The 57,671-nt window shown below is 42.8% G+C and carries 45 protein-coding genes and 1 tRNA gene (2 of these 46 only partly in view); 13 read left to right on the top strand and 33 right to left on the bottom strand.

Features of this window, described 5'->3' with window-relative positions; genetic code table 11:
* A protein-coding gene (locus ABFW99_RS08765; protein ID WP_349353646.1) for a zinc-dependent metalloprotease crosses the window boundary here: on the bottom strand, positions 1-1,043 show its 5' end (the start). 1,558 nt of this gene lie to the left of the window's left edge; 1,043 of the gene's 2,601 nt are visible here — the first part of the coding sequence; the start codon lies at positions 1,041-1,043; its stop codon lies off the left edge, out of view.
* 410 nt (positions 1,044-1,453) lie between these two features.
* On the opposite strand from ABFW99_RS08765, the gene ABFW99_RS08760 reads away from it, so the two are divergent.
* Positions 1,454-2,632, top strand: coding sequence for a murein transglycosylase domain-containing protein (locus tag ABFW99_RS08760; protein WP_349353645.1), 1,179 nt, complete (start codon positions 1,454-1,456; stop codon positions 2,630-2,632).
* 57 nt (positions 2,633-2,689) lie between these two features.
* Here ABFW99_RS08760 and ABFW99_RS08755 read toward each other — a convergent pair whose 3' ends face one another.
* Positions 2,690-2,845: a hypothetical protein gene (locus ABFW99_RS08755; RefSeq protein WP_349353644.1), complete on the bottom strand. Its 156-nt coding sequence runs from the start codon at positions 2,843-2,845 to the stop codon at positions 2,690-2,692.
* Positions 2,846-3,037: 192 nt separating this feature from the next.
* Between ABFW99_RS08755 and ABFW99_RS08750 the strand changes: the two genes are divergently transcribed.
* The 6 genes from ABFW99_RS08750 (at position 3,038) to ABFW99_RS08725 (ending at position 12,341) form a co-directional block, all read left to right on the top strand.
* A tRNA-Arg gene (locus ABFW99_RS08750) sits at positions 3,038-3,111 on the top strand.
* Between the two features lie 428 nt (positions 3,112-3,539).
* Positions 3,540-6,281: a PAS domain-containing sensor histidine kinase gene (locus ABFW99_RS08745; RefSeq protein WP_349353643.1), complete on the top strand. Its 2,742-nt coding sequence runs from the start codon at positions 3,540-3,542 to the stop codon at positions 6,279-6,281.
* 15 nt (positions 6,282-6,296) lie between these two features.
* Entirely contained in the window at positions 6,297-6,962 is a 666-nt protein-coding gene (locus tag ABFW99_RS08740; protein ID WP_440707478.1) for a response regulator, read from the top strand.
* Positions 6,963-7,136: 174 nt separating this feature from the next.
* Complete coding sequence (locus tag ABFW99_RS08735) at positions 7,137-7,535, top strand: hypothetical protein (protein WP_349353640.1); 399 nt, start codon at positions 7,137-7,139, stop codon at positions 7,533-7,535.
* A gap of 184 nt (positions 7,536-7,719) precedes the next feature.
* The gene (locus ABFW99_RS08730) at positions 7,720-11,100 is read left to right on the top strand and encodes a PAS domain S-box protein (RefSeq protein WP_349353639.1); all 3,381 of its coding nucleotides are present in this window, start codon (positions 7,720-7,722) and stop codon (positions 11,098-11,100) included.
* Positions 11,101-11,111: 11 nt separating this feature from the next.
* Positions 11,112-12,341, top strand: coding sequence for a GAF domain-containing sensor histidine kinase (locus tag ABFW99_RS08725; protein ID WP_349353638.1), 1,230 nt, complete (start codon positions 11,112-11,114; stop codon positions 12,339-12,341).
* A gap of 399 nt (positions 12,342-12,740) precedes the next feature.
* Here the strand turns inward: ABFW99_RS08725 and ABFW99_RS08720 are convergent, their stop codons facing one another.
* From ABFW99_RS08720 to ABFW99_RS08700, 5 genes are all read right to left on the bottom strand, one after another.
* On the bottom strand, positions 12,741-14,024 hold the full coding sequence (locus ABFW99_RS08720) for an RNA polymerase sigma factor (protein WP_349353637.1): 1,284 nt from the start codon (positions 14,022-14,024) through the stop codon (positions 12,741-12,743).
* Between the two features lies 1 nt (position 14,025).
* Positions 14,026-14,361, bottom strand: coding sequence for a YciI family protein (locus ABFW99_RS08715; protein WP_349353636.1), 336 nt, complete (start codon positions 14,359-14,361; stop codon positions 14,026-14,028).
* A gap of 148 nt (positions 14,362-14,509) precedes the next feature.
* Positions 14,510-16,342, bottom strand: a complete 1,833-nt coding sequence (locus ABFW99_RS08710; RefSeq protein ID WP_349353635.1) for an ATP-binding protein — start codon at positions 16,340-16,342, stop codon at positions 14,510-14,512.
* A 63-nt stretch (positions 16,343-16,405) separates the two neighbouring features.
* Positions 16,406-16,834, bottom strand: coding sequence for a SufE family protein (locus ABFW99_RS08705; RefSeq protein WP_349353747.1), 429 nt, complete (start codon positions 16,832-16,834; stop codon positions 16,406-16,408).
* An 87-nt stretch (positions 16,835-16,921) separates the two neighbouring features.
* Positions 16,922-18,187, bottom strand: coding sequence for a PAS domain-containing protein (locus tag ABFW99_RS08700; protein ID WP_349353634.1), 1,266 nt, complete (start codon positions 18,185-18,187; stop codon positions 16,922-16,924).
* 225 nt (positions 18,188-18,412) lie between these two features.
* Between ABFW99_RS08700 and ABFW99_RS08695 the strand changes: the two genes are divergently transcribed.
* On the top strand, positions 18,413-19,120 hold the full coding sequence (locus ABFW99_RS08695) for a formylglycine-generating enzyme family protein (RefSeq protein WP_440707477.1): 708 nt from the start codon (positions 18,413-18,415) through the stop codon (positions 19,118-19,120).
* 38 nt (positions 19,121-19,158) lie between these two features.
* Here ABFW99_RS08695 and ABFW99_RS08690 read toward each other — a convergent pair whose 3' ends face one another.
* Positions 19,159-20,322 (bottom strand): acyl-CoA dehydrogenase, encoded by a 1,164-nt coding sequence (locus ABFW99_RS08690; protein WP_349353632.1) that lies wholly within the window; start codon positions 20,320-20,322, stop codon positions 19,159-19,161.
* Between the two features lie 167 nt (positions 20,323-20,489).
* Between ABFW99_RS08690 and ABFW99_RS08685 the strand changes: the two genes are divergently transcribed.
* From ABFW99_RS08685 to meaB, 3 genes are all read left to right on the top strand, one after another.
* Positions 20,490-21,896, top strand: a complete 1,407-nt coding sequence (locus ABFW99_RS08685; protein ID WP_349353631.1) for a methylmalonyl-CoA mutase subunit beta — start codon at positions 20,490-20,492, stop codon at positions 21,894-21,896.
* Positions 21,896-24,034 carry a methylmalonyl-CoA mutase gene (gene scpA / locus ABFW99_RS08680; protein WP_349353630.1) on the top strand — a complete coding sequence of 713 codons (2,139 nt, stop codon included), beginning with the start codon at positions 21,896-21,898 and terminating at the stop codon, positions 24,032-24,034. The genes ABFW99_RS08685 and scpA overlap by 1 nt, the downstream gene beginning before the upstream one ends.
* An 87-nt stretch (positions 24,035-24,121) precedes the next feature.
* Entirely contained in the window at positions 24,122-25,147 is a 1,026-nt protein-coding gene (meaB, locus tag ABFW99_RS08675) for a methylmalonyl Co-A mutase-associated GTPase MeaB (RefSeq protein WP_349353746.1), read from the top strand.
* 110 nt (positions 25,148-25,257) lie between these two features.
* Here meaB and cdaA read toward each other — a convergent pair whose 3' ends face one another.
* The 15 genes from cdaA to ABFW99_RS08600 form a co-directional block, all read right to left on the bottom strand.
* Positions 25,258-26,073 carry a diadenylate cyclase CdaA gene (cdaA, locus tag ABFW99_RS08670; RefSeq protein WP_349353629.1) on the bottom strand — a complete coding sequence of 272 codons (816 nt, stop codon included), beginning with the start codon at positions 26,071-26,073 and terminating at the stop codon, positions 25,258-25,260.
* 15 nt (positions 26,074-26,088) lie between these two features.
* Positions 26,089-26,871, bottom strand: coding sequence for a dihydropteroate synthase (gene folP / locus ABFW99_RS08665; RefSeq protein WP_440707476.1), 783 nt, complete (start codon positions 26,869-26,871; stop codon positions 26,089-26,091).
* Positions 26,872-26,979: 108 nt separating this feature from the next.
* On the bottom strand, positions 26,980-27,315 hold the full coding sequence (gene fdxA / locus ABFW99_RS08660; protein ID WP_349353627.1) for a ferredoxin FdxA: 336 nt from the start codon (positions 27,313-27,315) through the stop codon (positions 26,980-26,982).
* A gap of 126 nt (positions 27,316-27,441) precedes the next feature.
* A complete protein-coding gene (locus ABFW99_RS08655) occupies positions 27,442-28,659 on the bottom strand; it encodes an alkaline phosphatase family protein (protein WP_349353626.1) in 1,218 nt (405 codons plus the stop codon).
* 83 nt (positions 28,660-28,742) lie between these two features.
* Positions 28,743-31,436: a TonB-dependent receptor gene (locus ABFW99_RS08650; RefSeq protein ID WP_349353625.1), complete on the bottom strand. Its 2,694-nt coding sequence runs from the start codon at positions 31,434-31,436 to the stop codon at positions 28,743-28,745.
* Between the two features lie 117 nt (positions 31,437-31,553).
* Positions 31,554-32,849: a hypothetical protein gene (locus ABFW99_RS08645; protein ID WP_349353624.1), complete on the bottom strand. Its 1,296-nt coding sequence runs from the start codon at positions 32,847-32,849 to the stop codon at positions 31,554-31,556.
* Complete coding sequence (locus ABFW99_RS08640) at positions 32,846-33,850, bottom strand: PorV/PorQ family protein (protein ID WP_349353623.1); 1,005 nt, start codon at positions 33,848-33,850, stop codon at positions 32,846-32,848. The genes ABFW99_RS08645 and ABFW99_RS08640 overlap by 4 nt, the downstream gene beginning before the upstream one ends.
* A 2-nt stretch (positions 33,851-33,852) precedes the next feature.
* Positions 33,853-36,807, bottom strand: a complete 2,955-nt coding sequence (locus tag ABFW99_RS08635; RefSeq protein WP_349353622.1) for a TonB-dependent receptor — start codon at positions 36,805-36,807, stop codon at positions 33,853-33,855.
* 7 nt (positions 36,808-36,814) lie between these two features.
* On the bottom strand, positions 36,815-38,335 hold the full coding sequence (locus ABFW99_RS08630) for a hypothetical protein (RefSeq protein ID WP_349353621.1): 1,521 nt from the start codon (positions 38,333-38,335) through the stop codon (positions 36,815-36,817).
* A gap of 69 nt (positions 38,336-38,404) precedes the next feature.
* Positions 38,405-41,635 carry a lamin tail domain-containing protein gene (locus tag ABFW99_RS08625; protein WP_349353620.1) on the bottom strand — a complete coding sequence of 1,077 codons (3,231 nt, stop codon included), beginning with the start codon at positions 41,633-41,635 and terminating at the stop codon, positions 38,405-38,407.
* 21 nt (positions 41,636-41,656) lie between these two features.
* Entirely contained in the window at positions 41,657-43,792 is a 2,136-nt protein-coding gene (locus ABFW99_RS08620; protein WP_349353619.1) for a hypothetical protein, read from the bottom strand.
* 90 nt (positions 43,793-43,882) lie between these two features.
* Positions 43,883-44,578, bottom strand: a complete 696-nt coding sequence (locus ABFW99_RS08615) for a TIGR04283 family arsenosugar biosynthesis glycosyltransferase (RefSeq protein WP_349353618.1) — start codon at positions 44,576-44,578, stop codon at positions 43,883-43,885.
* A 28-nt stretch (positions 44,579-44,606) separates the two neighbouring features.
* The gene (locus ABFW99_RS08610; protein ID WP_349353617.1) at positions 44,607-45,221 is read right to left on the bottom strand and encodes a TIGR04282 family arsenosugar biosynthesis glycosyltransferase; all 615 of its coding nucleotides are present in this window, start codon (positions 45,219-45,221) and stop codon (positions 44,607-44,609) included.
* Between the two features lie 17 nt (positions 45,222-45,238).
* Entirely contained in the window at positions 45,239-46,285 is a 1,047-nt protein-coding gene (gene arsS, locus ABFW99_RS08605; protein ID WP_349353616.1) for an arsenosugar biosynthesis radical SAM (seleno)protein ArsS, read from the bottom strand.
* 80 nt (positions 46,286-46,365) lie between these two features.
* Positions 46,366-46,701 carry an arsenosugar biosynthesis-associated peroxidase-like protein gene (locus tag ABFW99_RS08600; protein WP_255133638.1) on the bottom strand — a complete coding sequence of 112 codons (336 nt, stop codon included), beginning with the start codon at positions 46,699-46,701 and terminating at the stop codon, positions 46,366-46,368.
* 194 nt (positions 46,702-46,895) lie between these two features.
* Here ABFW99_RS08600 and ABFW99_RS08595 point away from each other — a divergent pair, with 194 nt between their 5' ends.
* Positions 46,896-47,372 carry a hypothetical protein gene (locus tag ABFW99_RS08595; protein WP_349353615.1) on the top strand — a complete coding sequence of 159 codons (477 nt, stop codon included), beginning with the start codon at positions 46,896-46,898 and terminating at the stop codon, positions 47,370-47,372.
* A 33-nt stretch (positions 47,373-47,405) separates the two neighbouring features.
* Here the strand turns inward: ABFW99_RS08595 and ABFW99_RS08590 are convergent, their stop codons facing one another.
* The 7 genes from ABFW99_RS08590 to ABFW99_RS08560 form a co-directional block, all read right to left on the bottom strand.
* The gene (locus ABFW99_RS08590; RefSeq protein ID WP_349353614.1) at positions 47,406-48,203 is read right to left on the bottom strand and encodes an MBL fold metallo-hydrolase; all 798 of its coding nucleotides are present in this window, start codon (positions 48,201-48,203) and stop codon (positions 47,406-47,408) included.
* 254 nt (positions 48,204-48,457) lie between these two features.
* Positions 48,458-50,476: a DUF349 domain-containing protein gene (locus tag ABFW99_RS08585; protein ID WP_349353613.1), complete on the bottom strand. Its 2,019-nt coding sequence runs from the start codon at positions 50,474-50,476 to the stop codon at positions 48,458-48,460.
* 261 nt (positions 50,477-50,737) lie between these two features.
* The gene (locus ABFW99_RS08580; protein WP_349353612.1) at positions 50,738-51,097 is read right to left on the bottom strand and encodes a four helix bundle protein; all 360 of its coding nucleotides are present in this window, start codon (positions 51,095-51,097) and stop codon (positions 50,738-50,740) included.
* A gap of 99 nt (positions 51,098-51,196) precedes the next feature.
* Positions 51,197-52,018 (bottom strand): mechanosensitive ion channel family protein, encoded by an 822-nt coding sequence (locus tag ABFW99_RS08575; RefSeq protein ID WP_349353611.1) that lies wholly within the window; start codon positions 52,016-52,018, stop codon positions 51,197-51,199.
* 128 nt (positions 52,019-52,146) lie between these two features.
* Positions 52,147-52,332, bottom strand: coding sequence for a CsbD family protein (locus ABFW99_RS08570; RefSeq protein WP_349353610.1), 186 nt, complete (start codon positions 52,330-52,332; stop codon positions 52,147-52,149).
* A gap of 58 nt (positions 52,333-52,390) precedes the next feature.
* The gene (locus ABFW99_RS08565; RefSeq protein WP_440707475.1) at positions 52,391-52,894 is read right to left on the bottom strand and encodes a Dps family protein; all 504 of its coding nucleotides are present in this window, start codon (positions 52,892-52,894) and stop codon (positions 52,391-52,393) included.
* 180 nt (positions 52,895-53,074) lie between these two features.
* Entirely contained in the window at positions 53,075-54,151 is a 1,077-nt protein-coding gene (locus ABFW99_RS08560; protein ID WP_349353608.1) for a WD40/YVTN/BNR-like repeat-containing protein, read from the bottom strand.
* A 116-nt stretch (positions 54,152-54,267) separates the two neighbouring features.
* Here ABFW99_RS08560 and ABFW99_RS08555 point away from each other — a divergent pair, with 116 nt between their 5' ends.
* The gene (locus ABFW99_RS08555; protein ID WP_349353607.1) at positions 54,268-55,848 is read left to right on the top strand and encodes a S8 family serine peptidase; all 1,581 of its coding nucleotides are present in this window, start codon (positions 54,268-54,270) and stop codon (positions 55,846-55,848) included.
* 187 nt (positions 55,849-56,035) lie between these two features.
* On the opposite strand, the gene ABFW99_RS08550 is transcribed toward ABFW99_RS08555, so the two are convergent.
* The 3 genes from ABFW99_RS08550 to ABFW99_RS08540 all read right to left on the bottom strand — a co-directional run.
* Positions 56,036-56,386 (bottom strand): hypothetical protein, encoded by a 351-nt coding sequence (locus ABFW99_RS08550; protein WP_349353606.1) that lies wholly within the window; start codon positions 56,384-56,386, stop codon positions 56,036-56,038.
* 232 nt (positions 56,387-56,618) lie between these two features.
* Entirely contained in the window at positions 56,619-57,128 is a 510-nt protein-coding gene (locus ABFW99_RS08545; protein ID WP_349353605.1) for a SixA phosphatase family protein, read from the bottom strand.
* Positions 57,125-57,671 carry the 3' portion of a YihY/virulence factor BrkB family protein gene (locus ABFW99_RS08540; RefSeq protein WP_349353604.1) on the bottom strand. Its footprint extends 377 nt past the window's final position, so the window shows 547 of its 924 coding nt (coding positions 378-924); its start codon lies beyond the right edge, outside the window — the gene reads right to left on this strand; its stop codon occupies positions 57,125-57,127. Before ABFW99_RS08540 ends, ABFW99_RS08545 begins: the two co-directional genes overlap by 4 nt.

Genomic DNA, 57,671 nt, shown 5'->3' with positions numbered 1-57,671 from the left:
TCTTCAGGCTCAACACCTTCAGGCAGTATCTCGGCCTGAACCGCATCGCGGAAACCGGCTGCTTCAAATGCTTTTGACCATTCTTCCACTCCTTCCATCATTGCTGGCCGGTAGGCTTCAGGAACTGTGTGGTCGATATAATAGGTGATGGGTTCTACCGGGTCGCAAAGCCCGTCTGCTCCGGGAGCTCCGTCACATTCCAGTCTCCATTTATTTACATATCGCTTGAAAAATGTATCGTCGTCATCATCTGTAAAGTCTTTGTGAACCGTCATAAAATAACCGGTACGATCATCAGCCATACGCGGGCTCATGGGTTCTTCAGGGAGTTCTGCCATCGTATAATGGATGGAAACCGGGATATAACGGCTGTCAGGAACGGTTCTTGGTCCACCAAGTTCACTGTTTCTGAATGTGAGCTGAGCTGTTACATTCGTATTCATTGGGTAAGACTTAACCGCTTTCAGGTAACTTCTCGACTTGTCGAATGAAGCCCGCCCCGGTTGTCCCGGACGTGAAGAAACAACAAAGCTAACACGTTGACCGATATTTGAAAGGTCTCCAACAAACCAGTCATACACATTAACAAGCATCACGCCATCGTCATTGGTGGTTTCAACTTTTGCTGTTTCCAGAATGGAGTCTCCATAGCCCAGTTCAACGGATACCGCTTCCGGTGTGCCTTCTTCTGCAACATATCGGTGCGGTTTTTGAACAAGCATCAGTTTCCCTTCCTGCTTTTCGAGGCGTACAAGTAGTCCTTCAAAAACGCTGAGCATGGTTCCGCCATACAGCCCGGAAGACCCGATACCTTGCTCTATTTCAAAGTTCATAAGAAAGTCATTGTTAAGCTGCTCTTCAGTAACAGCCAGGTACAATGCATCATCTGTTTTATACAGATCAAAGAAACCTTCAATATGTTCAGCATCTTTGGTCAGTTCCGTAAATTTGTCTTCTTCCTTTTCGTCCTTATCTCCTTTTTGAGCATTTGCCCAAGCCGGAACCAGGATAATCAAGCTTAAGAATAGTAGTATTTTCTTCATAGTGTAGCTTCCTGTTGGTTAATAATAGTAGTTAGAGTTAGACAATCCTTTACCTTTAAGCAACCCCTCTAACAAAGTTTCATAAAAAAGACGAAGAGTTAATCTAAATTGTTTTACCGATTAAAGAATGTTTGGGCAGAATGTTATTAACTAAATGCGATACCGAGAACGACTCGCTTGCATACCGGAAAGCATGTTGCTTCCATACTCCATCTACCCCACAACAACCATCTATTCCGGAACACAAATAAAGGGGTTCAGTCTTACGATTCCTAAATCATAAACCTAATACTCAGGAATTATGCACCAAAAAAACGATATTTGGCTTTTGCTCTGCAGATTGTACTTTTCGGGTATAGCAAACGGGGACAGTTTTATTAATTAATCAGGCTAAAGCATTTGGGGTAATCATGAAGACATCACTACTATTTGGACTGTTCATACTTTTCTTTTCTACCACACATATTGCAGCACAGGACGCATCGTTAACCTGGGAAGAGTACAGGGAGCAACGGCAGCAGCAGCTTGATCAAATTCAGGCTGCACAGGACTCCGCCCTCCACCAAAGCATTGCTGATTATGAATCCTTTGTATTTCAGCATGAAATGGAATTCAACAATTTCAGGGGTGAAATGACCAGGGAATGGGGAGATTTTAAAGAGCGAACCAGGACCAACTGGATTGAATATCAAAACGGAGGTAAAGTCCGATGGGATGTTGATTTCGAAGATGGAGAAGGCACCATCGAAGTGCTGGCTGATGAAAACGACACCGAAGACAGCCTTCTTATTGCCATTGAAAATGCAGTTCTGGATTTGATCAGCAGTAAGGGTACCGAGTCGGAATTACCCGATGAAACCGAAAAAGAAATACAGCAAGAACCAGTTTTAGCCGGGCAGGTTGATATCCCGGAAGACATGGACTCTTTGCAATATGCTAAAGAGGTAACTGAACAAACGGTGATAAAAGAAATAGAGGGCGAAGATGGAACCATCCGAAAGATAGCCGTATTAAATCTTCAGCTTGTGCCTGATCACCTTCGCACCCGGGCTGAGAAATTCAGGAAGGAAGTAGAGACCTACTCTGATAAGTATGAAATAGACCCTACTCTGGTGCTGGCTATCATTCATACTGAGTCTTTTTTCAACCCCATGGCGAAATCTCATGCAAATGCACTGGGGTTGATGCAAATTGTTCCCCGTACCGCCGGCCGTGATGTATATCGGGTGTTGAACGGCAAAGACGCCATTCCTTCAGCTGAATACTTATTCAATCCCGACCAAAACGTACATTTTGGTTCTACGTATATCGACATTTTAATGAACCGGTATATGCGCGGAATTGAAGATAAGACCGTTCATGAATACCTGGTGATTTGCGCCTATAACACCGGGGCAGGAAATGTGGCAAGGGCATATATCAACTCCACTAATTTTAATAATGCCCGGGACACCATTAACGGGATGAGCGCAAAAGAGAACTACGATTACCTGCTGGCAAACCTTCCCTGGGACGAAACCAAGAATTACCTGAAAAAAGTAACCGAGCGACGTGCCCAATATCAGGAGTGGATATCGACCGATGAATGATTAAAGCCTTTGATAAAGGAATTTCTTTCTGTATCAGAGCCTTTTTTTCTTCGATTATTATTTCTGTGGCTGTAATTCTTCAAAACAGATCTCGGAATTAAGCAGATCTGAAATCAAAGAGCGCATACGCTCCTGAATGTAAAATTCGGCTTCCGGATACTCTTTGAGTATCATTTCAAGCTGCATCAAAATATGTCGGGATGCATTGTTCATATTATTCTCTCCGGGTTAAGGGTTAGCATCAAACCTTCTCTGCTGTTAATAATTCAATAATCGTACCAAATGCTTACTTCTTAAATTGCCGATTATATGACCACAACTTTAAAATTATATTATTCATTCTGTGGCATAAAATAATTGCCCTGCAGTTATGATCTTCTTATCTTTGATGCTCTCGAATTTTTTGCGCACGTAGCTCAGCTGGATAGAGCGTCTGGCTACGGACCAGAAGGTCAGGGGTTCGAATCCTCTCGTGCGTACTTAAATTTTTAAAGCTACCTTTTTTCAAAGGTGGCTTTTTTTATTTCTCCCCTCGCGCACAAAAATCCGCTTCCTTTCTTTGGCGGCGCTTTTCCTGTATTCAATAAATAACAACTAATCGCTTTTGGTTACCTCGCAGAGGCTGATTTTACCTATAAAATTTATTTAAAAAAAATGTGTAAGGAATGGCTTTGGGATCGCTCTTACTTAGTGGTCAAGAGGGCCACTTTGTGGGTTAAGTCGTGGGTACAAATGCAACCATCCTCAACTGAATCAGATGAGGATGGTTTTTTTATGCCTTTTATTCCCTCCTGATTCACTTCCCTTATCTACAATCGTTTAGTGTTAAACAGTAATTCTTCTTGTGCTTTAAGTAAGAAAACAGTTAGTTCAGTTTTGAGGTTGATCATTAGGGAGAACGCTCATCATGAAAAAGTTTCGCAGACTTTTCCAGCTTAATGCCGTCAATATTGCTTTCATCTATTTGGTGACGGGTATTTTATGGATTCTTTTCTCTGATCAGCTGCTTACACTCTTTATCTCCGACGTTGAAACACTATCCCGTTATGGCACCTTCAAAGGACTTTTTTATGTATTAGTTACGGCATCATTTCTTTACCTCCTTGTTGATTATAGCAATAAGCGTATTAAGTCGGCAACTAAAAGCGTGGATGAGGCTTTAGACTCGGTTAAAATTGCCACCTGGAGCATCAACCTTAGAACAAACAGGAATATCACATCAGAATACCACTATAAATTATTCGGACTGGAAGAAAGACCTAAAAAGTGGAACGTTCAAGACTTTTATAATCGCATTCATCCTGATGACCGAAATAATGTAGAACAAGCTTTTATCGAAGCAATTGAAACACGGACTCCCTACCGCGCAGAGTATCGCATTATCTGGCCGGACGATACTGTTAGGTGGATGCGAAGTTTAGGCAGGGTTCAGGAAAATGAGCAAGGTGAAGCTGTGATGATTTCCGGTATCATTCAGGACATCACTGAACAGGTTGAACTCGAGTCACAGTCTGAACGGAAGCAGGAATTGTTTGAACGTATTTTTGAGCAAATTCCTGTAATGGTTGATATCTATGATCCCGGCATAAATGAGATCAGGGTAAATAAAGCCTTTGAAAACACCATGGGGTGGAGCAATCAAGAGATTAAGGAAATAGATTTATTGAGTGCCTGCTACCCTGACCCGGAGGCGAGAGAAAAGGCTTCTCAGGTTATGACTGAAGCCAACGGAAAATGGTATAAATTTGAGGTTAAAGACAAAAAAGGAAAAACTCATATACAGGAATGGTCCAACATTCGACTTTCCGATAAAAGCGTTATCGGCATTGGGCTTGATATAACCGAACTGACAGCTTCTCAAAATATAATTATTGAGTCCAGGCAACTGCTAAAGAAAACATTTGAAAGCCTTAGGGAGTGTGTTTTTATACTTGAGCCGGGCACAAGAGTAATTACAGACTGCAATAAAAGCTGCACTGACTTATTTGGTTTTACAAAAGAAGAACTGATTGGCAGCACAACCAGGAAACTGCATATAAATGAAGAAAAATATACCAAGTTTGATGTATTAAGCAGTGACACTCTTGCAAAAGAAGGGGTATTTCAAACAGAATTCGAAATGCAGAAAAAGGACGGCACGATCTTTTATTCTGATCATACCGTTACACTGGTAAAAAATGAAGAGGGAGAAATAGAGAAAGTAGTAAGTGTAGTACAAGATATCACCGACAAAAAAGAATATGAGAAAGAACTGAAAAATCAGATCGATTTCATTGAGACTACCATAGAGAATGTGCCTATTGGAGTTGCTGTAAATTTAATCGACTCCGGGAAAGTGACATTAATGAATAAGAAGTTCTCTGAAATTTATGGATGGCCCAAAGATGTTATAAACAATTCCAAAACCTTTTTTGAAAAGGTATACCCTGATGCTCAGCATAGAAAGAATATGATGGAAATGGTTTCTGCAGATCTGGAGTCTAAAAATCCTGACCGGATGCAATGGAAGGGGATAAAAATCACAACCGAAACAGGTGCCAGACGAATTATTAACGCCAAAAATATCCCGGTTTACGATCAAAACCTTATGATTTCGACCGTAGTGGATGTTACGGCACAGGTTGAAGCTGAGAAGAAGCTGGCTGAGTCGGAGCATAATTACCGCCTTTTATTTCAAAAAAGCCCCCAGCCAATGTTAATTTTTAATCCTGATGATTTATCCATTGTTGAGGTAAATGAATCTGCTGTCCGGCATTATGGTTATTCCAGGCAGGAATTCTATTCCAAAACTATTTTAGACATCCGGCCTGAAGGAGATAAGCACGAGGCGAAGCAAATTATCAAGAGCGATCGAAAGACCAATATGTCTGAACCTGCGGAATCCAGACATCTCAAGAAGAACGGCGAAATTATACATGTAAGAATTACCGGTTCCTCTATTAACTATTTTGGTAAAAACTATCGTCTGGTGTTGGTGAATGATATTACCGAACAGAAAAAAGCAGAGGAAATGGTACTCTCCTCTCTGGTAGAGGGTGAAAACAAGGAGCGAGCCCGAATCGCTCAGGAACTTCATGACGGACTTGGCCAATATCTTGCAGCAGCAAACATGAACCTGGGCGCGGTGCAAGACCACATTTCCAAGCTGGATGAACGCAAGCAAGAGCAATTTAATAAAGGGGTAAATTTACTTAAACATGCGGTAAATGAGACAGCTCAAATTTCCCGAAATCTGATGCCCCGTGTGGTTGATGATTATGGGTTGGCTTTGGCCATCAAAGCACTCGTTGATAATTACGGTACCGACAATGAAACAGATATAAGTTATTACCATAATATTCATGACGTGGAGCTTTCCCGCAAAGTACAGTTTAACCTCTACCGTATTGCACAGGAAGCACTTTCAAATGCTATAAAATATGCTGAAGCTTCACAGATTAATGTTCAGTTAATAAAAGACGAACTTGACTTGATCCTTACGATTGATGATAATGGAATGGGTTTTGACAAATCAGATCCGGATTTTAAGCCGGGCTTGGGGTTACAAACTATCAAAACAAGAACAGGGGCGCTTGGGGGGCACTTTGAATTTGATTCAAAACCCGGAAAAGGAACCTTTATCAGTGCCATTGTTCCCATCAACAAATAATCAAATGCCCGATAAATGGCTAATATTAAGATCGCAATAGTTGATGATCATCAGATCGTAAGGGAAGGTATTAAAATACTGATTGAGGATGAGCCCGGCTTTGAAATCTCATTTGAAACAGAGAACGGGGAACAAGCGACCAAACTTTCAAAAGAACACAAGCCGGACCTGATTGTCATGGATATCACCATGCCAAGAATGAATGGCATTGAAGCTACTGAGATCATCAAAAAAGAACAGCCGGGTGTTAAAATTCTGGCCTTAACTATGCTCAGTGAAGATCAGCACATAAAGAAAATGATAAAAGCCGGTGCTTCCGGCTATATCCTGAAAAGCTCCGGCAAAGAGGAACTCATTAAAGCCATCAACACCATTATGGATGGCAAGCATTACTTCAGCGATGATGCCACTCAGGCTATCCTTCAGGAACTGGTTCAGCCTACGGTTTCTAAAAACCGCGAATCTGATGAGGTTAATATCACAGAACGGGAGCTGGAGGTTTTAAAGCTGATTGTCAACGAATTCACAAACCAAGAGATTGCTGATCAGTTATTTGTGAGCGTTCGTACCGTGGACGCCCATCGCCGAAACCTGCTGCAGAAAACCGGAGCAAAAAATACGGCCGGACTTGTAAAGTATGCTATAAAAAACAAGGTTTTTGAGAACAACAGTGACGGGTAATACCCTGCTTTTTCACTACTTCTATTCCCTATTCTTTGAAAAGCCTTTATAAATTGCATTTATTGCTTAGGTAAAAACACCTATGTAAAATATAGGTGTTAATACCGATTTTTAAGACGACTTTAAAGATTACTTTAGCATCAGGTTAAGTAGAATATATCATCCACTTATGTAATGCTGCAGGTAACCTTCATAGGCAAAATCAATCAAACCAACGACATCGTGTCAGAGGTTTTAATATCCTCGCTGGAGGCTTCCATTGATTTTGTTTCTCCCGAAATTAACTTTACTGATCAGCTTTCCTTACATAATGAAGGCCCCGACCTGATTATTTATGACCTGAACACCTCGCACGGCCACGGTAATGCCCCCGATAAAATAAATGAAATAAAGTCCTGGTCGACCGTTATTCCCATTTTAGTATTAGACCATCACGCCGATAAAAACTTTGTTCAGCCTTTAATTGACGCTGGAGCATCCGGGATTATCTCTCATACCCCTGCTGAATCAATACTTGTTGAGGCTGTACATGAGCTTCTCAATGGAAATACATTTTGTGAATATTCTGACTAAAAGGCGAAAACTTTATTCTCGAATCAGTTAGCAGGCTATAGGTCTTTTAGCCTAATTTCAAAATTAGGTCTTTCACGTCATACATCCCTCATAATAGTTGGATAATTTAATGCTCAACAAACCGAATCAATAGAAAAAGACTACCGGCTTAGTCATCAAGAGACTCCATACTTTTTAGCAATCTATGAGCAACAAAAATATACATAGCACGATAGAATTGGATGATTTAAGTTCAGTCATTCTCAACTCACTGAATGCTCATGTAGCCATTTTAGATGGTGAAGGCGTCGTTAAGGCCTTTAATACTAAATGGAAAGCGCACCGGGAAGAGTGCCTGGAAAACTGGACTCATCCCGGCCTTAATAAGAATATATTATCGGCACTTCAGCAACCCCTTGCTTCCGGTAATGAGTGTGCCCTCCGGCTTTTACTGGGTATCAAGGCTATACTGGGGGGAGAGCAAGAAAGTTTTGAAACTGACTGCAAGGTTTTTGAGGCCCGACAGGTCAGAGTCTTTAACGTTACCGTAAAGTCTCTTGGAACTGATGAAGGTGCCATCCTGATTTACGAGGACATAAGCGTACAGGTTCAAAGCCAAACCTACCTGAAAGAAACCCTTGAGAAGTTTGAAAAGCACTTCCAGAACAGCTTGTATGGAATTTTAGTAGCCGATGAATCCAAAACAGTAATTGAAGCCAATAACATTGCCTGTGAACTTCTTCAGATAAGTGAAGACAAACTGGTTTTTTCAGACATCAAGAATTATCTGAATGTAAATTTGAGTTTTTCCGACATTCAGAAAAGAATTAACCGAAAAGGAAATTATATAGGGGAACACGAAATAAAGACGGCAAAAGGCACAATTGTGCCCATTGAGTTGTCGGTTACCTTATTTCGAAATGAAAACGGGAAGGCAGTCACAAGCTGGGCCTTCAAGGATATTTCTCAAAAACGTAATGCGGAACAGTCTCTCAAGGCTTCTGAGCAACAGTACAAGCTACAGTTTAATAATACCCTGGAAGGAACAATCATAGGCAAGCCGGATGGCCTCATTCTTGAGGTTAACCCGGCTGCTTGTGATATCCTGGGCTATGCAGCCGAAGAGCTGGAGGGCAACTACCGCAACATAATTGTTGACATGGAAGATCCGGTGAACAAAGAGATTGTCTCTGACCGTCTGGAGAATGGCTCCTACGTTGGTGACGCCGAGTTCATTCATAAAAACGGAGATAAAATTTCTGTGGAAGTAAGCTCCGTTATATACGAAACTGAGGACGGTGAAAAGAAAACCCTCATCAATTTCAGAGATATTTCTTCCCGAAAAGCTATACAAAAGCAATTGCTGGATGAAAAAGAATTCACTGAATCTGCTATTTCCAGCCTGCCTACTGCTTTTTTTGTGTTCAACCTAAAGGGCGAGTTGGTTCGCTGGAATGCCATGCTTGAGCAAGACCTGGGATATACAAATGAGGAGGTTGCAAATACGAATGTGATGAACCTCGTGCATCCAGGCGATCGGTCAATGCTCATTAATATTCTCGAGGACAAACTTATTGGCAAAAAAATTAGTGTTGACGCCCGTTGTTTAACCAAAGACGGCCGTACCGTTCATTATTTACTGAGAGGTACCAGCTTTGAGCAGAATGGCGAACGTTATATTGTAGGCGGAGGACTGAATCGTAATAACCTCATCGAAATAGAAAACGAACGACAAGAGGTCAAAAAAGAACTTCAGCGAACTAAGCATTTCAATGAACTTGCTGTTGATGGTGCTAACCTTGGGTTATGGGAAGTGGACCTGAAAACAGATGAGATATTCTATAACGACCAATGGTTTTCCCTTCTTGGTTATGACAAGAATGATATTGATTTCAAAAAACAATTCTTTGACTCTATTCTTCACCCGGAAGACAAGAATATTCCCTACAAAGAGCTGTTAAGATATACAGAAGTCGGTGACGGTTATCAGGCTGAGTTTCGTCTCAAAGCTGGTAATGGCACTTATCGATGGATCCTTGCAAATGCAAAGTTTGTGGAATGGGATGAGAGCGGAAAGCCTACAAAGCTTGCCGGTTCAAATATGGATATCACCGACCGAAAAAATGCTGAATTGCAAAGTAAACGAAACCAAGAGCTGCTGAACCAACTGTTCTTCAACTCTCCTATTGGAATTGTTTTAGTGGATGCAGATGGCAAGGTTCAAAATATCAACCACAGCTTCAGCAAGATTTTTGGATACGCCGATTCGGAAATAATCGGAAAGAAACTTGACCAAACCATCGTCCCCCCCGCTATGGACCTGCAGGGAGAAAACCTTTCCCGGTTAAGTTTCACCGGCGACAGTTTCCAAACCGAAACCATTCGTTTGCATAAAAACGGTAAAGAAGTACCGGTACTTGTAGGTGGAGTACCTGTTGAGCTGGACGGTGATGTAATCGCCATATATGGAATGTATGTGGATATCCACGAACGTAAATCGCTTGAAAACCGGATTGTAGACCTGCTTGAAACGGAGCAAAAAGCCCGTGCCCAAATGCAGGATATGTTTGAAGAATCGCCGTCTGCCATTGCTATGCTGGAAGGAAAAGAACATATCTATAGCTTTGTAAATGGCAAGTACAAAGAATTGACAGGGAAGCAAAACTTGGTTGGCTTAACTGTTGAGGAAGCCATACCTGAACTCAAAAAACAAGGGCTTACAAAACTTTTAGATTCCTGCTTCGAAGAGGGCAAAACGCACTATCTTAACGAAAAGGAAGTATACTTTAATAAGGGTAATAATAAAGCTTCCAAAAGCCATTTTCTAAACGTTGTTTGCAAACCTATCCATGATGAAAATGGAGAAGTGTACGGCATTTTCGTAGAAGCCATTGACGTGACTGAACAGATTCAGGCACGTAACATTATTGAAAAATCACTGGCCGAAAAAGAAACACTACTCGGCGAAGTTCACCATCGGGTTAAAAATAACCTGGCTATTATTTCAGGACTGCTGGAATTGGAAATTCTTGACAATCATGATCAGGAAATTTCCAAGCACCTGCATTCTACCCAATCACGAATTACAACGATTGCAAAAATCCACGAGCTTCTGTACAAAAATGAAAGCCTGACACACGTCAGTTTCAGAAAATATATTGAAACCGTTATTAAGGAAGGAGCCGAAGTTACCGACAACAATGCCTATAAGCTTATTTCCAGCTTTGACCTCGAGGAAGTTGAGCTTAATGTAAATCAGGCCATTCCGGCCGGGATGCTTATCAATGAGATACTCAATTATCTGGATCTGATTAAAACCAATTGCGGGGTGGAAAACAGCAACCTTGCTTTAAAAATGCAAAATACGGGTGATTGCATAAGAATTGACCTGATTGACCCATCCGGAGCATTGCTTAGTACGTATGACTCTGAACATCCGAATACCACTCTTCGGAAAGAACTTATTGATGTATTATCAAGCCAGCTCGATGGCTCCATCACATTGGATAATGAAACGGAAAGCACTTTATCGATCCGTTTTGCTAAGAAAGAACTTAAAGGGCCACACAGCGCTCTAAGAAATTAGACAAGATTATTATGCCCGTTTTAACAAACCATAAAAATACCAGTGAAATCCCTCTTCCGGATAATGAATCTGAGAGACAGGAAATCGTCGAAGAGTATAATATACTTGATACGCTTCCGGAGAAGGAATTTGATTCACTGGTAGAACTTGCAGCCATCGTTACCGAGAGCTCAATGTCTCAGATGAATATTCTGGACCATAACCGGCAGTGGACTAAGGCTGCATTCGGGCTGGAATCCGGCACCGATTGCGACCGGTCTGAAGCGGTATGTGCACATACCATCCTTGCCGATGAAAATCTTGAAATCTCTGACCTCTCAAAAGATGAACGTTTCAAAGATGCTTCTTTTGTATCCGGGGCACCTCACCATAAGTTCTACAGCGGGTATCCTTTGAAAACAAAAGATGGATTTAATATCGGTGCCCTTTGTGTTCTTGATTCCACGCCCAAAGAACTTACCGCAACACAAAAAAAGGCCTTAAAAACCATAGCCGGAGAAATTGTATCCCGTCTGGAGATTAGGAGGACCCAGAAGGAACTGGAAGAATTGAACCGGGAGAAAGATCATTTTCTACGGGTTGTTAATCACGATATCAAAAGTCCGCTAAGCGGAATTATAAGTTCCGCCAATTACCTTCAGAATGTTTGGGATGGGGATCGTGATGAACTAAACAACATTCTGTCAATGATCGAAATCAGTGGAAGAAAACTGGTTACCTACACTGCTGAGTTGGTATCAAACTCCATTGAAGATGGAGATTCCCGTTTACTTATTGATGAAGTTCAGGTTGACGAACTGATCCATGACCTGATTCTCATTTATACTCCTCTTGCTAAAACCAAACAAGTGGACATTACCACACAATTCAAAGTAAACGGCTCTTTCAGACTTGATGATGAAAAATTTAAACTCATTATCAGTAACCTCATTTCAAATGCTCTTAAGTTCAGCTCATCCGGGGACACCATCACGGTTGAAGCTGAAATTATTGGTACGGAAAACCGTGTGCTTTACTGCTCGGTATCCGACACCGGCATCGGCATTCCCGAAGAACATATCACCGGATTGTTCACTAAGAACAAGAAACACCAACGTATGGGTACTCAGGGAGAAATCAGCACGGGGCTTGGGCTTCCACTTGTTAAACAATTTGTAGAACTACATAATGGTGAGGTCAAAGTTGAAACCGATGTAGGAGTTGGATCTACCTTCTACGTCACCATACCTGAAGAACAGTAACTTTTTTCACTTTCATTTGTACCCCGAAAACCCAAGAGTTGTCTTCCGGAAGGGAGGCAACTCTTATTTTTTAAAATATATTTTCAGTAGCGCCTCTTCCCCTATTGCTAAATGTCCAAAAAGGTGCGAATATTGATTCAATGTCTCAGGGTCCTCATCTGCCTGAACATGGGTTAGGGATTTGCCAAAACAGGCAAAAGAACATAACCACAATCTTTTGTTTGGAGGCCGAAACCATGGCTAACAAAGAACAAAAACCTGCTCCTAAATCTGCACCAAAAGCAGCTGATAAAAAGCAGGTTCCTCAAGCTAACAAGACAACCAAGAAGTAATTGCGGTTAAGCTTAACAAACAAACTGTAGGAACAAAGAAAGCCGTTTCCGGTTTCGGGAACGGCTTTTAATTTTGTGAAAGGTTGTTTAAGTCACACTCTTCCATTTTTCGGCGTAAGTAGTTTTTATCAAAAGAGGACTGTGCATGATCGCAGGCAACCTGATAATAGGATTTAGCTAACCCAAATCTCCCAAGTCTTACATTCATTTCCGCTTTGGCTGCCCATAAGAAATACTGCTTGGCTTTTATTTCTGAATCTTCAATGCTTTCTATCTTCTTCAGCCCAAACTCAGCACCATATAAATAGCTCAACGCTACAACATAGTTCAGTTCAATCAGTGCCGAAGGTTCCACCATCATCAATTTTTTGTAACAAGAGCAAATGAGCTTCCAATCTGTTTCTGCAAAACTTCGCGCCTGTACATGAGCAGATGCTATTGTTGATTCCAGGTGATACCGGCTCAATTCTTTACTGTTTCTGGATTTCATCAGATGATTGAACCCCTTGTTTATCAGATCCCGGTTCCACTTACTCCTATCCTGGTCTTTAAGGTCTAACACTTCAGCCTGCTCTCCTGAGCGGGCCGGAAACCGTGCCGACTGGAAATACATCAGCGCCAGCAAAGCATGAGTTCGTCCTGAATCTTCAAGAGTAATTGATGTCATGAGGTGAGCAAGCCGAAGCGCTGTGTAACATAAGTCTGCATTGATCAGATCATCTGCAAAGCTGGTTTTATACCCTTCATTAAACAACAGGTAAATGGCCTTCAAAACCGTATCTGCCCTTCGCTGAGTTTCTTCCCGGTTTAGTTCGGGAAGCTCGGTATAATGGTTTTTGATCTTCACCCTGGCCCGATAAAATGCTTTTTTTACAGCCTCCGGTTCTATGAGCAAAGCACTACCTATTTCGGCGTTACTGAATCCACCCAGAATTTTCAATATCAGTATTAGTTGTTCCCGTTCTTTTATTTCAGGATAACAACAGGTAAATAGCATACTCAACTGGGTATCTTTTACCTCCTGTTGGTCAAACATGTTGTCGATGGCTGCCTCATCCTTATTAATACCCGGTATGGAAGAAGACTTTTCCCGGATCATTCGCTCTCTTTTAACAACGTTGAGGGCTTTATTTTTTGCCACCTTCATTAGCCAGGCAGAGGGGTTTTCCGGTACGCCTTTCAGCGGCCATTTCTTCATGGCAGTGATAAAAGTTTCCTGAACAATGTCATCCGCTAATTCCGCATTACCGAGGCCAAATAAACGAATTAAAATAGCCGTCATCTTTCCCGCCTCTTCACGGAAAAGATGATCGACCAATGTACGAGCGGTATGAGGTTGTGAATCTTTCAAATCACATAGCCATTACTTCCCGGATTTCTATGTTGCCGCCCAACCGTAAAGTAGGGCACCCTTTGGCAAGTTCTGCGGCATGCTCCAGACTTTCGGCATTAATTATATAGAAACCTCCCACAAGTTCTTTAGTCTCTAAAAACGGGCCATCGGTAACAATTTTTTCTTCACCCCGAACCGTTTTTGAGGGAAACTCCAATGCTTCTCCGGTATCGAAGTGCCCCCCTAATTCTTCAATCCACTTTCCGTGGGCCTCAATCTCTTCCTGGTAATCTTCAGGTGACATTTGTTTGTAGGCATCTTCATTATCAAATAGCAAAAGCATATATTTTTTCATGATTCTATCATAAATGAGTTAATGTTCACCCTTATGACAAACAGCTTTCCCAATTGGGGACATTTTATTTTGAAGAGCGGTGTTGTATTGGTATTCCCGGAGAACTGAGTAGTTTATTGCAAAAAAACGAATCTAAACCGTTTTATACTTACTTCTCAATAAACTGAAACAGCTTTTGTTCAAGGTCAGCCGGGTTAAACGGTTTGGTCACAAAGTCATTCATGCCCGAAGCATACACCTTCTCCCGAACTTCTTTAAGTGCAGCAGCTGTGAGAGCAATAATAGGCGTATTTCTCTTGTACGGGTCATCCAGTTTTCGAATATGTTCGGAGGCTTCGTAGCCATCCATGGTTGGCATCTGGAGGTCCATCAATACTACATCGTAGTTATCTTCTTTAATGGCATCCACAGCTTCTTTTCCGTTATCTACAACCGTCATATCCACATTCCATCTTTCCAGAAATCGCAGCATCACCTTTTGATTCACCAGATTATCTTCAGCCAATAGCACTTTAAGACCACTCAAGCTTGTAGTGCTATCTTCGCTTTTATTGATAGCCGTGGCCTCAATAGCAGAAGATCCTTTTTCAAAGGTTAACTCTACATAGAATGTACTGCCGTCCCCTTCCTCACTTTCCACAGAAATAGAACCTCCCTGCAGCTCAGTAAGCTGCTTACTGATGGTAAGGCCGAGACCGGTTCCGCCAAATAGACGCTTGGTATTTTGACTGGCCTGAGTGAAACTTTCAAATATTGTATTAACACGACCCTTTTCGATACCAATACCTGTATCCGAAATTGCAAATTGTAAACGAATTGATTCATCATCGTCCTGAACAGCATTTACTGATAATCGGACCTCTCCTTCTTCAGTAAACTTTAATGCATTGCTCACAAGATTATTCAGAATCTGCGTGAGCCGCGCCGGATCGCCAACTAAAATATTGGGTATCCCTTCCCCTATTTCTGTTTTAAGCTCAATACCTTTGTTTTTGGCCGTTATCTTAAAGCTCTCTATGATTACATTGACAAGCTTATTTAACTCAAATTCAATGCTTTCAAACTCAATTTTACCGGCTTCAATTTTCGAAAAGTCGAGCACATCATCAATAAGTGAAAGTAGTGTTTTACCGGAAAAATCCAGGATATTTATGGGCTCGATTTGATCTTCACGCGGACTATCTTGCTTCAACAAATGAGTCATCCCTAAGATAGCGTTCATAGGGGTTCTGATCTCATGACTCATGGTAGCCAGGAATTCCGATTTAGCTTTCGTGCTTTTTGCAAGCTCTTCGGAAGCCACTTCAAGCTGCTCGATATACGTTTCCAGCTTTTCCTGCTTTAGGCTTAACTCCTGGTTTAATTCCTGCTCTTTTTGTAGTAGCTCCAGCGTTTGATACTCAGCATCTTCTTTAAACTGAGAAAACGTATTGAAAATTAACCAGGTGGTTACGAATGAGCCTGTTAAAACACTCCATCGAACCAGGGAGAAACTGCTTTCAGATATGCTGATCCTTTCAAAAATGATGTAATCGAGGATAAAGTATGAAAGTATTGACAACAGGATACCCATATTCCGCAGATGAACCTGTGTATTATCAAACAGAAGAATAGAAAGCCCCATTGCGGGGATAAAGAAGGCCTGTATCATAGCATCGCCCCCAAATACGGAACTGAGGATGATAATTCCTATATCAGCGTAAGCAATGAGTAGAATTTTGGCTGCCTTTTCAAACCCCTGACGAGCTAACAACGGAATTAACAAAAAAGCGATGGCTTCCGACAGAAAAAACCATGTCAGAGATACCGATTCATTGATTTGAAAGGCAATAAGAAAAAGAATGGAAACGCCGGCTAAAAAGAAAGAAACCGAATTCAAGACAGTCATACCTGCCTTTTTTCCAGCTACCTCGTTTTCCGACCTCAGGTCTTTACCCAGAGCGATATCAGAAATGCCGGTGAGAGAAAATTTTGTGCTCATATTCATTGCTTATCCCCGTTAGATGGGGAAATTAAACGATTTATTATGAGCCTTACAATTAGATTACGATAACGTTTTCTGTGCCTTAAAAGCCATGGCATAAATCTTCATTTGCTTGACCATAGATGCGAGACCGTTTGCCCGGGTTGGCGACAGGTGTTGAGCCATCCCTATTTTATCGATGAACTCAGGTTTTTTATTGATAATAACGTCCGGTTCCTGACCCGAATAAAAACGCACCATCAGCGAAACTAACCCTTTGGTAATGGCGGCATCACTATCGGCTGTAAAGACTACTTTTCCATCCTGCATTTCTGCTGTAAGCCAAACCTGACTCTGGCAGCCTTTTACAAGGTTTTCTTCTACCCTATCTTCTTCGGATAGCGGTGCAAGTTTGTCTCCCAGCTTAATAATGTACTTATACCGCTCGGGCCAATCCTGCAGTAATTCAAACTCTTTGATAATTCGTTCTTCTATCGCCTGAATATCCATTTTTAATTTCAATATACGGGTTAACCTGCTCTACATAAAGAAAAAGCCCACACTTTGGCGGGCTTTGAGCATCGATTTTTTGAATGCTTATTTTTCAACTTCCAGTTCAATCATGGCTACGCTTTTAACGCTTTCGACGATATCCTGATCGCTGCCATAATTTGGCTTAAACGACTGTATAACTGATACATAGTTGTCATCATTAGTTTTGTATTTACAACTGATGCTGGAAGGAGTACCATTGAAAGCCTTTTCAATGGCTTTCTCTGCTTCCTCCAAATTATCAGCGTGTATTACATTTTCAAGGCCATGGTTAAGAATAAGCTCAGGATTCAAACCGGTTATATTGCCAAAATTTTCAGACACAAATTTACACCTGTTTTTACCATCGCTTCCTGCTGCAAACCGCAGGGTAAATTCATCTTTTTTACCCACAATATTTTCTAAATTGCTTTTCTTCTTTTTAAGCGTTTCAATAATGCGGTTTCTGAGAGAGATATTATCGAAGTGAACCCTGATGATGGTTTCGTCATTGCTTACAAAGTAATTGATGGTACCTTCCAGTTTTACTGTCTCCCCACCTTTTTGGATAAAGTCCCAGGAATATTCCTTGTCTTCTACTTTTTTGGAATCAAAGTCGCTGAACAGCGATTTCATTTCTTCCTGATAATCTTCTATTACAAGATCCCAAATTTTAACAGATTTGAGTTCATCGGCATCGTAACCCAGCAAAGTCTTAAACGAATTGTTCGAGGAAACAATATTGCCCTGCACATCCAGATCAACAAATGTCTTCTTCGATTCTTCTACCAGGTTCTCAAAATCAAGGTTGGCGTCAAAAACCAGCTTGCTCGTTTCCTTGCGTTCCGTTATATCGCGCTGGTAAGATACCCAGTGAGTAATCTCTCCTTTGCTGTTCGTAAGTGGATGGATGTCCCATTGATTAATAAACTCGGACCCGTCTTTTCGGTAATTTACGGTGTGTCCAAAAAATGCCTGGCCCTCAATCAACCTTTTTTTAAGTCTGTCGAGCACGTTGCGATCTGTCTTTTCGCCTTGCAATATCCTTGGTGTTTTTCCGAGTACTTCTTCTTTCGTGTACCCCGTCATTTTTGTGAAACCTTCATTCACATACACGATCTTCGGCCCCGGCTTTTCTAAATCCAAATCGGTTATGAGAATGGAGTCGTAATCATGTTTTATCGCTTGTTCAATCAGTGAAAGCTGATTCTTTGTATTTTGATAGCGTTGAAAAAGTTCTCCGAACAATTCTTCAAGCTTAGAGAATGAAGCTTCATCCTTACTACATTTTTTGATCTGCTCTAACACTTCAGGGTCTAACTTTTGATCCATCTTACTACTTTGATTATTACATTTTTGACGTACTAATACCTAATTTTACCACAATACAACTCTTAGCAAATCAACATCATTCCAATTTTTTTGGAAATTATTCCCTTTAAATACTACCTTTTTAGTATGAATAAATTTCAACTATCCCTATACCTGTTATTAATAATCGCATTAACCTGTAGTTGTTCTGTATCCAGGAATACTACCGACTTTCCTAAACCCGGAATGGTTAAAGTTGAGGGCGGAACTTTTTTAATGGGGGATATCATCGACAGCACAAATACCGATGCCCTGCCTATCCATGAAGTAAGCCTGGATGACTACTACATCGGCAAGTATGAAGTTACATTTACTCAATACGATGCTTTTGCCAAAGCAACCGGAAGGGAACTACCCCCGGATGAACATTACGGACGTGGAGACCGCGCCGTTGTTCGTATAGACTGGCATGATGCCTCGGCTTACTGCAATTATTTTGGCTGGCGTCTGCCCACCGAAACCGAATGGGAATATGCAGCAAGAGCAGAAGGGAAAGCAACCCTTTTTGCGGGCACAAACGATCCGGACTCTTTATCGAAATATGCTATTACCGAAAAAGATGCCATCTCTTTTTCCTTCCGAGCAGGAACCAGAAAGCCGAACGAACTTGGCATTTATGATATGAGTGGAAATGTTTCCGAATGGATCGGCTCTTATTATCAATTCTATGAGAATCCGGAAGACCTGCACGACCTTGAAAACAGCATGGTGAGAATAATCCGTGGCGGAAGTTTCAATTCCTGGCTAAACACCACCAAAGTGTACTGGCGGGTTGGCGTGTTAAGTGATGCTAAATTTTATGAGGTTGGATTTCGCTGCGCTGTATCACAAGAAGAGTTAAATAAGCAGCGATTCTTGAATGGATTTTTACACCGTAAACCGGCAAAGCCTTAAAATAAAAAGGGGGCCGAAGCCCCCTTTTTCTCACTCACTCATCGAAGTAGCAACTTAGCTATTGTGCTTAGTTGCATGTTCGTTGTACCCTCGTAGATTTTACCGATCTTAGAATCACGGTAATATTTCTCTACGGGATATTCTTTCACATATCCATATCCTCCAAATAAATCGACTGCTTGTGAACTCACCCGTTCAGCCACTTCTGAGGAATAAAATTTTGCCATTGCGGCTTCTTTCAAAAAATTCTGGCCATTCATTTTCATTCGGGCTGCATTGTAAACCAATAAACGAGCGGTTTCTATATCTGTTGCCATACGGGCCAGCTGAAACTGAACGCCCTGGAATTCAGAAATTGACTTCCCGAACTGCTTGCGTTCCTGCACATAGCCGAGGGCCGCATCAAAAGCGCCCTGCGCAATACCAATCATCTGGGCACCAATACCAATTCGGCCTTCGTTCAACGTTTCGATGGCTACTTTGTATCCTTTCCCAACTTCACCCAGCACATTTTCTTTAGGTACCCGGCAGTCTTCTAATAGTATTTCACAGGTTGAACTCGCTCGAATTCCCAGTTTATTTTCTTTCTTGGAAATTGAAAATCCTTCCATTCCACGCTCAACCACAAATGCCGTAATTCCCTTATATCCGGCTTCGGGATTTACATTTGCCATCACCAGAAAGATATCTGCCTCGTTGGCATTGGTAATCCACAACTTGGAACCATTCAGCACAAAATCATCACCGTCTTCTTTTGCGGTGGTTTTAAGGGCAAAAGCATCACTGCCCGATCCGGCCTCCGACAAACAATATGCGCCTACTTTTTCAGTGGCTAAGAGGGGCAGATATTTTTCTTTAAGATAGTCGGAAGCGAAATTTACAAAAGCGTTATTAACCAATGTGTTCTGCACATCCATAAAAACACCCGCTGATGCGTCTACCCGAGATATCTGCTCGATAGCTACAACCGACATCATGAAGGTTCCGCCACCTCCGCTGTATCGCTCAGGAATGTCAATTCCCATCAGGCCCATTTCAAAAAATTCTTTAACCAAACCGGGATCTAGCTTGGCATTTTCGTCCATTTCTTCGACCAGGGGTTTGATGGAAGCTTCAGCAAAATCAGCTGCCGCTTCTTTAAGCATTTGCTCATCTTCAGTGAGCTGTGTTAGAGGTGGAATTAGTTGCTCGGTTTGTTCCATCTATAAAACTTTGTGAGTAGGTTTTGAGTGAAAGTGAAGCAGAATATACAAATTGTAAGCGCTTTTTTACTAATTAAAACCGTATTTTTTGCATCCGGTTAGTAAAGAACTCTCGACCTCATTATTTTCGTTGTAATTACAAAACCTCAAAAATTCTTTCATCACTCTTGGAAAATTCAGACTTCAAAAAAGCCCTTCATTTTGATGAGTTTCCGCCCATATCTACCGAGGAATGGGAAGCTATAATCGAGAAAGACCTTAAAGGAAAAGATTATAAGGATGTGCTTCGCTGGAAATCCGGGGAAGGGATCAACCCTCTTCCATTTTACCGGGAAGAAAACTTACCAGATCTTTCATCTTCACCTGAACCCATGGCCTCCCATGGCTCATGGACTGTCATGGAGCGCGTTGAAAGTTCGTCGCTATCAGAAGCAAATAAAGAAGCCTTACATGCACTCGAAAATGGCGCTTCCGGGTTGTATTTCTGCCCTGAGAATAACTATTTGCATTCACTCGAAGATCTCAGGAACCTGCTGGAGGATATCCAAATTGAATTGATTACTATCCGGTTTGGGAGCACCGTTTCTTCTCCTTCCATAGCCGATTGGTTGAATGAGATTAGCAAAGGACGAAAGCTCACCGAGGAAGAGCTTTCCGTTAGCTTTAATTTTGACCCGATTTCGTATGCAGCATTAAGCGGAAAGCTGGCATCTAAAACAGATATTGAAAAAACACTGAATGCCTTTGGCGAAGTATTTTCATTCTGTGCTATCGATTCTTCTGTTTTTGCCAATGCGGGTGCTACTATCATTCAACAACTTGCTTTCTCTTTGGCTGCAGGCAATGAATACCTCGGTTTTAATTCAAAGATGGGCGGAAATTTGAACTTTAATTTTGCAACCGGCCCTAATTACTTTCTCGAGATTGCAAAATTCAGAGCTTTTAAGCGAACATGGGGACAGGTTCTGGACGAATATGGTTTGAATAACATCACCCCTTCCATTCACGCTGAAACCAGTTTTTGGAATAAATCCCAGTCGGATGCCCACAATAACATGCTTCGAACTACTACAGAAGCTATGTCGGCGGCAATCGGCGGCTGTAATTCCATTACAGTTCATCGTTATGATGAGCACTTTTCAAAAGACTCCGGCTTTTCTTCACGAATCGCCCGGAATATTCAGCTCATTCTTCAGGAAGAAGCATATCTTGACAAAGTGGCCGATCCCGGTGCCGGTTCGTACTACATTGAAATGCTAACCGATAGCATGGCACAGAAAAGCTGGGAGTTATTCCAGGATATTGAAGCCAAAGGTGGTTTTTACGAGGCGCTTAATTCCGGATACATTCAAGAGTTGGTAGCTGCTTCACGAAAAGAAAAAATTGAGGCTTACCAACATAAAGAGAAAGTATTGGTCGGTGTGAATAAATATCAGCCGGACAAAAAAATTCAAAATTTAGAATTCAACATTCAAAATTTTACCAGTTTCGATCCGGACAACTTGGAAAGCATTACTGTAGATGACATATCTCTTTTAAATATCGAAGCGGAACTTAAAAACGGGGAAGGATAATGAAGAAGGATTTCTCCAACATAGACTTTAAATCGAATGGCCGCTCAAAACAGGAGTCACCCCAAAAAGATGCTTGGGAAACTCCGGAGCAGATTCCTGTAAAAACACGGTTTTCTAAAGAGGATATCGAGAAGCTCGAACACCTTAATTATGCCGCCGGCATTCCACCCTACCTTCGCGGGCCTTATTCGACCATGTATGCCGTTCGGCCGTGGACGATCCGTCAATATGCTGGTTTCTCTACCGCGGAAGAATCCAACGCTTTTTATCGCCGCAACCTCGAAGCCGGACAAAAAGGCCTTTCGGTCGCTTTTGACCTGGCCACACATCGTGGTTATGACTCTGATCACCCCCGCGTTTCCGGTGATGTAGGAAAAGCCGGAGTTGCCATCGATTCGGTGGAAGACATGAAGATTCTTTTTGACCAGATTCCACTGGATAAGATGTCGGTCTCCATGACCATGAACGGGGCTGTGATCCCGGTGATGGCATTCTACATTGTAGCTGCCGAAGAACAAGGGGTGAAGCCCGAACAGCTCGCAGGAACGATTCAAAATGATATCCTGAAAGAATTCATGGTTCGGAATACCTATATCTATCCACCCGAACCTTCCATGAAAATAATCGGGGATATTTTTGAATATACTTCCCGGCATATGCCTCGCTTCAACTCCATTTCGATTAGCGGGTATCATATGCAGGAAGCCGGGGCGACTTGTGACATTGAGCTTGCCTACACCCTGGCTGATGGACTCGAATACCTCCGCACCGGGATAGAAGCCGGTATGGATATTGATGACTTTGCTCCACGCATCTCATTTTTCTGGGCCATTGGGATGAACCACTTTATGGAAATTGCCAAAATGCGGGCAGCACGTTTATTATGGGCAAAAATTGTGAAATCATTCAACCCAAAGAATCCAAAGTCTCTTTCCCTCAGAACACACTGTCAAACTTCGGGTTGGAGCCTGACTGAGCAAGATCCTTTCAATAACGTTGCCCGAACTACCGTGGAGGCCATGGCGGCTGCACTTGGACATACGCAATCGCTTCATACCAACGCTCTGGATGAAGCCATTGCCCTGCCTACCGACTTCTCTGCCCGAATTGCACGGAACACCCAACTCCTCTTGCAGGAAGAAACCGGTATCACCAAAGCGGTAGACCCCTGGGCCGGCTCTTACTATGTTGAATACCTGACCGATCAAATTGCACGAAGAGCCTGGTCGTTGATTGGCGAAGTGGAAGAACTCGGCGGAATGGCTAAAGCTATTGAAACCGGCATCCCAAAAATGCGGATCGAAGAAGCCGCTGCAAGGAAGCAGGCCCGCATCGATTCCGGCAAGGACACTATTGTAGGCGTCAACAAATTTCAGACCGATGAGAAATCTGAGATTGATGTGCTGGAAGTGGATAACGTGAAAGTGCGCAAATCCCAGATTGAGCGCATCAACAAAGTGAAGGAGGATCGTAATGATCAGGCTGTCGAAGAAGCACTCAATAAACTGACTAAGTGTGCAGAATCAGGTGATGGAAATTTATTAGCTTTGGCTGTTGACGCCGCCCGCGAGCGAGCAACACTTGGTGAAATATCGGACGCCATGGAAGAAGCTTTCGGGCGATATAAGGCAACCATTAAATCCATATCCGGCGTGTATTCTTCTGAACTCAAAAATAATGATCAGTTTAAAGCAGCCCTAAACCTGGCAGATAAATTTGCCGAGCTGGATGGCCGTCGCCCTCGAATTATGGTAGCCAAGATGGGGCAAGACGGACACGATCGCGGAGCGAAAGTAATTTCAACCAGCTTTGCCGATTTAGGTTTTGATGTGGACATTGGCCCCCTGTTCCAGACACCTGAAGAAGCCGCCCGTCAAGCCGTGGAGAATGACGTTCATATACTTGGAGTTTCAAGCCTCGCTGGTGGACATAAAACATTGGTACCGCAAGTCATCGAGGAGCTCAAAAAGCAAGGCCGCGAAGATATTATTGTAATAGCCGGCGGTGTGATTCCCCAGCAGGATTATGATTTCCTTTATGATGCAGGGGTCACGGCCGTTTTTGGTCCCGGAACCGTCATTCCCAAAGCCGCCAAGCAAATCCTGGAAGTTTTGATTGAGAATTATTCTTCCTCATGAAATTAACTGCGAATTCTTTTTTTAGATCTCTACCCCAAATAACTTTTCCAAAGTTACTTGGGGAGCTTGTTCAATTTATGTCCTTCAATAACTTTGGAAAAGTTAAGAGAGGGCACCTTGAGTAAACAACTTCCATCTGCTCCTGAATTTATTGAAGGTATTTTAGCCAGCGACCGGATGTTGCTCAGCCGTGCTATTACTTTAATTGAAAGCACGAAGCATGAACATCAGGAGCTGGCCCAGGAAATTATTGAAGGATGTCTTCCCCATTCCGGGGATTCGGTTCGAATTGGCATAACCGGTGTTCCCGGGGTTGGTAAAAGTACCTTTATTGAGGCTTTTGGCAATTATGTAATTGATGAACAGGAACGAAGCTTAGCCGTTCTTGCCGTCGACCCTTCCAGTTCCAAAACCCGGGGTAGTATTCTCGGTGATAAAACGCGCATGGAGACGCTATCAAATCATCCGAATGCCTATATCCGCCCTACCCCCACTTCCGGCTCTCTGGGGGGCGTGGCGAGAAGCACACGGGAAACCATCACTCTTTGTGAAGCCGCAGGCTTTGACACCATCCTTATTGAAACCGTAGGTGTGGGTCAGTCAGAAACAGCTGTTCATTCTATGGTTGACTTCTTTTTACTGTTGATGCTGGCCGGTGCCGGAGATGAACTTCAGGGCATCAAACGAGGTATCATGGAAATGGCCGACTCCATCGTTATTAACAAGGCTGATTCCGGAAATGAAGATGCTGCCAAACGAGCGATGGCTGAATACAAAAACGCACTGCACCTGTTTCCTCCTACCGAATCAGGCTGGATTCCCAAAGTATCTACCTGCTCGGCATTTCATAACAAAGGCATTCCCGAGGTTTGGAACATTGTGGATGAGTACGTGCGCCACACCAAAGCTAAAGGGTTCTTTGAGCTGCAACGAAAAGAACAGGCTAATTACTGGCTGAATGAAAGCATCCATCAGGAACTGCATCAGGCTTTTTATGGGGATGCTGATCTGAAATCAAAACTGGAAAGCTACCGATTGCAGGTTCAGGAAGGTAAAATATCATCCTATAAAGCCGCCAAAGATTTGATGAAAGAGTTTTTGAATAACTATTAGGCAATTTACTAAAAGCACAAGCGGACGCTTGCGCTATTTCCAGGTAGGTCGTTATTCGATAAATACCTCAGATTGACGAACAACGATTAACGATTTCCCGAATAACGAAATCAATTAAGCTTCATATCGGCCTGGGCAGAACTGAAGGCAACGTCTTCATCAAACTTTTGGCTGCCGAAGGTTTCTTCCATTTCAGCCCGTAGTTTTTGAATGGTAAGTCCACTGGTAAGAGCACCGTTTCGGGCAATGGAAATTCGGCCTGTTTCTTCCGATACCACAATTACGAATACATTATTGGACTCACTAATCCCTACCGCAGCGCGGTGTCGCGTTCCGAATGAGGAAGAGATGTTCGGGTTTTGAGAAATAGGCAGATAACAGCTGGCCGCCACAATTCTGTTGCCCCTGATAACAACCGCTCCATCATGTAATGGCGTTTCTTTTTGGAATATCGTGGTAAGAAGCTCACTTCGAATTTCAGAGTCAATGTTTACTCCGGCGTCCACCAAATCCTGAAGCGAGGAAGTCCGGGCAAATACAATCAGTGCCCCGGTTTTATTCTTCGACATTTCCTTCACGGCATCGATAATCTCATCAATGGTCCGGTCTGAATTAGAAGTCGAGAAAAAACGATCCAGACTGGTATTGGTTCCCAGCCGGTACAGCAGTTTTCGGATTTCCGGCTGGAAGAGAATGATGAGCGCGATAATTCCCACATCCAAAATCTGGCTCAGAATGGAGTTGATGGTAGTAAAGCCCAAGAGCCCAATCACCACATTAATAATCACCACAAACAAAATACCAAGGGCCGCTTGAATGGCGAACGTCCCCTTCACCCACCGGTACAGATATACCAGCACGAGCGCAATAATGAGCGTCTCGGCAAAATCTTTTAAGCCGAATTCAAGGAAACCAATGGGAAACAAGGCCGCCGGATTTGGTTATTGTTGGGATTGAACTGCGTTGAATATACGAATTGAATCGGAAGCTTCCTTCACATCATGCACACGGAGTATATTTGCTCCTTTTATGAGTGCGTGATAGTGCAGCGCAACAGTCCCGGTTATGCGATCGTCTGTAGGCCGGTCGTCTAATATTTTACCGATCATGGACTTGCGTGAAGCTCCAACTAATACAGGGAAACCAAATTTTTTGAATTTGTCAAGGTGGGCGATCAATTTCAGGTTGTGCTCCAGCGTTTTACCGAATCCGATTCCCGGGTCTAAAATAAGGTGATGGACTCCCCTTTTTTTTGCTTCCGCAGCTTGTCGCTGGAAAAATGCCATCACATCATCAACCACATCGTTGTATTCCGGGTTTTTCTGCATCGTTTTGGGATCACCCTGAGAATGCATCAGAATGTAAGTAGCATCGTATTCAGCACAAAGGTCGGCAAGGTGGGGTTCTTTTTGAAGTCCGCTTACATCGTTAACAACTTTAGCTCCGGCCTGCAGTGCTTTTTTAGCCACCTCATATTTGGTGGTGTCGATAGAAAAAAGGGCATCGCTGAAAACCGGGATGGCTTCCTTAAGCAAAGGAATTACCCGGTCTATTTCTTCTTTTTCTGAAACAGGGTCAGCCCCCGGGCGTGTGGACTCTCCCCCCACATCTATGATTTCTGCCCCATTCTTAAGCATCAGATGAATACGATCCATCGCCCGGCTGTGATCCAGATATTTACCTCCATCACTAAAGGAATCGGGCGTAGCATTGATGACCCCCATTATTTTTGGGGAAGTTGATGCGCTTAAAATGGAGGTGTTTTCAGGCAATAAAGAGTGATTCTTGGGAATCGTTAGAGACTGTATGACTCAAGTGAAATGCCACTTTTCTTACCAAGCTTCAACAAGTTTATCCAGCTTATCTTCTTTGGTAGCCCACTCGTCGGCATCAGGCAGAGCATCCTGGGTTTCGTTGATAATGCGGTCTTCCCAGGCTTCAGATAGTCTTTCATTCAGATCGATGTAATCTTCCCATTTTTCAGGTACTTCATCATCGGGATAAATAGCTTCTACAGGACATTCAGACACGCAGGCATCACAATCAATACATTCCATCGGATCGATGACCAGGAAGTTTGGGCCTTCGCGGAACGCGTCAACCGGACATACAGCAGCGCAGTTAGTGTATTTACATTGAATGCAGGGTTCAGTAACAACGTATGGCATATTCTTAAAACTCTGTTAGGTTGTGAAAGACTGAGTATTTCAGCAAGGGAATATCCCCTCACTTTTGGACAGATGCAATCTTAATAAAGCCCTTGAACGTGATTTTTTGGTTAAAAATCTCCTTCATCACTTTAAAAGTACTGATACACTGTCCAGGCTTCCATCGTTTGGTGCCGGTGTGATCTCCAACAGATGAGCCATCAAAGAATACAAGTGCACATTCTGAAAAGGTTTAGCGGTATATCCCCTTTTAAAATCAGGCCCATGGGCTACAAACAGGGCGTGCATCTCCCTTGCCTGATTATCAAAACCATGGTTCCCTCCCGATGGGTAGTTTGCCCGAGACTCAAAATACTCTCTTGTAGTGATCGTGTATCCGATATCAGCGACCAGCAACAGCTCAGGAACTCTGCGATGATTCTTCAGGTGATACCGATCTGGTATTTCTTCCTTTTTGTACACGTTAAAATGTTCTTCATTAGCTTTTAATGCAGAATAAATTTCATCCAGATTATCTCCCTTTACATTTGCCATCATTGCGGGGCTGTATGAAATTACCTCCAGATCGTCCGGGTTTATCATTTTATCAAGTATCACTACTCGACCCCGGGAGATATCGGTCATCCCGTGGTCAGACACAATGATCAGATTTGTTTTTTGTGAAATCTGCTTTTGATTTAATAATTGCATCAAATGGCCCATTAAATCATCGGCCTGTTTAATAGCCTCAACTACTTCAGGGGAATCAGGCCCATGACGATGTCCCACAGCATCCACGAAGCTGAAATAAAGTGTAGCCAAATCCACTTCTTTTTCATTTCCATATGACATCCATTTTACAACCGTGTCGATGCGGGCTGAATCAGGCATACTTTCATTATACGGCTTCCAGTGTGTTGGGCGCATATCCTGAATAGGCGTTTCCGAACCTACCCAAAACATAGTCCCGGATTTTTTACCTGCCTTTTCGACTGTATTCCAGATCGGCTCCCCTTGATACCAGTCAGGATTTTCAACCGCATCGCGATTCGAAATAGTAAATCGCGCATCCATTTCAGGGTCATACATATTATTGGCAATGAAGCCGTTGTTTTCCGGGTACAAGCCGGTGGCTATAGCATAATAATTGGGAAATGTCTTGGATGGAAAAATAGGGATTAACCCCTCACTTATTACACCAGATTCAACCAGTCTATCAAAATTTGGGGTATCAACTTTAGAAAGGTAGTCGTGCCGAAAACCATCGAAGGATACAAGAAGAACTTTCTTATTGGCAGATTTATCTTCTTCAACACAGCCAATAAATGACAGTGATATAAGTACGGAAACGAGGAGTTTTTTCATAGTTGCTTACAATAAAAAAGCAGCCTGTCAAAAGACAGGCTGCTTTCAAAATTTAACGTAGAATTGATGATACGTTAATGGGTTTAGAAGTTGATTCTAACTCCAAAGTTGTATCGTCTTGGAAGCCCAAAGAATACTTCGGCGTCATCAGCATCGTGATCTCCGTCGTATCCGTTAAATCTACTGTTATCTGTTGCATCCTGGATGTATGTATTATCAAACAGATTGAACAGGTTCAGGAACAGGGAACTTCCTTCAAACACACCCGGCAGGGCATAATTCAAGTGAGCATTGAATACTGTGTAGTTAGGTACCTGCCATGTTTGGGCACGATCGCTTGGATCGTCTCTATCAAGCGGGTCAAAGTCTGACCAGTAGCGCATGAATGTAGTACCTACCAGCGTAATATCCAGGTTTTGCATAGGCTCTACCGTCAGGGTATAAGCAAACTGTGTTTGCGGTGCGTTACCTACTTTAAGTCCTTCCACAAAAAGGCTCACTGTGTCCTGGTCAGAAGGATTGTTCTGATCCGGAGTGTACAGAGCTGTTACATCATTCTTGTATTCCCACAAGTTATGAGAAGCGGCAACATCAAGCCGGGCCCATTCAGCAAGTTTTGCTGATGTTTCCAGCTCAACTCCTGTGTGCATTTGGTCAAGACCGGTGATGTTAATCAAACCTTCAGTTCCATCCTGAAAGTTAATTCCCCGCGTGAAAGAACGGTCACGACGGTCGGTCAGGTAATAGTTGAAGTTGAACCCAAATCGTCCGCTTGGATCTCTGTAACGAGTACCTGCTTCGTAGAAGTAGAACTTCTCGTTTTCGGGATCTTCGTTGATCGCACCGGTTCCGTCATTAATTACATTATCAAAAATCGGCACTTTTGAGATCGCTCCAACATTCAGGTAAATGTCCAGATTGTCATTCAATCCGTAAAGAACACCAGCTTTGGCCTGGTACCCAACAAGGTTATCGCTTTCGCGCTCTGTTTCCTGTAATCCTGCTTTATTTGGATCGTCCAGGAAGTAGTTCAGGTGAGAATATTTCACGGTAGAAATACCAACTGTAGCATACGTACTAAAGTTATCCTTTGAGTACTCACCTTGCAGATAACCGCCTAACCAGTCAACGGTGTTATCAAAGTTATAAGCCACTTTATCACCCAGCCTTGTTTCACGATTTGGATTCAGGTCGTTGGAGTTGTCAACGTAGTAGAGCCCACCAAGAAGGTCGCGTACTTCACGGTAGTGCTCAATTTCAGCTGTTCTCCAGTCTAACCCGGCTTGCAGTTCAAGCTCTTCGCTTGCCTGATAAGAAAGCTTCAGAATATCACCGATTGTCCATTGGTTGTTTCGGCTGTTTCTGATGATGCCGTTTGCAACAGCATCTCCGCTTACATCCACATTACTCAGGTTGTCGGCGATGGTAGCATTCCAGTCTACAATTCGCTGTGCGTGGCTGTAGTCATACTCAATATCTCCAAGTGTTCCTGTTCCTCCACCTTGTCCGCCGGAGTAGTAAAGTACGTTGGTTAAAGTAAGTTTATCAGTCAACTCACTGTACCAGTTCAGGTTCACTTGTGGCTTGTGAAAGAAGTTTTCGCGCTCGTTCAGGAAGTTTTTAGAATACCGGCTCTGGATGCTCGGGTTTAACCAGCCGTCACCAACATATTGGTTTCCTTCGTAGCTGTTAGATACACCGGAAACGTTGGAATTAAATAAACGTCCTTTTTCCCAGAATTCATCAGTCGCAGCGGGGTCATAACTATCCAGACTTAAAGCATAACTGCGGTCATAGGTTGCAATGTTTTGGGCGTACAGGTTTTGACCGTGACGCTGAGGAGCTCCCAGAGCAAACAGGTCAAGTCTGTTATCATCATTAATTTGATAAGAAGCCGCTAAGTGATAAGCCCATGAGTCGGTCCATGTTCCGTCAACAATTCCATCACCTTCTTTTCGCACACCTACGGCACTGATAGCAAACTTATCGTTGATCAGGCCTGAGTTCAGCATCAGGGTAGTTTTGTTAAATGCTCCACTACCGTTTTCGAATTTCACCATGCCGCCGGCTTCGTTATTACTTGGATCGGTAATGATGTTCAGAGTACCACCCACAGATGGCACAGCAAGGTTTACATTAGAGATACCGCGCTGAACCTGAATAGATCGGGCAGCATCACCAACACCGTCCCAGTTTGACCAGTATACCCAGCCATTTTCCATATCATTCACCGGAACACCGTTAATCATTACAGCCACATTTCTCTGGCTGAATCCACGAACGTTAATACGGGCATCACCTGCACCACCACCTGAGTTAGTGGAGTATACAGAAGGTGTAACATTCAGTACCTCGGGAAGATCCCGGGATCCCAACTGAACTCTGATTTCTTCCTGACTTACATCAGAGAAAGCAACCGGAGTGGTTTGATCAGAACGAGAAGCAAATACCTCGAGCGAAGTCAGTGACTCACTGGTAAGTTCCATCTCAAAATCGAGGGTGAGGGTTCCTTCACCAACGGTAACTTCTTCCATCAGGGTTATATACCCAATGTTAGAAACGCGCAGGTTATAGGTACCGGCATCGACATCTTCGATCTCATATTCTCCGTTAAGATCGGTAGCAGCACCTTTGGTGGTGCCCATTACTAAAATATTAGCACCAATGATGGGTTCGCCGGTGCTGGCGTCGGTAACTTTACCCGTAATTGTTGATTGCGCAAGAGCAGAACCTGACACAATCAGACTTAAAAAAACTATAGATAAGTAGCGTAACATTTGTGTGTTTTATTTGAGGTTTTTAATAGCAACCAAAAATAAAAATTATAAGATTAAGATAATGTTACGATCAGGTTTTATTATGACTTAACAGCTGCGTTTAACCGGCCTTCAGCGTTATTCAAAGTCAGTTGTAAGCTTATACCGAGCGATACGATTATTCCCTTTGTCGGCCACATACACAACCTGATTGAAATAAGCTACACCGCTTGGCGAGTCAAACTCTTTAGGCCCTGAACCAAGTTCACCAAATGAAACCAATACCTGCTTGGTTTGATTTTCGGCACCGGGTGGCGGTGGCACCCCCTCTTGTCCGTTCGACTGAAACTGATACAGTTTATGCTGAGCAGCATCCACTACAAAAATGTAGCTGTCATCATCACCACCAAATGCTACATCGGTTGGTTGTTGAAACTTGTCCGGCTCATATAAAAACCCATCAGCCTGTGTAGTATCCTGTGCCAGTAGTTGTGAGTTTTGCTGAAATACCAAACCATCCGGGGTTTCCACGGCATTTATCCATAACACTCTGAATGAGATTTCTTTCGTTTGATCAGCTTGAGTGATAAGGAAGCTGCGATCTTCTGTAAAGGCATCACGCTGTGGAGGAGCTACAAAGGTGGCTACTGAGCTCATGCCAATTCCGCTTCTGAGCGAAGGAGTAACCGGATTCAGGGTTCGAATTTGACGAACATTTTCCATCTTGCCAGTTACCTCGCCGTTTTCCGATACCCTTCTGAATTCCAAAACAGTATTGTCAGGTGCAGCTACCTGATTGGTTTCGTTAAAGGGCCCTCGTCGGGTGATGTAGATCGAGTTATCTGCCATTGCTGAAACCCCGGTAACTTCAACCCTTTCATAATTGATGTTTGAGCTACGGTTTAAGCGGGCATTTTGGGCAGCAGACGTACTTAAACTGGCATCATCAAAAGGAAAGATAAGTGTATCAACAATGGTAAGAGGTCCGGTACCGTTCATATTCTTAATCTTATATACGGCCGGCAAGTTCCAGGTTATGTTTGGGTCAACAGACTCAATAACCGTATCGATACGTGCTGAAACATAAACGTTTAGCAAACGATCTTGCGTAACGGCATTGGCTCCATCCAACTCAATGGTAATCCGAGGATTCAGGTCAGCTCGATCCAGCAGGTGAACACCCTGTGCATCCGTCACATATACAAAGCGATCGAAGCCTACAAATACATCCGTTGGAGCATCAAATTCGCCCCAGAAAGGAAGTACCGGAGCATATCCTTCAACTGTTTCAAGTGTGGGGTCTATACTTCCCTCTTCGAAAATTTCGTCCGTGGTGTCATTATCCTTGGCTCCAAAAATATTATCACATCCATAGAGCAAACCCGCTGTAAGGATTAATGAACCAACAAAAATTCTGTTTACTGCTTGTTTCATAGCGCTACACTTAAACCAATTCTGTGGATTCCACCTAAACGTTCATACACGGTGTATCCGTAATCTGCTTTTAATACCTTTTCCATAAATGGAACCTTAACGCCGGCTCCAAAGCTTGGCCAAACTCTTTCTTCGGCACCGAACTCGTATCCGGTTCTCACAAAAAACTGGTCTATAAAACCATATTCTGCACCCACATTCAACTGTTCGGAGTTGTCGCTTGGGTTGGTGATTTGAGCCGTTACCAAAAGTTCATGATTTTCATTTTCAATTACATTATAGGCGGCTGCAATATTAAAACGGGTAGGAAGCGATAAGTCACTGGTTGGTTCTTGTTCCACCATTCCATCCAGGGTTTCATATTCAGCCGTACCTGAAGGAGCGGCTTCAAAACCAAAGTTATTCAGGCTCACCCCAAAGCGAAGGCCGGTATCGCCCACGTAGTAGAGAAATCCAAAGTCGATGGCTCCGGTTTGATAGGTGATGTCAATATAATTTTCGGACAGGTATCTCAGGGTGATGCCATAACTAAAAAGATCCGTAATCTGATGCGAACCGGTTACCCCTGCTGAAATATGATGTGTGCTGAAGGTTCTTCCGGTCCCCAGAGGTTCAAATTCGGTAGTCTCATTAATCTCACCGGAATTCAGGTATTGAATACTCCCACCAATGGCAAAACGGCCGAGCTTATGGATATAACTCAGATACTCAAGATTAATATCCGCCACATATTGGGTGTGATTCAGCATCACGTTGGAGCTGCCAAGCACCGAGGCGTTAGCCGGATTCCAATACAGGCTCGATCCGTCGATGGCATCGGCCATATTTGAGTTACCCATAGCAGCACTCCGTGCATCAATGGAAATTTTAGCAAACTGAAAACCTTCCGTACCGGCACGGTCATCACCATAGCTTGTTTGGGCAAAGGCACTATGGCAGTAAAGCAACCCTCCGATAAGAAACAACAAACAACTTTTTATCAATGCTTTAATGAATTTCATAATTAAAAGTTTATAGATACTCCAAATACGATGTGTCTCTGCTCCAGGTAATTCGCAGGGTTCTCGTAGGCCGGCAGGTTATTATCGGTTGGATCCAGATATCGCGGGTCTCTTACACTGTTCGGCACATCGTAACTTCTGTTATCTCTCAGAGCAATTAATGAAGACTGATCAGCAGGGTAGTTTTTGTATCCTTTACCTGTTACCGGGTTAATAATTACAGAACTTTGATTATTTAAAATATTCGTGATTTCAAGGAAGGCAGCAATTCGGGTACCGTTTACATCGAACCACTTTCTCATGTTGAAATCCATATAGAACCAGGCCGGACCCACTTCGCTGTATCTTTGCGCCGGGTCATCCAAACGTTCGTAAATCGGGCGCCAATCCCGAACACCGGTAACCGGGTTTCGTTCAAAGCCCACAAATTCATAGGGTGTATAACGCTGACCACTTCTCCATACGGCCGACAGAAACATCTGAAATTGATTCAGTGGTTTCAGATCAAATAATGGTTCATCCCGATCATAGGTGAAGCGGATATTTCCTTTTATATCGAACGGGCGATCCCAGGCCAGCGGAGTCTCAATATTGTTACCCACATTCTGGCGGGCATTGATGGCATTCAGATTATCATCATTGGTTGAACTCAACCCTTCAGCGCGGGAATAAGTGAATGAAACCTGACCTTGCAGCAAATCTTTGTATCGTTTGATGTAACTCACCTCTACACCACGAGAGCGGGCATAGTCACCGTTAATACGGAATGCTTTGGTGGTTGGGCGTCCATCAATATCCGGAACGGTGATTAACTCAGAGGTTACAAAGTCATATTTATCTCTCCAGAAAGCCGACACGTTTAATGCATCATTTGCCGTTATCTGGTTTCGAAGCCCGATTTCATACGAGATGTCAATCTCCCGGTCTAAGTTCGGGTTACCGAGGTTAGGCAGATCTGACTGATCCTGGTAAAAGGGATCGAGCCCGGCATATACAAATCGTGGATGAGGAATACGTGCCGAGTGACCATAGTTGAAGAACAACACCTGATTTTCTCTTACCGGGAAAGAAACGTTTACCTTGGGCAGGAAAATGAACTTATACCGATTCCCGAAAATCTCTGTGGTCTCGTCAAGATAATCTTGTGCAATAAACTCCGGGATGGTGGAGTAGGTATTTGGGTCTAATGCTTCCTTTACGCGCTCATCCACATACGAGCCGGGCGACCAATACTCAAATCGCCCGCCGATGTTTGCAATCAGTCCATTGTAACGGATCTTATCGGTTATAAAAAAGGCACCTCTCGTCGGCTTAACTCTCCAGGCGTCAAAGCTTTCCCCAACGCGGAATGTTTCCGAAACCGTGTTCTCGTCAATCCGGATGGGCGCTCCAATCCACGGGCGGGTAATATCAATCCACTGGTAGTCATTGAATTTCATTTCAAAACCGAAAACCAGCTGGTTATTTCGCTCATTAAAATACTTGGTAAGGCTTGATTTCAGCGTCAATTCTTCCGCAAAGTGGTCGTGCCACAGTGTTGCGATACCACCGTTATTAATATAACCGGGGCCGGCAAGCACATAGGTAAAATCATCGGTTCCCTGAAATTCTTCTCCGGGATAGGTGTTAATACTTCCCGGGTCAAACTCACCATCCACATTTTCCGGTCGCCAGTCCCGGCCGTTGGCATCAGCTCTGAGTCTTGTAAATAACCGGCTGGCCTGTACTTCATAAAAAGCGGTTTGCGAAATCGTGTGTGTCCACTTCAGGTAAGAAAGATTACTGTCGTGCGTATAGGTGTTAGCGTTGTCGAGAAAGCCATTAGAGAATGCAAACTGAAATCCGGGCTGAATTTGTGTGTCAGCGCCGGTAATCTGCAGCATTCGGGTGTTCTGGTTGATGGTTAGCGAACGCTGGTAGGCACCCTGAAGGCGCATTCCGGGCTTAATGTTATACGTCAGTTTCATCATCCCATTCCAGCGGTTCCCCTGTCTGGGCGACCAAAATGTATTATCCACTATAGATGACCGGATTTGATCTGCAGACAATTTGGTGTATCCATCAGCAGTAGATATCTGTCCGGTGGCAAAGAAGTATACATCTCCGGGGATGTTAAGCCCGGCCAGCGGTAATAATTTTTGGGTAATGGGTTCCGGTCCGCCAACGCTTAACTCGTAAACGTCTTCAAAGAAGTTAGATTCATGAGACATTACATTAGAACCGAAGTTATCTCTTTTATGAGAAAAGCTTCCTTCGTAGCGGTCGCCGCCGTCACGGGTTTGAACCGATACCACCCCGGAGGTTACATCCCCATACTCAGCACCAACACCGCCGGTAATTACTTCTACGTTACTGAATGAGTTTGAACCTAAATCTAATCCGAACCCGGTTCCTGCCAGCGGATCCTGGGCAGAAACTCCATCAACCACATAACCGGTTTCGTAGGCACGTCCGCCTTTGATATATAAGCCGGTTGGGTCTTTAACAACACCGGATTGAAGGGCCACTGCATCTTCGACTTTTTGAATCGGGGCGGCTTCAATATCAGAACGTGAAATGGTAGATGAGGTTGAGGACTTCTCCACATCAAAAATGGGGGCTTCACCCACAACAATTACTTCTTCTTCGGCACTCAATACCTGCTCGCGCAATGCATAATCAAGCTCGGTAGTTTCGCCCGCCTCCACCTGAATACCGGTAAGCAAAACGGTTTCAAAACCCACATAGGTGATTTCGATATTATATTGACCGGGACGTATATTTCGAATCACATATTCGCCATCAAGATTGGTAGCTGAACCAAAAGAAGTACCTACTATACGGACGTTTACCCCAATCAGAAGCTCTTCGGTTTCATCAGAGGTTATGGTTCCGGAAATAGACCCGGTGTTTTGAGCCCACACCGAAGCAGTTCCCAAAAGCGTAAACAGTAATAAAATCAGATTAAATCTTTTCATAATAACCTCAGTTGCTGAAACCTAACCTTTGAATGCAAACGTATTCGATGAATTCGGCTAAATTATCGTTCCCATTCAAAGTGGTGATGTCCATCCCAAAATAGATTAAGTTACCTTCAGGGTTCTCTATTCCTACCCCTTCAAAAATGTCGTAATCTTCAACTGTACCCTGGACAGTTGTAGTTTTAAAATCTGTTTCATACAACAGTATAGAACCTGGAAGTGGTTTTAAAGGGTATACTCCAACAGTTCTTGATTCTGTCAACAATGTAGGACCATTCTCAGGAGAAGTAACTTCTGTATTACCGTCTACAACCATGCCTAAACTTTGACTACCAACGGGAAAATATCCTACGGAATCAACAGGCAAGAAATTAAATACATCATCATCCTGACTAATTTGCTTCATAGGAATATTCACAAACATATTGCCACCTTGTGCAAAAAATTCAGTTGTAATCTCAAGAGCATGTACAATATTCCTGTCGATATCATTAGATACCCAATATATGTGGTCCCACTTAGCCAGACTCTTTCTCAGGGTAGGATCTATAACTGTTGGAAACTGTTCAGATAACTCTATAGTACCCAGTGAAGGCTGGCCCGAGTTTATAAACCAAATATCCGGATTTATTCCAAAGCTATCTAAGTATGAGAGATGCTCCTGCTGCTTCTCTATATACGTATTATTACCTACATCATTGATGTAAAGTACTTTTGAAAGCTGTGGCTTTACATACCAACTCACAGTGTCAACCGCACTTGTCGCTCCGGCCGCATCTATAGATCTTACGTAAGCGGTATTCCTGGCCCCAACTTCAATACCCGGAATTTGAATGGGCTCACCTGATTCATTAACGCCGGTACTATAACCTCTTCCAATAAACACATCCGCAGTTTTAGTACCTGTCGTGGAGTTATCTACTTCTAAAGAGATAAACACCCTGCCTTCATTTTCCTCCGAAAAAGGAATATCAATCCAACCATCAACGGTATCATTAATAGCAATTTCTGTAGAACGGATATTCAACAAACCATCCGGATCATCAACGCGCCACCCAAAACTACTGATAGCAAATAAAGAATCCGGCGGGGTTTCAGTTTGGATAAAAGAAACACTGGGGGTTGAGTTAACTATGGGATAAACCAAACGAGCCCCAACAGGGTCTTTTGCTCCTTCATTATCTACTGCCCGAACTTTAAAAAGAACGTCATCAACACTTTGACCTTCTGTGATCGGCAATATAAAGGTACTGTCAGATCGCTCGGTAAAAGTCCAGGCATCTTCACTGGTATCATTAATAGCATACTCATAACCCACGATGTAGCCGTCAGGATCATTACCCCACCAGGAAATATTAATCTGGCTGGATAGCCTGAAATCATCTCCCCTGTTTATTCTCTCAACGGTAAGATTAGTTGAAGGAGGCTGATTTTCTGAAGCCGTACCTGACAACCCGGCATCACAGCCTGAAATAAAAAAGGCTGCAGATAGCACGGCTAAGATTACTATAAAGGACTTGTACATCTGAACTGTTTAGTTTAAAAAAATAGGAATGAGGAGTTTTCCATCCTCATTCCAGGGAAATCTAATTTGTTACTTAATCAGCATCATTTTCTTGATGCTTTCGAAAGAACCGGCTTCGATACGGTAGATATACATACCACTTGCCAGTCTTGAAGCATCAAATGCGGCTGTATGCGTACCTGCTGTCATCCTTTCGTTCACCAATGTGGCTACTTTTCTACCCAGCATATCATATACCGTCAGGTTTACACTTGCAGCCTGAGGCAGGTCAAACGTAATGTTTGTAGTTGGGTTGAATGGGTTCGGATAGTTTTGCTTCAGGTCAAAGCTAACAGGCAGGCCGGTTTCAACTTCACCGGAAGTTTCTGCTGCACGCTCTAACGTGAGACTGTAATAAAGGGTTGAGAATGTATTTGTTTCTGCATCATAACCTTCAGCTGCAGTTACCACATCCACACCATCGCTCACGCGAACAGTCCATACGAAGTCTTCACTATCTCCTACTTCTAAACCGGCAGATGCTAATAAACCATCTACAGTAGCGTAGTCCAGAGTAACAGATGAAGCGGTGGAGTCATCGTTTGATGGAACGGATGTTACAACGCTGGCTGTATCAGCAGAATACAGCACCCATTCGTAAGTAATGTCATTACCATCGAAGTCGGAAGTAGCGGCCCATTCAACGGTTATATCACCGGTCACTTCTACAGAAGCGTCATCAGCCGGAGTTTCTAAGTCGAAACCGGTATCCGGTAATGTCCAGTCGTCGGCCACAACATCTTCAAGGCTTCGCAGAATCATTTTCGGATTTCCGAAAGAGTAGTAAAGTACTCCTGTCAGTGACTCCATTTCTGCGTCAACTTTAACATGGTCATTCAAGTCGGAACCATAGTTGATCGTAAAGGCATCATCAACACGCAGTCCATCTCCGGCCTCAAGCGTATCGGCTGCACCACCGCCTTGTGTAGATCCAAATTCCCACTCACCAAAATCGCTGGAACCATCAGCTTGATTCGTGGTCACTTTCACATCGGCAAATGATAGCAGCACACCTTCGTACTGCTCATAGGCACCGGATGAACTTGTTATATCCTGAGTAACCAAAGATACAGCCATCGTATCTGTTTCTGCGTTAGTTCCTGATACTTCAAAGTCAGTTAACGAAACAAAAGTGACTCCAAATTCTTCAGAAATTTCAACTTCTGAGATACTTACGATATCACCAATATCCAGATCGTCAGCTCCATTCTCTGCAGCAACGTATACACCTGACCAGGCAGCTGCTCGGTCCTGAATGGTTATGAATCCACTTTCACCAGCACTGGATACTACTGTTGCAGAAATATTCACCGGTACAGCTCCGGCACCTGCAAGCGGACTGTCGCCCGGCTCGCCATCACCAGTTTGTTGCAGCAGTGAAATAGCTGAGATTGGCTCATCGGTCACAAAGATACTAAAGCCACCAGTGAGAGGAGCTCGACCTGTGAGCCCGTTATCGTCTGTTGCCTCTATATAAAATGACACCGGGGTGAAGTTTTCAAACGTAGGTAGGGTAGCTGAGTAACTTCCTGAGCCTGACATTGCAAGCGTGTCGGTGGTATCAGGTGTAGAGTAAATAAGATTCACACCAGTTACCGTTGCACCTTCAACTCCCTGGGCATCAGCTGTAACCGTTACAGCATCAGAAGATGAAACCGCTGAATCAGATAGAGCTACATTTGATATTACCGGAGGTAGTCCGTTCACGATAAGGTCGTTTGGCCATTCAAAACCATTTTCGCCGTCAACAAAGCGGGTTTCATTTAGCCACACCACACCATCTTCAAATGGGTTAATACTTAAAGCACCTGAGTTGTCAGGAACAATAGCATCCGGGTCATCACCTACATAATTAACGAATCCACTGATGTCCACGTTAGCACCGGCAGCAGGGGCTTCAAAAGGACCGTCAGCTCCATTAATGCGGCGAGCATTGTAATCCGGCAAGTAACCTTCTGCACCAACAGCATGATCATTTCTGTATCTCAGTGATGTATCATAAACATAGATACGAGAACCATCTTTGTTGACAGCCCAGTCAACTCTGTCACCTTGAGAAACATTACTCACGGTAGCTGAAGGAAGGCTTACATAAGCTCCGTTGTACTTAAAGTACCCATCAAGATTCATTGTTAACTCGTTTCCATCAAAATTATTGATGTCATTCAAGTCAACTTCCCAAGGATTAAGCAATTCTGCATACTCGGTGTAATCCTGATTAACGTTTCCAAGAAGATTAACAGACTCAACATCTACCTGAATAGTACCAAGATACGAGGAAAGTGTTGCTTCAAATTCTACAACATCACCACGAGTAAAGTCTTCTACTGCAGTAACGATGTTATCACCAAACTCAAAAGACTCGACAAGTTGTATAGACATCCCTTCACGCCCCATAGATACTGCATGGGTATCCGTTACGAAAACGTGAACACGTCCTATTTCATCAATTTCACCGTCACCATCGCTATCGCCTGGGTTTGCAAGCCCGGAGCTCTTCGGATAAGAAACGATTACCGCAGTAAAAGTTCGTGTACTGTCATGTAAAGGGTGACTTTCAATACCCGAAACTGAGAATTCACTCATGTTTCTGTATCTGTTAAATTCACGAATTGTGAATGGAACACCTGATTCATGAGAGCCTATGTCAGAAAAATCATCCTGAGCCGATACAACCCACTCAGAAGAAAAATCTCCTACGCCAAAAGAAGCAAGGGGCTCAGGGTTACCTGATTCAAAAGCAGCCTTTCTTACTAACGTATGATCGCCAGCTCCCTCTTCTACATCACCAACATCCCAGTCCTCATCAGAACTTGGATCTCCAAATACATCTAAAAATGTAGAGTCTGTTCCGGATACATGTACCAAAGCTCTGGCATCATTTCCGTTAAAAACGGTCATGAAAGATGAGCCGCCAGCAAATGGATTTTGAATTAATGAATCTGCCTCAGCAGTAATGGCTGCATCAGCGTCTGCGTGAGCAACAACAAATACATCACCAGCTGCCAGCATTGTGCCAGCGGGAAATCTCAATGTATCGTTATATGGATTACCATTGAAATTACCCAGCACTATGTAGTCGCTAAGATCTACATCTTCATCGGAAGGGTTGTAAATTTCAAATGCTTTGTTATTTCCGGAGCCTTCAATAAACTCAGAAAAGAACAGATTACTTTGTGCATGAACTGCACCATAACTAAAGAGAAAAGTAAGCACGAATAACAGTGCCCCTCTTACCCCTTTTTTTGTAGCATTAATCATAGTTGATCCTCTGTCTTTTGATTATTTGATAATAAGTAGTTTACCTGTTTGTACTTCTCCTGATTCCAAGTCTTTCACGGTATACAGGTATAAACCCGTGGATAAGATTTGGTTGGCATCAGACTGTAAATCCCATGCATGCTCTCCCCCGGCCATCACTCTTGGGTCGTCACTAAAGTTATCGAACCAGGAAATATCGCCGCTATATGTGGCCGAATTATGTTCCAACTCCGCCACAATGTCTCCTGCCACGGTATATACGCGAACTTCCGCTCTTGAAGGTAAATTATAAAAATAGAGTTTTCGGGTATTTTCATTGGATCCATCCCACGCTGCCCTGATCCGGTATGGGTTTGGATACACCCCTACTTTATACTCTTTGTCATTGCTGCCAAAATTCTCGTTAACCGGGGTACCGGGAAAAATCCTTACTGAATTTGAGTTCGTCGAGCTTTCGAGGCTTCCGATATCGAATGTTTCACTACCTCCATCAAAAGCGGTTACCGAAATTTCGTATTGCCAACCACTCAACAATCCATCGAGCTCATAACGATACCAATATTCAGACGTATCCCCCTCAAATGTAGCCGGTTCATCCAGTTCCACTTCTTCAAAACCGGTATCGAATGCTATCTGGTTGGCGGGCTTGTCAAATTCACGGATTAATTTAGGATCCACACCCTGAGCATCTCCCAGCTGAGAACTATAAATTCTATACCCTTCAAAATCCATTTCACCGGAAACCCGATCCACCGAAAACTCAGCTGTCCTGTCCCAATAAATAGATGCCTTCCCTTCTTCTAACTGAATACGAATCTTAGGATTATCGGGCGGTGTTGGGAACAGATATCGCGTTAGCTGCCCGTCGCCATCGGTATCTTCTCCCGGATCTAAAATACCGTTATCATTTAAATCTTCCCCTTGAAAAACACGATTAGCTGAACTGAGCGTCTGCCTAAGCAAAGACCGCGACTCCTCTGTATCAATTTCTTTTATATTTTGAGTTGTTCCCTGAAATTCTTCCGGCTTTCTGGCTGCTGAATACACAAAATACACCGTTATGGTTTCTCCGGGTTCTACCACGGGGAAGGGACCCATTGAAAGAAATGAGATATAGTTACCTGCCCCATCCTGACCATCCGTTCTAAGCGCTTCCCTGTACGTTTCATTCTGCGCATTTGTCGAATCAATTGGAAAGCGCTCTGCCATACGGGTATAACGGTCAATGTCGTTTGATGGCGCGTTGAAAACCCCGGTTCCGGAAGAGAACAACCAATAGCTGGGACCTACCATTGGGGCATTGACTCCTTGACTCTGGAGGTAGTCTTCATTTTTAGGATGAAAGAAATTTCCACGGTATTCAGCTCCAATTAGAGAAATAGCCCCATACGTGTTTATGGCCGGCTCACCGTTGGGAGAACCCGCATCAAATGCATAGGTGGTGTAGAGCGAATCCAGATAACCAATACCATTTTTATTAAAGAAAGCTCCGCCGGCTTCATTTGTGGTGATATCCCGAACAACCAAATCTGCATACATCCCCACAAACACACTGTCCCAGGTAGCAGCACCTGCATACTGGTCACTATTGTTGGTGATTTCATATTTAAGGATGGAAAAGTTCTCAGTAAAAGGGAAACCCCAGTTATAACTTTCCAGCCGTACATCTGCATAAAGCGGGGTATCATGTCCATTAATGGGCGTCCCCTGAATATCCCTTCTTCGATCTGAAAACTCAGTAATGATATCCTGCTCTCCAACAGACTGGGCATTAAAATATTCATCATTAGGGTTACTACTTCTTCTCAGGATGATATTATCAGCTGTAAATTCAAAACCCGAACCACCCCTTGAGTATCCCGCTGAAGTGGTTATTGAAGATGTAGATACCCTTAGCTGAGAATTATTGTATAACGCGCCGACCCAAATCCCGGCTTCAAATAAATGCTCGATTTGAGAGTCGCTTGGGTAGCGCATACTGAACCCGCCTTCGGGGTTATTGCGTACGTCCGGCTTTCCAATAGTGCCATAATTTGTAATGGACAGGCCTATAGTTCCAACGTTGGTTTCGGCTCTTTCAAATGATGCCTGCGCGTAAAGATTTGCGGCAAATAAAGTTAGGAAAAAAGCGGTTAATCCTGCTCGGATAATTCTCATATAGATTACTAACGGGGTTTTCTTTAGGGCTGGTAAATATAGCGAAAACGGGGGCCAACCTCTGAGGTCACCCAGCCTTTTAACACTAACTTAATATGACGAGCCCACCATAAACGATTTATAAAAGTGTGCTATTACCTCTTGGCTGATCTTTAAATAAAAGAGGACCACTATAATAGCAAAAATGAACTGTAATCTGAAAACCCCAAACCGTTGATATTTCCTTGCCGAAGTAACAACTGACTTTTTAAGGATCACAAATTGTGCGTGACTTTTAAGACGTTTTACAATTTCCTGATCTTCCATCACCAACAATTTATTATCAAAACCGCCTGTTTTTGAGAAAAGCGCTTTTCTAACGAATAGACTCTGATCTCCGAACCTGAAAACATTGAGATCGAACCGGGTAAACCAACTGTAAATCCGCAGTACCGGGTGGCTGTTATCAAAAGACAGACGGAAACAACCGCACTCAAATCCGGCCTGTATTTTCCTGCTGATATCTGTAGCAAATGTAGGTGGCGGAGTGGTGTCGGCATGCAGAAAATACAGCCACTCTCCACGGGCCTTTTCAGCCCCAAAATTCATTTGATTTGCCCGGCCTCTTACCGGACTTTCCAAAACCCTTGCTCCCTTTTCTGAGGCTATTTCAGCGGTATTATCTGAACTGCCCCCGTCAACTACAATTATCTCCAAAACCTGCCCTTCTCCATGTTCCTTCAAAAAAGAAATGAGCCCGCCAATCTTGGCTTCCTCATTAAAAGCAGGAATAACAATACTTATCATTTACTCTAAACTCATTAATAGCGGACAATTATAAACCGGACTTAACCCTATTCCAGTCTTCGATGGTATCTACATCGTTTAATTCTTTCAGTGTGGCATAATTTGAGCCCATATCCCGGATTTTTTCTATCGTTTTCTGAAATACGGAGCCGGTACTCCATTCGATTTCTTCAAACACCTCCGGGTGATAGTTCCTCATTCCCAACAGGTAATACCCGCCATCTTCAGCCGGTCCGATTACAAACTCGTGGTCTTCCAATTTCTGAAAAGCCTGCTGAATGATACCCGAGGTAAGCTCCGCACAATCACTGCCGATGATTACCACTTTTTGGAACGACTCTTCAGTAAATGATTTCCTGAAGGCATTCGACATTTTTGCACCAAGATTATCCCCGGACTGCAGGCGCTTTTCGAAATCACCCTCTTCCCAGATATCATTCTCAGCAATAAATCTTGAATACCACACTTCACGGGTAACTTCTAAATCCCGGGTTTGCTCAAGGGTCCATCCCAGTAATTTTTGATATACTTCAAGGGCTTGCTCATCTCCGATTGTAGCTGCAAGCCGGGTTTTAGTTTTCCCGGCCTCCTCGTTTTTTACGAAGATAATCAGCTTTTCCCTTGTTCTTCCTTCCTTGTTCAATGTTCCTTGTTGGGTGTTCAAGTAGTCGCGCCCCCGCAGCTGCTTCCTGCTCCGGCTGTGCACCCAAAGCAATGCTGATTAATCTTGATTTCCCGGTTGTTTAGCGACTCAAGATCGAAGTCCTCAATGTGTTGCACGCTGTCTTCATGGGTTTCCATATCCAGCATTTGGTTGAAATCGCAATCAAACAACCGGCCATCCCAACCAATGGAAATGGTGTTGCGGCACATTACCCCAGCCGCAGCTGCCGGATTAAACGATTCGATCAGTTTCTCCATGTACTCTTCCAGGTTTCCGGACATCAGCAGGAAGTTGAGAAACCGACTAATCGGTAAATTGGTGATGGTGAACAGGTCATTGAACACTATATCATGCTTTCTTTTGAGCTCTTTCTTGAACTCCTGCTTAATATCTTCCTGATCGCCCGGTAAAAAAGCCCCTACGGGATTATAAACCAGGTTCAATAGTAGCCCTGTATCTTCAACACCATACCCGATTTCATTCAACCGTTTTAAAGCCTTAATGGATTTATCATAGGTGCCTTCTCCACGCTGTCGGTCAGTCCGTGATTTACTGTAAAAAGGAAGAGAACAGGTTACTTCCACCCCGTGTTCCTTAAAAAATTCCGGCAGGTCACTGAATTTATTGGTGGTCAGGATGGTAAGGTTCGATCTTACAATCACATGTTTACCCAGCTTTGATACTTCTTCTACAAACCATCGGAAATGAGGGTTCATTTCCGGAGCCCCGCCGGTCAGGTCTACCGTATCAATATCGGTTCCTTTTATAGCATCAAGACAATGCCCGAAGGTCTCCTTCGTCATAATTTCCTGACGATCGGGGCCGGCATCCACATGGCAATGCTTGCAGGTCATGTTACACATGTAGCCCACATTCATTTGAAAGATCTCAATACCAGTGGGTTTCAGTGGGAATAAACCAATCGGGTCAATTTTGTCTCTGAACTTCGGCAGAGACTTTATTTTTTCGTTGTGATTATTAATGATATCGAGCTGAACGCTGGGCTTAGCCAGCTCATGAGATTCTGCCAATAAGCTTTTCATAAAACTTCCTTCTGTTAAATATAATATCGATCAGCCCGGAAGTTAACCGGGCATGATTATTCTGATTCTGCTTACTAAAATTACATGGACAAGTCTTTCACTTTATTCATCATCTGCACGCCATGAACGAGCGATGATCCACCCCGAATGGCGGCGGCCACATGAACTGCTTCCATCATTTGCTCTTCGCTGGCTCCTTTCTCCAGGCTGTCGGTAGTATAGGCATCTATACAATACGGACATTGTACCGTATGAGCCACTGCAAGGGCGATCAATGCTTTTTCTCTTTTTGATAAAGCCCCCTCTTCAAATACCTCTCCGTAGTATTCAAAAAACTTATTCCCCAGCTTTTCCTGAAATTCAGTGATATCGCCAAACTTTTTTAGATCTTCTGCTTTGTAATAAGGATTATCCATAATTGTGCCTTTTTCTTTATTAATAGTATAGTATTGATTTGAATGAACCAGCTTAGTAATTCTTACGAAATAAAAAGATGGAAGGATTGATTTAAACGATTCTACTCCCAAAAATCATTAATTATGCTATAATTGAAACAATTTTGGCCTAATTTGTATTTAATGAGGTAGTAAACATAACTAACCAATCAACTATGAACATTAAAAAATTACTTTCAATACTAACTATAATTTTCGGAGTAGCAATCACTATTCCTGAAACTGCAAATGCACAGGCTAATGGGGAAGGTGGCAATCTCGGGCTGGGTGTTATGCTCGGTGAGCCAACCGGTATCTCTATAAAGGCCTGGAATAATTCCAAGTCTGCTTTTGGCTTCGGTGCTGCCTGGTCGTTTGGCCGGTACGATGCCATTCACCTTCACGGCGACTACCTCCAGCATAACTGGTTTAGCGGAGTAGATCAGGGAAGACTGGCTTTTTATTATGGAGTAGGTGCACGGCTTGTTTTAGCTGATGAAGCGGCTATCGGTATTCGTGTTCCTTTGGGACTGAATTACCTGATAGAAGATGCCCCGATCGACTTATTTGTTGAGGCGGTTCCCATTTTAGATTTAGCTCCCAGCACCGACTTTGACGGAAACGGAGCCATTGGCATCCGATTTTACTTCTAAGGTAATTGCACCTTAAAACTTTACTTTACTGGCTTAACCGGAGGGCAGGGCAATTTCCTGCCCTTCTTTGGCCAGACATACTCTTTCAAATGAAGATCCATATACATCCTGAATCTGCTCTTCTCTTTTAGCCAATACGTCATCACTGTTGTCAGGATCATGATGCGTCAGGAAAAGCCTTTTTACATTCACTTCTTTAGCCAGTTCCGTAACAGTTTCCCAGGATGAATGCCCCCAGCCAACACGTTGTTTGTACAACTTATTCGAATACTGGGCATCGTGAATCAGCACATCAATATCACGGACGAACTCCTTAAACTCTTCCCTGAATAGCCGGCTTTTTTCTGAATCATCATCCATCAATTCGTTGTCCGGAGCAAAAACAATGGTTTTATCTTTGATTCGAATCTTATACATAGCTGTAGGAACCGTATGGGTTGCCCATATGTACTCAACAGAATAACCGTCAAAATCTAATTTACCAGGCTGAAAGGTTTCGCAATCTAAATCAGCTTCCAGCATATCAATAGAGACCGGAAAAAAGGTGCTGGACATATGCCCCTGTAAAATTTCCTTACACCCTATCTCACCCTGGGGTGGCAAATAGATTCGAAACCAGTTATTGCCATTATAGAAGGGTTTGAAGAATGGGAAGCCTTGCAAATGGTCCCAATGTGGGTGAGTGATGAATACGCGACCACGAAGTGAAGAACCCCGGCCTTGCAGTTCGTTACCAAGATTCCGAAAGCCGGTTCCGGAATCTAAAATCAGCAATTCGTCATTACCTTTAATCTGAATTTGCACGCACGTTGTGTTTCCCCCGTACCGCATGTTTTCACTATTAGCGCAAGGCGTTGAACCCCGGACTCCCCAAAATTTTATATGTATCGAGCCTTTCAAATTATATATAAACCTCTGCTTACCTATCTATCTATACATGTTCAATCGTGCACCCCTAATATGTGTAAATTGAACGGTATTATCTTCCCTGTTAATATTTTCTATAACTAAACCAATGTGGGATAATCATTTAGATTTCAACGCTCACTATTGTATAAAAATATTAAACAAACGGAAAGCACTTGTTATTCTTCTTCGTCGCTGTCTCCCGTTCGTTTAAGCTGGTCGATTTCTTTATTGATTTCTTTTAGGCGTTCTTCTTTTTCAGCGATTGAGTTTTCGGCTTTATCAATTTTTTCCTGAAGCTCATCCTTCAAGGCATTTCCCCGGTTGGTAGGCTTGAAATACGTTTTAGCTTCCTGGTATTGAATCATTTCACTTTCCAGTTTAGAAACCTCTTTCTTGAGCTTATCCCGCTCTTTCTGGAGCTTAATAATATCTTTACGGGTATCCGGATCAATTCCCTGGTTAGCCAGTTTTTTCTCCATTCCGAGATCAGATCCCAGCGCGCGATAGCGGTCATAAATTACATCACATGCTTCGCGGTACTGCTTCCAGATCTTGTTTTTCATTTTGATCGGGACGTAGCCAATATCTTTAAAAGCCTGCTGTAACTTTTTGGCTTCCTGAACAGCCAGCGCCGGATCTTCGTGCTCACCTAATTCTTTCAGCTTCTCAAGAATTTCCTGCTTCTTCTCCAGGTTTTCCTTCTGATCTTTCCGCTCTCCTTTAAAAGCTTCACGCCGGCGGTCGTAGAACACATCCATGGCGCCTTTAAACTTCTTCCAGATTTTGGAAGACTGCTTTCTTGGAACCGGCCCGATTTTCTTCCAGCGGCTCATAAGGCTTTGCATCTTCTGGTGACCGGCATCAAAGTCGTCGGTATCTTTGGTTTCTTCCGCTTCTTTTATAAGGTCGTATTTCTTCTCGAGATTGGCCTCTTCCTGTTCGCGCAGCTTATCAATATTATCCGACTTCATCTCATTGAATTTGTCGGTAGCTGCTTTAAACAGGTCCCACATCTCATTTTCATCTTTCTGCGGGAGGTTGCCGGCGTTTTTCCATGCTTTATGCAGCTTATTTACCTTACGGGCTGCCTTCGCAATATTTTCCTGATCAACCAGGGCTTCGGCTTCTTTCACCAGTTTCTTTTTCTTGGAAAGCGCCTTTTCAATCTGCTCACGAAACTCTTTATCAACCTTGAACCGAACTTCATTGAAGGTGTCCTGCACAGCGTTGAACCTATCCCATAGCGGTTGGTTTTTTTCTGAAGGAACACGCCCAACTTTTCTCCACTGGGAAATCAACTTGTTAAACTGATCTTCTAATTTATCAAAGTCAGGAGTATTCTCATTGAGCTTTTGGGTAAGCGCATCCATTTTATCGAGCAGGAGCAGCTTTAGCTCTAAATTCTCTTCTTCTTTCTGAAGTTTCTTCACGAGCCGATCTACTTTATGATCCTCAAACTCGTCCATCAATTCTTTAAATCGCTTATCTAAAGCTTCGGCTTCTCCTTGCGGCAGCAGCTTAATGTTTTCCCACTGGCCCTTAATTTTACCAACCTCTTTGGTTGCTGTCCAGTTTTCTTCATTTACTATATCTGAAAGGGACTTCAGGAGTTCTTTCTTCCTGGCAAGATTCTCTTCTTTCTTGCGGTTCTGCTCCTCGTAATACTCTTTTTTCTTTTGCTCAAAGTTATCCCGCAGCTCCTGAAACTCCTCAATTAGCTGACTGGCCTTTTCACTGGTGGATTCAGGTCCTTCCGTAACATTCTGGGCGAGATTAGCCAATTCTGTAGTAACAAAAGCCCAGTCTGTCTGTACCACCAGTTCTTTAGCCCGCTCTACAATGTCAGAGTAAAAAGACTCAGCATCTTCAGCTGACTTTTCACTTTCTTCTTCAGATACTTTCTCCTTTGTCTCTGCTTTATCTTCCTCGGTTACCGCGACATCAGACTCTGATTCAGTTTCATCTGTTTCTTCTGCTTCATCACCGTTGTCTGCATCTTCAACAGCTTCCTCTTCTTCGGCTGTATTCTCAGGCTTTTCTTCCAACTCTTCTACCTCTTGTTTTGGGTCCGCAGCCGGCTCCTCATTATCAATTGAAGCTTCTTCTTCGGAAGTAGTTTCTTCAGCGTTATTCTCAAGTTCGTCTTTATCGGTCTCTTTTTCAGAGTTTGCGTTTTGTTGCTCCAGGTTCTCCACAGTAACCTTCCTTTCCTCGTAGGTCTTTTGATTAACGGCTCGGGGCCTTCTTGCTTAGATTAGCTAAGATAATATATCTGCCCAATCTTTGGCAATATAAAGCAAAAGTGCTGCAAAGTATTTCAGATTATAGAGATACGCAGGAAAACTTTGAACAAACGAAAATGATTGATACGTTTTGCAGAGTCGATGATTTGCGAATGATCGAAAGACCGATTTTCGTTTTTTGAAGTATTTCTGCCTTAACTCAAGAAAAAAAGTTTACCTTTTTCTTTTATGTGCAGTTTGAACGCTTCTCACAAAAATTGAAATAAGTTCATTGCACTCGTTGATGGCTATATCCAATTCCGACTTATTACTATATAAATCCGCCCTGTCAATAATTTTGAGAATGACGAATGACTCCCTAAGCTCCTTTAATACAATCTGCAATTTGTGTATAAAATCTCTTATTGACTCTGCACTTTGTGCTTCACCATAATTAAGGGCAGGAGAAGTAGCTGAGCGTAATAGTTGACCCGATAAGTGCTTGTTAACCTGAGTTACAGGAAGATTCTTAATAAGTCGGATAATGGTTACAGAAAAATCGATTAGGCGTTCTTCAAGTTCTAGTCTTTTCATAGTCAGTGTGCTTACTTGTTTAGAAGTAAGAGCAACTAAAACTGATATCCTTACAGATTTAATTCTAAAATCTGCAATCTAAAATCGATCATTCGACAATCATTCCTTTTCCTGAAATACATGGATGTCGCGCTGAGGGAACGGGATTTCGATACCTTCTTTATCCAGCTCTTCTTTAATCTTTTCGAGGTTGTCCCAGAAAAAGCCCCAATAATTTTCGGTTTTGGTCCAGGCGCGGGCAGATAAATCCAGCGAACTGTCTCCCAGGTTTGTGAGTACCACAATCGGCGCAGGTTCTTGCAAAATGCGTTCATCTTCGTTCAGCACCCGCAAGATTACTTCCCGTGCTTTTTTTACATCTGATCCGTATCCAATACCTACAGGGAAAACAGCACGCCGGGTTTCTTTGGCTGAGTAATTGGTGACAGGAGAATTAGCCAGCTGACCATTTGGGATTACAACCAGTTGATTGTTGGGCGTTTGAAGGTGTGTATGCAGAATATCAATTTTTTCAACCGTGCCGGATTCACTACCTCTTTCAATAAAATCCCCCACCTTAAACGGCTTGAAGAATAAGATGAGCACTCCACCTGCGAAATTGGACAAACTTCCCTGCAGCGCCAAACCTATCGCTAAACCGGCTGCACCCAATACGGCAATAAAGGAGGTCATTTCTATGCCCAGCATCCCCAGCGCGGAGATATAAACCATGACTTTGAGCAACATGGAAATGAGACTTCGTAAAAAAGAAACCAGGGCTTCATCCACACTGCTGCGGTTTAGCACTTTGGCTGTTCCTCTCACAATAAACTTCACGATCCATAGCCCGATTACCAAAGTCGCAACCGCCGCAAGCAACTTTGGGCCGAAGGTGGTCACAAAATTCATAATGTCATCTGTGGTAATGTTAAAATTGTCCATACGTTCTTTTATGATCTTTAATTTTGTTGAGGTGAATATCCTTAAAAATTCATTCACTGTCAGGTTCTGATGTAGATATAAAAAAGGGAAGGCGCTAACCTTCCCTTCAAGCTACTATGCGATTCTTGTCAGAGTTCTGCTAACTCTTTTTTGATCTCATCTTTAGTTTTACCCAGTTTATTTTGAAGACGGCCCAAAAGCTCATCTTCTTTACCCTCGGTAAAAGCGAGATCATCGTCCGTCAGCTCTGAGTATTTTTGCTTTAATTTTCCTTTTACTTCGTTCCATGTTCCTTTGATGGTTAAATCATTCATGGGATCTCTCCTGTTTTATTTTGTAATTAAAACTTTTGTAATTGCAGGATGAATATTCTTAGTCTTCTAAGTGACTTCTTAACATCCATGCTGTTTTGGAATGAACGGTCAGCCGTTCTGTTAACAAATCAATGGTAGCTTCATCATCAGCGGCCTTAGCCGGTTCCAGAGCCTCTCTTGCGGTTCTGATAACCTGCTCATTCGCTTCTGTGAGGCGCTTGACCATATCCAGTGCTTTCGGCCGGTCAGTATCTTCTCCGATAGATGCAATTTCGTTGAATTCCTTAAACGTACCCGGAGCTCTGAAGCCTAGCGCCCTGATTCGCTCTGCAATCTCGTCAATAGCTTCGGCCAGCTCAGAATATTGCTCTTCAAACTGTTCGTGCAGTTGGTGAAATAGTTCACCGGTTACGTTCCAGTGATAATTATGTGTTTTCAAGTACAACAGGTAAGAATCGGCCAAAACCTTTGACAAACCTGCTGCAATTTTTTCCCGATGGTCTTCAGAAATTCCAATATTAACTTTCATTTTTTCGACTCCGTTTAGTGTTTCAATATCCATCTCACTATCATTCTATTCGTGAATATTCAGTTATTAAAACAATATTGAGTGGCTACGGTTCCAAAATGTAAGTGAATAGTAAAAAGGATTTACAATCAGCTTCATCGAGAGTATTTATCACAAAAAAATCCCGCATACTGTTAAGCATGCGGGATTGACCAGTAAACTGACGTTAAGAAATCATTCTTCAAAAGTGAGAGAATATACTCCTTTATTAGTAGCTAAAAATAGAGTCTCTTTGTTTTCTATTTCGGTAACTACCATTTCAGTAGTTTGAATATCTGAGGGGCTTTCCCTATATGTCTCAATATTCCAGGAATCTCCATAATCTTCTGAAATAGCTACAAATAATTTATTTTGTAGCGAGCGACCAGAAGCATAAACCCGACTAGGGTTATTCTCGCTGTTTTTAATGGACCGAATGCTATAACCTTCCAAAACCGTCTCCCAAGTATCTCCACCATCTTTTGATTTTCTTATAACATTTGCAGTCTCAACACTACCTCCGAAACCAATTAAAACTTTTCGCTCATTTTTACTATGAACCAAAGCTGAATAAACAGTAGCATCTGTATTGAAGTAAACTTTTTCACTTAAATCTATCCACCTTTCCCCGCCGGTTTCTGATTTGGCTAAATAGGGTGAAAAAGTATTATCCCAACCCCCCGTCCATATTTGATTGGGATGATCTTTGCTTACATATAAAAATTCAGAAACTCCTACTCTAAAAGACTTTGTAAGATTCACCCACTTACCTCCCTCATTCGTTGATTTGAATATTAAATGCCAATCCGCATATATTTCTTCTTTCTCTTTATTTGTTTTGGCTATCCTGTTTATCACAAATGGCGGTTCCCTACCCTCAAACTGTACTTCCATTGCTTCCCAACTTTTCCCATCATCAGTAGATTTATACAATGACACATAATCATTTGGAAGCTCATGAAATTCTATACTATTCCTGACTACCGCTAACAAGCCAAAATCCATAAATAGAATATCACCAAATTCTGAGGTATCGGGATTAATTTTGATATTTAACTCCCGCCATACTGAATCGGCTTTCATGTCTTTTTTGAAAAGTTTTGATTCACTAGATAAGAGAAGTGAGGTCTCAGAATATTCTATAGCATTGATTTTTTCACCCTCTAACCCCTCTTGAGCCCACTCCAAGTTCCACACACCTGGAGTTGATTCAGTACCACAACTTGCTAATGTAAAACACACAATGATAAATATTAACTTATAGTAACGCATAATTATCTAATTTGTAACATTTTATAAATTTTCTACTCTTATTATATATAAGGAGAGTAAAAAGCTAGATGAGATCTCTCTTTGAATTAGACCTTAAACTAAACCAAATAGAAGTTATGAGATACTTAAAGTCTATTTCTACAATAATTATATTCTGCACGATATTTATATGGACCAATTGTGATCAGTCAACGAATGTTAAAAATAACACACCCCCCCCAGATAGTCAAACGCAAGAAAATAAAACACTTACTAAAGCAAATAAAGAAGATCCGAGGTTAGTCCCTGGACGGTATATAGTTACCTATAAGAATCAAGGTGAGCGTTCTATTTCAGAACAGGCAGCCACTGAAGCTGTCCAAAGAACAAATGCTATTTTTTCGGAGTTAAATATTGATCCTGATTCTCTTATTCATCAATACAAATATGCCCTTAAAGGTTTTGCAGGAAATCTTACTAAAAAACAAGTTGAAGCTTTAAAAAAAGATAACCGAGTCGAATCTATAGTACAAGATATTAAGTATAAAGCCATACAAATGATGAATACATCTTCATCTAACAAACCTTCAACAAAACTAATGTCTCAAACTACACCCTGGGGAATAACTCGTGTTGGAGGCCCTTTGGATGGTTCAGGGAAAAAGGCTTGGGTACTTGATACAGGGATTGACCTTGATCATCCCGATTTGGATGTAGATGTTAGCAGTAGCGTAGCTTTTGTTGCTGGCGAAAATGCAGATGACGGACATGGACATGGTAGTCATGTAGCCGGCACCATTGCAGCTAAAGACAACTCTACCGGAGTAGTAGGCGTTGCCGCTGATGCAAGTGTAGTTGCAGTAAAAGTATGCGATAGTGGTGGGTATTGCTACACTAGTGATCTAGATGCAGGTATTGATTATATTGTTTCTAATTACTCATCAGGCGATGTTGCTAATATTAGTTTGGGTTGGCCAGTTACTGGTAGTCCTTACGTAGATCTACCATTGTCTATTCTTGAATCTACAATTGAAACCGCTGCCGATGATGGGTTAAAATTTGCAATTGCAGCTGGTAACGAAGACCAAGACGCAAATAATAAATCACCCGCCCGAGTAGAATACAATAATGTTTGGACGGTATCGGCCCATGACGATAACGATAATTTTGCTTCATTTTCTAACTATGGGAATCCACCCATTGAGTATTCAAACCCTGGGGTAGATATTCACTCCTTATGGAGAAATGGAGGAACAAATACCATTGATGGCACCTCCATGGCAACACCCCACATAGCGGGCTTGCTGCTTGCCTTAGGTGATGTATATACAGATGGAACGGTTAGTAATGACCCCGATAGCAGTCCGGATGAAATAGCAACCGGCACCGCAGCTGCCCCTTCTATTTCCGGCAATGTTACCTCCTCTGATTTTGCCCGCATTACCTGGAGTTCCGTACCCTTTGCAAGCCAGTACAAGGTGTATCGCCGATATGAGAATGGGTATTGGTCAGAAAGATCTACAACGACAGGCACTTCTTACAACGACACCCAGCTTATGGATCCTGACCTCCAGGTTCTTTCCGTCCCACCAGGTGATAACGAGGATTACTACACCTACAAAGTTCATGCTATTACACCTTCCGGAACAATTAGTGAGGCAAGTAATCATGTTTATTTTGCAATAGAAGAAAACTGCCATCCCCCTGTATGCTCTTAAATAATCCGCATTTTTATTTGACAGGGACATACTAATTATCTCCTATATATCTCCAAAATAGCCAGCATAAAGTATATGCTGGCTTTTATTTATTAGCCTTTATTCAAGAATAGGCCACTAAATTCAACAAAAAATCCCGCACACTGTTAAGCATGCGGGATTGAAGTTGTTTAAATGAAGAAGGCTGTTATTCTTCTATGCCATACACTTCTTTCAGTATTCCTTTGGCGTTGGCATCTCCATCCTGCATCACACGATGTTGCAGGTTGGTAATGATTTCCTGTTCCGCCTTTTCGTACGCTATTTCCTGGGCTTCTTTTTCCGTGCCGGTTCGTACCAGTTCATAAATATCATCGGCACGAACTACACTATAAATATCATCATCGTTAAAAGCGTGAGAGCGATATTCTTCATACTCCTTGAACACCCGCGGGAAATCTTCACTGTTTTCGGCGCGGGTTATGATCTCAACATGTTCAGGACCTTCAGCGCTTAACGGGGTTTTGCAAAGGTAAAAGTAATTTTGTTTGTATTGCATCTGCTGTAGATGTGAGGGTTGAATTAATGTACGGGGCTAATATAACAATTCGTCAGAAAAGTGTGGACTGGTTTTGGGATAGGTTTTAGTTTTCAGGTGTTAGGTTTTAGGGTTGTTCTGGTTGATTCAAATAACTAAGGCTGAAAGCAGTCGCAATGTTATATAAGGTATAATTGTCTGCTCTATTCGCTTATCCTAAAACCTAACACCTAAAACCTTGCCTCTAACACCTCTATAACTTTTTAAGAACTTTTGGAATCATCATCCATTTTATCTGACAAGTGCCTGGAGCAATGGTTTCCCAGGAGTCAGCAAAACTTTCTAAACACACAATGGCCGCTGTTGGCATCCGCACCGCGGTTTTATCCTGCCCTCCTGCCAAAACTCCGGTTGTGCTTTCCATTAAAGGATTATGTCCCACCAACATAATTCGGTCATACTCATCCGAAGCTGATTGTATAGCCTCTATATAATCCCTGACCGATCCAAAATATAGATCGTCATTCCAGGTAATCTGCTGTGCATCAAGGTTGGCTGCCTCCATACTCAGCTGCGTGGTTTCTTTTGCGCGTTGAGCCGACGACGAAATCACCAAAGCCGGTTTATACTTAATTTTCTTCAGGTACTTGCCCATTCTGGGAGCATCGTTGAGGCCTCGTTTGGCTAGCGGGCGGTCAAAGTCTTTCAGGTCCGGGTTTTCCCAGCTCGACTTTGCATGTCTCATTAATAAAATCTGCTTCATAATTTATCGGACTCCTTCTTTGTTCCGGGCATTTCCACCATCTTTATTTTTCGGGCAAACCGGCCGGCTTTTATTTCCCCTTCGCCATATTCGGCGAGGGCTTTCACCAACTCAATCCCAAAAAAGATAATAATACTGGAATAATACACCCACAACATCAAAATAATGATGGAAGAAGAAGCCCCTGAAAGCTGATTCAACGAGCTGTTTCCAATAATCATGCCCACCCCGAATTTTCCAATTGCCAAAAGCAGCGTGGTGATCAAGCTTCCAATTAGCAAGGGGCGCCACCGTACTTTGGCATCCGGTAAGGAGTAGTACATCATCAGCACAGCAAAAAATACCATAACTAAAGTGAGCAGATTGCTGCCAAGCCCAATCAGATAAATTTGTGCCGTCTCAAAACTGGACAACAGCAATTCAAAAAGCCAAACAAGGGTAGAGTCGAGAATCAATGAAAAGATCATCGCTATTCCCAGCAGCATAATCATTCCAAAAGCCATGACCCGGTCGATCAAGACTTTTGAAAACCCGATCTCAGGC

This window comes from Gracilimonas sp. BCB1, assembly GCF_040117685.2.
In the GTDB taxonomy this organism is placed as follows: domain Bacteria; phylum Bacteroidota; class Rhodothermia; order Balneolales; family Balneolaceae; genus Gracilimonas.
This window is presented reverse-complemented; position numbering and strand designations above follow the sequence as displayed.

Coding starts and splice junctions, on each gene's coding strand:
- ABFW99_RS08635 (WP_349353622.1), bottom strand. CDS start 36,807: ATGAAAAGATTTAATCTGATTTTATTACTGTTTACGCTTTTGGGAACT.
- ABFW99_RS08570 (WP_349353610.1), bottom strand. CDS start 52,332: ATGAATGATTTAACCATCAAAGGAACATGGAACGAAGTAAAAGGAAAA.
- ABFW99_RS08700 (WP_349353634.1), bottom strand. CDS start 18,187: ATGGATCAAAAGTTAGACCCTGAAGTGTTAGAGCAGATCAAAAAATGT.
- scpA (WP_349353630.1), top strand. CDS start 21,896: ATGAAGAAGGATTTCTCCAACATAGACTTTAAATCGAATGGCCGCTCA.
- ABFW99_RS08725 (WP_349353638.1), top strand. CDS start 11,112: ATGCCCGTTTTAACAAACCATAAAAATACCAGTGAAATCCCTCTTCCG.
- fdxA (WP_349353627.1), bottom strand. CDS start 27,315: ATGCCATACGTTGTTACTGAACCCTGCATTCAATGTAAATACACTAAC.
- ABFW99_RS08655 (WP_349353626.1), bottom strand. CDS start 28,659: ATGAAAAAACTCCTCGTTTCCGTACTTATATCACTGTCATTTATTGGC.
- ABFW99_RS08615 (WP_349353618.1), bottom strand. CDS start 44,578: ATGATAAGTATTGTTATTCCTGCTTTTAATGAGGAAGCCAAGATTGGC.
- ABFW99_RS08625 (WP_349353620.1), bottom strand. CDS start 41,635: ATGATTAATGCTACAAAAAAAGGGGTAAGAGGGGCACTGTTATTCGTG.
- ABFW99_RS08560 (WP_349353608.1), bottom strand. CDS start 54,151: ATGCGTTACTATAAGTTAATATTTATCATTGTGTGTTTTACATTAGCA.
- ABFW99_RS08695 (WP_440707477.1), top strand. CDS start 18,413: ATGGTTAAAGTTGAGGGCGGAACTTTTTTAATGGGGGATATCATCGAC.
- ABFW99_RS08730 (WP_349353639.1), top strand. CDS start 7,720: ATGAGCAACAAAAATATACATAGCACGATAGAATTGGATGATTTAAGT.
- ABFW99_RS08565 (WP_440707475.1), bottom strand. CDS start 52,894: ATGGATATTGAAACACTAAACGGAGTCGAAAAAATGAAAGTTAATATT.
- ABFW99_RS08590 (WP_349353614.1), bottom strand. CDS start 48,203: ATGCGGTACGGGGGAAACACAACGTGCGTGCAAATTCAGATTAAAGGT.
- ABFW99_RS08575 (WP_349353611.1), bottom strand. CDS start 52,018: ATGGACAATTTTAACATTACCACAGATGACATTATGAATTTTGTGACC.
- ABFW99_RS08760 (WP_349353645.1), top strand. CDS start 1,454: ATGAAGACATCACTACTATTTGGACTGTTCATACTTTTCTTTTCTACC.
- ABFW99_RS08580 (WP_349353612.1), bottom strand. CDS start 51,097: ATGAAAAGACTAGAACTTGAAGAACGCCTAATCGATTTTTCTGTAACC.
- ABFW99_RS08595 (WP_349353615.1), top strand. CDS start 46,896: ATGAACATTAAAAAATTACTTTCAATACTAACTATAATTTTCGGAGTA.
- arsS (WP_349353616.1), bottom strand. CDS start 46,285: ATGAAAAGCTTATTGGCAGAATCTCATGAGCTGGCTAAGCCCAGCGTT.
- ABFW99_RS08715 (WP_349353636.1), bottom strand. CDS start 14,361: ATGAAAAAATATATGCTTTTGCTATTTGATAATGAAGATGCCTACAAA.
- ABFW99_RS08555 (WP_349353607.1), top strand. CDS start 54,268: ATGAGATACTTAAAGTCTATTTCTACAATAATTATATTCTGCACGATA.
- ABFW99_RS08745 (WP_349353643.1), top strand. CDS start 3,540: ATGAAAAAGTTTCGCAGACTTTTCCAGCTTAATGCCGTCAATATTGCT.
- folP (WP_440707476.1), bottom strand. CDS start 26,871: ATGGGGGTCATCAATGCTACGCCCGATTCCTTTAGTGATGGAGGTAAA.
- ABFW99_RS08630 (WP_349353621.1), bottom strand. CDS start 38,335: ATGTACAAGTCCTTTATAGTAATCTTAGCCGTGCTATCTGCAGCCTTT.
- ABFW99_RS08600 (WP_255133638.1), bottom strand. CDS start 46,701: ATGGATAATCCTTATTACAAAGCAGAAGATCTAAAAAAGTTTGGCGAT.
- ABFW99_RS08735 (WP_349353640.1), top strand. CDS start 7,137: ATGCTGCAGGTAACCTTCATAGGCAAAATCAATCAAACCAACGACATC.
- ABFW99_RS08705 (WP_349353747.1), bottom strand. CDS start 16,834: ATGGATATTCAGGCGATAGAAGAACGAATTATCAAAGAGTTTGAATTA.
- ABFW99_RS08620 (WP_349353619.1), bottom strand. CDS start 43,792: ATGAGAATTATCCGAGCAGGATTAACCGCTTTTTTCCTAACTTTATTT.
- ABFW99_RS08650 (WP_349353625.1), bottom strand. CDS start 31,436: ATGTTACGCTACTTATCTATAGTTTTTTTAAGTCTGATTGTGTCAGGT.
- ABFW99_RS08645 (WP_349353624.1), bottom strand. CDS start 32,849: ATGAAACAAGCAGTAAACAGAATTTTTGTTGGTTCATTAATCCTTACA.
- ABFW99_RS08550 (WP_349353606.1), bottom strand. CDS start 56,386: ATGCAATACAAACAAAATTACTTTTACCTTTGCAAAACCCCGTTAAGC.
- ABFW99_RS08640 (WP_349353623.1), bottom strand. CDS start 33,850: ATGAAATTCATTAAAGCATTGATAAAAAGTTGTTTGTTGTTTCTTATC.
- ABFW99_RS08545 (WP_349353605.1), bottom strand. CDS start 57,128: ATGAAGCAGATTTTATTAATGAGACATGCAAAGTCGAGCTGGGAAAAC.
- ABFW99_RS08690 (WP_349353632.1), bottom strand. CDS start 20,322: ATGGAACAAACCGAGCAACTAATTCCACCTCTAACACAGCTCACTGAA.
- ABFW99_RS08755 (WP_349353644.1), bottom strand. CDS start 2,845: ATGAACAATGCATCCCGACATATTTTGATGCAGCTTGAAATGATACTC.
- ABFW99_RS08710 (WP_349353635.1), bottom strand. CDS start 16,342: ATGAGCACAAAATTTTCTCTCACCGGCATTTCTGATATCGCTCTGGGT.
- ABFW99_RS08740 (WP_440707478.1), top strand. CDS start 6,297: ATGGCTAATATTAAGATCGCAATAGTTGATGATCATCAGATCGTAAGG.